The organism is Aeromonas sp., from assembly GCF_050252055.1.
GTDB lineage: Bacteria > Pseudomonadota > Gammaproteobacteria > Enterobacterales > Aeromonadaceae > Aeromonas > Aeromonas caviae.
In genome coordinates this window covers 212,124-269,794 of record NZ_JBFWLQ010000001.1, presented here as the reverse complement: position 1 = coordinate 269,794, position 57,671 = coordinate 212,124, and the positions used below count along the sequence as shown (strand labels likewise).

51 protein-coding genes and 1 tRNA gene (2 of these 52 cut by a window edge) are annotated in these 57,671 nt (G+C 59.3%); 23 read left to right on the top strand and 29 right to left on the bottom strand.

Features of this window, described 5'->3' with window-relative positions:
* The 6 genes from AB7E19_RS01185 to AB7E19_RS01160 all read left to right on the top strand — a co-directional run.
* Positions 1-317: the 3' portion of a methyltransferase gene (locus AB7E19_RS01185; RefSeq protein WP_139737544.1), read on the top strand. 817 nt of this gene lie to the left of the window's left edge; 317 of the gene's 1,134 nt are visible here — the last part of the coding sequence; its start codon lies off the left edge, out of view; the stop codon is at positions 315-317.
* A gap of 24 nt (positions 318-341) precedes the next feature.
* Entirely contained in the window at positions 342-914 is a 573-nt protein-coding gene (locus AB7E19_RS01180; RefSeq protein ID WP_322131673.1) for a YajG family lipoprotein, read from the top strand.
* Positions 915-928: 14 nt separating this feature from the next.
* On the top strand, positions 929-1,480 hold the full coding sequence (locus tag AB7E19_RS01175; RefSeq protein ID WP_010673361.1) for a peptidylprolyl isomerase: 552 nt from the start codon (positions 929-931) through the stop codon (positions 1,478-1,480).
* Positions 1,481-1,594: 114 nt separating this feature from the next.
* On the top strand, positions 1,595-1,924 hold the full coding sequence (locus tag AB7E19_RS01170) for a hypothetical protein (RefSeq protein ID WP_322131674.1): 330 nt from the start codon (positions 1,595-1,597) through the stop codon (positions 1,922-1,924).
* Positions 1,925-2,009: 85 nt separating this feature from the next.
* Entirely contained in the window at positions 2,010-3,413 is a 1,404-nt protein-coding gene (locus AB7E19_RS01165; protein WP_010673359.1) for an AmpG family muropeptide MFS transporter, read from the top strand.
* Between the two features lie 156 nt (positions 3,414-3,569).
* Complete coding sequence (locus tag AB7E19_RS01160; RefSeq protein ID WP_010673358.1) at positions 3,570-4,376, top strand: outer membrane protein OmpK; 807 nt, start codon at positions 3,570-3,572, stop codon at positions 4,374-4,376.
* A gap of 103 nt (positions 4,377-4,479) precedes the next feature.
* On the opposite strand, the gene AB7E19_RS01155 is transcribed toward AB7E19_RS01160, so the two are convergent.
* Positions 4,480-4,962, bottom strand: coding sequence for a YajQ family cyclic di-GMP-binding protein (locus AB7E19_RS01155; RefSeq protein WP_010673357.1), 483 nt, complete (start codon positions 4,960-4,962; stop codon positions 4,480-4,482).
* Positions 4,963-5,320: 358 nt separating this feature from the next.
* On the opposite strand from AB7E19_RS01155, the gene AB7E19_RS01150 reads away from it, so the two are divergent.
* Together AB7E19_RS01150 and AB7E19_RS01145 are read left to right on the top strand one after the other, a co-directional pair.
* Entirely contained in the window at positions 5,321-6,268 is a 948-nt protein-coding gene (locus AB7E19_RS01150; RefSeq protein WP_113977706.1) for a ketopantoate reductase family protein, read from the top strand.
* A 19-nt stretch (positions 6,269-6,287) separates the two neighbouring features.
* A complete protein-coding gene (locus tag AB7E19_RS01145; protein WP_069785018.1) occupies positions 6,288-6,863 on the top strand; it encodes a DJ-1 family glyoxalase III in 576 nt (191 codons plus the stop codon).
* A 117-nt stretch (positions 6,864-6,980) separates the two neighbouring features.
* Here the strand turns inward: AB7E19_RS01145 and AB7E19_RS01140 are convergent, their stop codons facing one another.
* The 9 genes from AB7E19_RS01140 to AB7E19_RS01100 form a co-directional block, all read right to left on the bottom strand.
* Entirely contained in the window at positions 6,981-7,712 is a 732-nt protein-coding gene (locus tag AB7E19_RS01140) for a hypothetical protein (RefSeq protein ID WP_319883946.1), read from the bottom strand.
* Entirely contained in the window at positions 7,712-7,909 is a 198-nt protein-coding gene (locus AB7E19_RS01135; RefSeq protein ID WP_319883945.1) for a hypothetical protein, read from the bottom strand. Before AB7E19_RS01135 ends, AB7E19_RS01140 begins: the two co-directional genes overlap by 1 nt.
* A gap of 300 nt (positions 7,910-8,209) precedes the next feature.
* Complete coding sequence (locus AB7E19_RS01130) at positions 8,210-8,953, bottom strand: hypothetical protein (protein WP_322131675.1); 744 nt, start codon at positions 8,951-8,953, stop codon at positions 8,210-8,212.
* A gap of 119 nt (positions 8,954-9,072) precedes the next feature.
* Positions 9,073-9,870, bottom strand: a complete 798-nt coding sequence (locus AB7E19_RS01125; RefSeq protein ID WP_319883943.1) for a hypothetical protein — start codon at positions 9,868-9,870, stop codon at positions 9,073-9,075.
* Positions 9,870-10,136, bottom strand: a complete 267-nt coding sequence (locus AB7E19_RS01120) for a hypothetical protein (RefSeq protein ID WP_319883942.1) — start codon at positions 10,134-10,136, stop codon at positions 9,870-9,872. Before AB7E19_RS01120 ends, AB7E19_RS01125 begins: the two co-directional genes overlap by 1 nt.
* Positions 10,137-10,196: 60 nt before the next feature.
* Positions 10,197-10,928 carry a hypothetical protein gene (locus tag AB7E19_RS01115; RefSeq protein ID WP_322131676.1) on the bottom strand — a complete coding sequence of 244 codons (732 nt, stop codon included), beginning with the start codon at positions 10,926-10,928 and terminating at the stop codon, positions 10,197-10,199.
* Positions 10,928-14,110, bottom strand: a complete 3,183-nt coding sequence (locus AB7E19_RS01110) for a T6SS effector BTH_I2691 family protein (RefSeq protein ID WP_427934516.1) — start codon at positions 14,108-14,110, stop codon at positions 10,928-10,930. The genes AB7E19_RS01115 and AB7E19_RS01110 overlap by 1 nt, the downstream gene beginning before the upstream one ends.
* Positions 14,107-14,976 carry a DUF4123 domain-containing protein gene (locus tag AB7E19_RS01105; protein ID WP_322131678.1) on the bottom strand — a complete coding sequence of 290 codons (870 nt, stop codon included), beginning with the start codon at positions 14,974-14,976 and terminating at the stop codon, positions 14,107-14,109. Before AB7E19_RS01105 ends, AB7E19_RS01110 begins: the two co-directional genes overlap by 4 nt.
* On the bottom strand, positions 14,976-17,021 hold the full coding sequence (locus tag AB7E19_RS01100; RefSeq protein WP_427934514.1) for a type VI secretion system tip protein VgrG: 2,046 nt from the start codon (positions 17,019-17,021) through the stop codon (positions 14,976-14,978). Before AB7E19_RS01100 ends, AB7E19_RS01105 begins: the two co-directional genes overlap by 1 nt.
* Positions 17,022-17,066: 45 nt before the next feature.
* On the opposite strand from AB7E19_RS01100, the gene AB7E19_RS01095 reads away from it, so the two are divergent.
* Positions 17,067-17,312 carry a hypothetical protein gene (locus AB7E19_RS01095; RefSeq protein ID WP_128274078.1) on the top strand — a complete coding sequence of 82 codons (246 nt, stop codon included), beginning with the start codon at positions 17,067-17,069 and terminating at the stop codon, positions 17,310-17,312.
* 62 nt (positions 17,313-17,374) lie between these two features.
* On the opposite strand, the gene hcp1 is transcribed toward AB7E19_RS01095, so the two are convergent.
* Together hcp1 and AB7E19_RS01085 are read right to left on the bottom strand one after the other, a co-directional pair.
* The gene (gene hcp1, locus AB7E19_RS01090; RefSeq protein WP_005332563.1) at positions 17,375-17,893 is read right to left on the bottom strand and encodes a type VI secretion system effector Hcp1; all 519 of its coding nucleotides are present in this window, start codon (positions 17,891-17,893) and stop codon (positions 17,375-17,377) included.
* 231 nt (positions 17,894-18,124) lie between these two features.
* Entirely contained in the window at positions 18,125-18,889 is a 765-nt protein-coding gene (locus AB7E19_RS01085; RefSeq protein ID WP_041214665.1) for a LuxR family transcriptional regulator, read from the bottom strand.
* Between the two features lie 575 nt (positions 18,890-19,464).
* On the opposite strand from AB7E19_RS01085, the gene AB7E19_RS01080 reads away from it, so the two are divergent.
* Positions 19,465-20,955, top strand: a complete 1,491-nt coding sequence (locus AB7E19_RS01080; protein WP_322131987.1) for a SulP family inorganic anion transporter — start codon at positions 19,465-19,467, stop codon at positions 20,953-20,955.
* Between the two features lie 144 nt (positions 20,956-21,099).
* On the opposite strand, the gene AB7E19_RS01075 is transcribed toward AB7E19_RS01080, so the two are convergent.
* Complete coding sequence (locus AB7E19_RS01075) at positions 21,100-22,179, bottom strand: ATP-binding protein (RefSeq protein ID WP_124244625.1); 1,080 nt, start codon at positions 22,177-22,179, stop codon at positions 21,100-21,102.
* Positions 22,176-22,904: a response regulator gene (locus AB7E19_RS01070; protein ID WP_069651754.1), complete on the bottom strand. Its 729-nt coding sequence runs from the start codon at positions 22,902-22,904 to the stop codon at positions 22,176-22,178. The genes AB7E19_RS01075 and AB7E19_RS01070 overlap by 4 nt, the downstream gene beginning before the upstream one ends.
* A gap of 155 nt (positions 22,905-23,059) precedes the next feature.
* On the opposite strand from AB7E19_RS01070, the gene AB7E19_RS01065 reads away from it, so the two are divergent.
* The 6 genes from AB7E19_RS01065 (at position 23,060) to AB7E19_RS01040 (ending at position 32,996) form a co-directional block, all read left to right on the top strand.
* Positions 23,060-24,217: an efflux RND transporter periplasmic adaptor subunit gene (locus AB7E19_RS01065; protein ID WP_069651755.1), complete on the top strand. Its 1,158-nt coding sequence runs from the start codon at positions 23,060-23,062 to the stop codon at positions 24,215-24,217.
* A gap of 14 nt (positions 24,218-24,231) precedes the next feature.
* Positions 24,232-27,366 carry a multidrug efflux RND transporter permease subunit gene (locus AB7E19_RS01060; RefSeq protein ID WP_368211229.1) on the top strand — a complete coding sequence of 1,045 codons (3,135 nt, stop codon included), beginning with the start codon at positions 24,232-24,234 and terminating at the stop codon, positions 27,364-27,366.
* A gap of 811 nt (positions 27,367-28,177) precedes the next feature.
* Positions 28,178-29,539, top strand: a complete 1,362-nt coding sequence (locus AB7E19_RS01055; RefSeq protein ID WP_158656075.1) for a putative glycoside hydrolase — start codon at positions 28,178-28,180, stop codon at positions 29,537-29,539.
* A 61-nt stretch (positions 29,540-29,600) separates the two neighbouring features.
* Complete coding sequence (locus AB7E19_RS01050) at positions 29,601-30,890, top strand: carbohydrate porin (protein ID WP_039041336.1); 1,290 nt, start codon at positions 29,601-29,603, stop codon at positions 30,888-30,890.
* Between the two features lie 74 nt (positions 30,891-30,964).
* Complete coding sequence (locus tag AB7E19_RS01045; protein WP_216944549.1) at positions 30,965-31,834, top strand: MalM family protein; 870 nt, start codon at positions 30,965-30,967, stop codon at positions 31,832-31,834.
* Positions 31,835-31,973: 139 nt separating this feature from the next.
* Positions 31,974-32,996, top strand: a complete 1,023-nt coding sequence (locus tag AB7E19_RS01040) for a LacI family DNA-binding transcriptional regulator (protein ID WP_041201452.1) — start codon at positions 31,974-31,976, stop codon at positions 32,994-32,996.
* Between the two features lie 304 nt (positions 32,997-33,300).
* On the opposite strand, the gene AB7E19_RS01035 is transcribed toward AB7E19_RS01040, so the two are convergent.
* The 3 genes from AB7E19_RS01035 to AB7E19_RS01025 all read right to left on the bottom strand — a co-directional run bounded on the left by AB7E19_RS01035 (position 33,301) and on the right by AB7E19_RS01025 (position 39,388).
* Positions 33,301-34,632 (bottom strand): ABC transporter substrate-binding protein, encoded by a 1,332-nt coding sequence (locus tag AB7E19_RS01035; RefSeq protein WP_103244411.1) that lies wholly within the window; start codon positions 34,630-34,632, stop codon positions 33,301-33,303.
* A gap of 10 nt (positions 34,633-34,642) precedes the next feature.
* Positions 34,643-36,616: a methyl-accepting chemotaxis protein gene (locus tag AB7E19_RS01030; protein ID WP_322131501.1), complete on the bottom strand. Its 1,974-nt coding sequence runs from the start codon at positions 36,614-36,616 to the stop codon at positions 34,643-34,645.
* A 93-nt stretch (positions 36,617-36,709) separates the two neighbouring features.
* Entirely contained in the window at positions 36,710-39,388 is a 2,679-nt protein-coding gene (locus tag AB7E19_RS01025) for a glycoside hydrolase family 3 N-terminal domain-containing protein (RefSeq protein WP_427934507.1), read from the bottom strand.
* A gap of 718 nt (positions 39,389-40,106) precedes the next feature.
* Here AB7E19_RS01025 and AB7E19_RS01020 point away from each other — a divergent pair.
* The 6 genes from AB7E19_RS01020 to AB7E19_RS00995 all read left to right on the top strand — a co-directional run bounded on the left by AB7E19_RS01020 (position 40,107) and on the right by AB7E19_RS00995 (position 47,706).
* The gene (locus tag AB7E19_RS01020; RefSeq protein WP_324038436.1) at positions 40,107-42,458 is read left to right on the top strand and encodes a glycoside hydrolase family 9 protein; all 2,352 of its coding nucleotides are present in this window, start codon (positions 40,107-40,109) and stop codon (positions 42,456-42,458) included.
* 867 nt (positions 42,459-43,325) lie between these two features.
* On the top strand, positions 43,326-43,631 hold the full coding sequence (locus tag AB7E19_RS01015; protein ID WP_427934505.1) for a PTS sugar transporter subunit IIB: 306 nt from the start codon (positions 43,326-43,328) through the stop codon (positions 43,629-43,631).
* 27 nt (positions 43,632-43,658) lie between these two features.
* Positions 43,659-45,011: a PTS sugar transporter subunit IIC gene (locus tag AB7E19_RS01010; RefSeq protein ID WP_427934503.1), complete on the top strand. Its 1,353-nt coding sequence runs from the start codon at positions 43,659-43,661 to the stop codon at positions 45,009-45,011.
* Between the two features lie 57 nt (positions 45,012-45,068).
* Entirely contained in the window at positions 45,069-46,448 is a 1,380-nt protein-coding gene (locus AB7E19_RS01005) for a glycoside hydrolase family 1 protein (protein WP_102948832.1), read from the top strand.
* Positions 46,449-46,458: 10 nt separating this feature from the next.
* Positions 46,459-46,770 (top strand): PTS lactose/cellobiose transporter subunit IIA, encoded by a 312-nt coding sequence (locus tag AB7E19_RS01000; protein ID WP_010673336.1) that lies wholly within the window; start codon positions 46,459-46,461, stop codon positions 46,768-46,770.
* 240 nt (positions 46,771-47,010) lie between these two features.
* Positions 47,011-47,706 (top strand): family 16 glycosylhydrolase, encoded by a 696-nt coding sequence (locus AB7E19_RS00995; RefSeq protein ID WP_080560416.1) that lies wholly within the window; start codon positions 47,011-47,013, stop codon positions 47,704-47,706.
* A 94-nt stretch (positions 47,707-47,800) separates the two neighbouring features.
* Here AB7E19_RS00995 and AB7E19_RS00990 read toward each other — a convergent pair.
* Positions 47,801-47,888 (bottom strand) — tRNA-Ser (locus AB7E19_RS00990).
* 198 nt (positions 47,889-48,086) lie between these two features.
* On the opposite strand from AB7E19_RS00990, the gene AB7E19_RS00985 reads away from it, so the two are divergent.
* Positions 48,087-48,836 carry a DsbA family protein gene (locus AB7E19_RS00985; RefSeq protein WP_039041345.1) on the top strand — a complete coding sequence of 250 codons (750 nt, stop codon included), beginning with the start codon at positions 48,087-48,089 and terminating at the stop codon, positions 48,834-48,836.
* Between the two features lie 174 nt (positions 48,837-49,010).
* Here the strand turns inward: AB7E19_RS00985 and galE are convergent, their stop codons facing one another.
* The 11 genes from galE to AB7E19_RS00930 all read right to left on the bottom strand — a co-directional run.
* On the bottom strand, positions 49,011-50,036 hold the full coding sequence (gene galE, locus AB7E19_RS00980; protein WP_319891303.1) for a UDP-glucose 4-epimerase GalE: 1,026 nt from the start codon (positions 50,034-50,036) through the stop codon (positions 49,011-49,013).
* Positions 50,037-50,121: 85 nt separating this feature from the next.
* Positions 50,122-51,141, bottom strand: a complete 1,020-nt coding sequence (locus AB7E19_RS00975) for a hybrid-cluster NAD(P)-dependent oxidoreductase (protein WP_322131498.1) — start codon at positions 51,139-51,141, stop codon at positions 50,122-50,124.
* A gap of 100 nt (positions 51,142-51,241) precedes the next feature.
* Complete coding sequence (hcp, locus tag AB7E19_RS00970) at positions 51,242-52,891, bottom strand: hydroxylamine reductase (RefSeq protein WP_139736627.1); 1,650 nt, start codon at positions 52,889-52,891, stop codon at positions 51,242-51,244.
* A 236-nt stretch (positions 52,892-53,127) separates the two neighbouring features.
* A complete protein-coding gene (locus tag AB7E19_RS00965; protein WP_010673329.1) occupies positions 53,128-53,595 on the bottom strand; it encodes a Dps family protein in 468 nt (155 codons plus the stop codon).
* 131 nt (positions 53,596-53,726) lie between these two features.
* Positions 53,727-54,269, bottom strand: coding sequence for a DUF3833 domain-containing protein (locus AB7E19_RS00960; RefSeq protein WP_080944204.1), 543 nt, complete (start codon positions 54,267-54,269; stop codon positions 53,727-53,729).
* 11 nt (positions 54,270-54,280) lie between these two features.
* Positions 54,281-54,823, bottom strand: a complete 543-nt coding sequence (locus AB7E19_RS00955) for a chalcone isomerase family protein (protein ID WP_029313899.1) — start codon at positions 54,821-54,823, stop codon at positions 54,281-54,283.
* Entirely contained in the window at positions 54,780-54,998 is a 219-nt protein-coding gene (locus AB7E19_RS00950; RefSeq protein WP_010673326.1) for a TIGR02450 family Trp-rich protein, read from the bottom strand. Before AB7E19_RS00950 ends, AB7E19_RS00955 begins: the two co-directional genes overlap by 44 nt.
* Positions 54,995-55,474, bottom strand: coding sequence for a DUF2878 domain-containing protein (locus AB7E19_RS00945; protein WP_045523634.1), 480 nt, complete (start codon positions 55,472-55,474; stop codon positions 54,995-54,997). Before AB7E19_RS00945 ends, AB7E19_RS00950 begins: the two co-directional genes overlap by 4 nt.
* 2 nt (positions 55,475-55,476) lie before the next feature.
* Complete coding sequence (locus AB7E19_RS00940) at positions 55,477-56,733, bottom strand: SAM-dependent methyltransferase (protein WP_202041089.1); 1,257 nt, start codon at positions 56,731-56,733, stop codon at positions 55,477-55,479.
* 106 nt (positions 56,734-56,839) lie between these two features.
* Positions 56,840-57,619, bottom strand: a complete 780-nt coding sequence (locus AB7E19_RS00935) for a DUF1365 domain-containing protein (protein ID WP_042017709.1) — start codon at positions 57,617-57,619, stop codon at positions 56,840-56,842.
* On the bottom strand, positions 57,616-57,671 hold the end of the coding sequence (locus AB7E19_RS00930; RefSeq protein ID WP_201888513.1) for an NAD(P)/FAD-dependent oxidoreductase. Its footprint extends 1,204 nt past the window's final position; only the last 56 of its 1,260 coding nucleotides appear in the window; the start codon falls outside the window, past its right edge; it ends in the stop codon at positions 57,616-57,618. The genes AB7E19_RS00935 and AB7E19_RS00930 overlap by 4 nt, the downstream gene beginning before the upstream one ends.

Genomic DNA, 57,671 nt, shown 5'->3' with positions numbered 1-57,671 from the left:
TCAACGTCGAGCACAACCTGCCCGATGCCCTGCCCCGTGCCCACTTCATGGTCAACAACTGTCTCGATGACGTTCCCGTCGGGGCAGCGGACAGGATCCTCTGCAATCCCCCCTTCCATCAGCTGCAGGCGATCACCGATCACATCGCCTGGCAGATGTTCAGCGATGCCCACCGGGTGTTGCCTCAGGGGGGCGAACTCTGGATAGTAGGCAACCGTCATCTGGACTATCACAACAAACTCAAGCGCCTGTTTGGCAACGCACAAGTCGTTGCGTCGAACAGCAAATTCGTTATTTTGAAAGCCATCAAACGCTAAAGATAAAGCTAAAGGAAACCCATGATGAAAAAGTCACTCTTGCTGCTGGCCGCTCTGGTATTGGGCGGTTGTGCTACTCACTGGCCCGAGAGCGCCCTGCTCAACCCGCAAGTCATCCCCTCCAACCAGCAGTACTACTCCGGCAACCGCATCACCATGGAAGGGGTGGACAAGCGTGAAGCCGCCTATGTCTTCTCCATCAAGAAGAAAGAGAAGGCCCCTGTGCTGGTGAACAGCAGTCAGCCTCTCAACAGCCTGCTGGCTGAAAAACTGGCGGAAGGGCTGCGCAGCCAGGGCCTGGAAGTGGGCAACAGCGGCACCACCAACCTGACGCTGGCCATCTCCACTGCCGCCGTCACCGTGGAAGAGAAGACCTTCACCTATGTCACCAAGTCCCGCGTCAGCCTGCAGGTGATTGCCGACTTCCAGGGCAGCAAGCTGACCAAGCAGTTCAACATGTCCTCCAGCAAAGAGAGCCCGGGCGAGCCGAGCATGGCCGATCTGGAATCCATCCTGAACCAGCAACTGGGCAGCGTGCTGCAGCAGATCATGGCCGACGAGGCGCTGCGCGGTTATCTCAAGGGCCAGCCGAGCTGAGCGAGGACATATAAATGAAGAAACTCTGGTTACTGGTCACCCTGATCGCCCCCCTGGCTTTTGCCGGTCAAAAAGTCCAGATGGAGACCAACCATGGCACCATCGTCGTGGAGCTGGCCCCCAAACAGGCACCCCAGACCGTGAAGAACTTCCTGCGCTACGTGGCAGACGGCAGCTATGACGGCAGCCTGTTCCACCGGGTGATCCAGAACTTCGTGGTGCAGGGTGGGGGCTACAACCAGCAGTTCCAGCCCCTGCCGACCTTCGATCCCGTGGTCAACGAGTCCAGAGGCGGCCTGCCCAACAAGCGCGGCACCATCGCCATGGCCCGCACCCAGGCGGTCGACAGCGCCACTCGCCAGTTCTATTTCAATCTGGTGGACAACGACAACCTCAACGCCAATGCCGGCGCCGGTTACACCGTGTTCGGCCAGGTCGTGAAGGGGATGGAGGTGCTGGACAAACTGGCCCAGGTCCAGACCGGCTACAGCTCCATCCTGCGTGCCAACGACGTCCCCACCAGCCCCATCATCCTGAAGAAAGTGGTGCTGCTCGCGGACAAATAACGCGGCCCGGATCACATTCCACCGCGTCCCTGAACGGGTCACCAATCTCTTTTTCTATACTCTGCTCCCCGATGTGTGCCACGCATCGGGGAGCAGAACCAGAAGGAGGAGCCGGTGACCTGTCATGATTACATAACCCAACACGCCGGCCCGCTGGCCCAGGCGGTTCGCCATTTTCTGGCACGCAAGATTCCCTACCAGCAGCTGGAAGACTTGAGCTGGCAGCTCCTCTCCCATTGGCAGGCGCTCTGCGTGATCCCCATGGACAAAACCCCCGCCAACGCACAGGAAGGTGTGTTCTGGCATCTGCTTCACAGCCTGCACCTGTGGGATGAGCAGCGCCTCCTCTGTGATGACGCGCTGCGCCTGCAACTCATGGCCTGCGCCAATTTTCTCGCCGACGAGGGCCCCTGCCCGCACCACTACATCGGCTCGCGCCCCTGAAACCTGCCGCCCGCCACTCGGCTTGCCTTGGCTACGCCTGCCGAACCTGACAAAATGACCCCCTTTTCCCAGAGGAGTCAGGCTGTTGAACAATCTCCGCCCGCCCAGCCACACACCGGGCCGCGCCACCCGCTGGCGAGATGCCCTCGCCGTCTATCTGGAAGCGCGGGTACTCATCCTGTTCGCCATGGGATTCTCCTCCGGCCTGCCCTTGCTGCTGGTCTTTGGCACCCTCTCGTTCTGGCTGCGCGAGGCGGATGTCAGCCTGACCGACATCGGTTACATGAGCTGGGTAGCGCTGGCCTACGGTTTCAAGTGGCTGTGGTCGCCCCTGGTGGATCGGCTGCCCCTGCCCCTGCTGTCACGGCTGCTTGGGCGACGACGCAGCTGGATGCTGTTCTCCCAGGTGCTGATCGCCCTCTCCCTGGTGGGGATGGCCTATTGCGATCCCAAGACCCAGCTCGCCCAGCTGGCCCTCTTCGCTCTGCTGGTGGCCTTCTCCTCTGCTACCCAGGACATCGTCATCGATGCCTATCGCATCGAATCCGCTCCCGAGCGGCTGCAGGCGGCCATGGCCGCTTCCTATATGACGGGGTATCGACTCGCCATGATCATGGCGGGAGCGGGGGCGCTGGCGCTGGCGGCCTGGCTAGGCAGCAACAACGGCTATGACTATCGCGGCTGGCAGCTCACCTATCTGCTGATGGGAGGGCTGATGTCTCTTGGCATCCTCACCACCCTGATGAGTCACGAGCCGCAGATCGATCTCAAGAGTCAGGACGAGCAGCAGATGGCGCGCAAGGCCACCCTGCTGGCACGGGGTTGGTCACCCACGCTGGCCGGGCTGGGGGCCTGGACCTACGAGGCCATCTGGTGTCCCTTCGCCGACTTCTTCCGCCGCTACGGCTCCTCGGCCCTGCTGATCCTCGGGCTTATCGCCTGCTATCGCATCTCGGACGTGGTGATGGGGGTGATGTCCAACAGCTTCTATGTGGATCTGCAGTTCAGCAAGACGGAAGTGGCCACCATCACCAAGGTCTATGGCGTCATCATGACGCTGGTGGGAGCCGCGCTGGGGGGCGTGCTGGTGATGCGCTTTGGCACCCTGCGCATCCTGTTCCTCGGCGCCGTGCTGACTGCCAGCACCAACCTGCTGTTCGCTCTCCTCAACGAAGTGGGCCACAACCTGGAGCTGCTGACTCTGATCATCTCGCTGGACAACCTCAGCGCCGGCATAGCGACGGCTGCGTTTGTAACCTATCTATCGAGCCTCACCAACGTCGCCTTCTCCGCCACCCAGTACGCCCTGTTCAGCTCCATCATGCTGTTGCTGCCCAAGTTGCTGGCGGGGTTTTCTGGTCGGGTAGTGGAGCAGATCGGCTACAGCCACTTCTTCATCGGCACCAGTCTGCTCGGCATTCCGGTGATGATCCTGATCATCATGGTTGCCAAACGAGGCAGCACCTTGTCACCACAAACGCACAAATAGCAAGCGTTTGCGCATTTTAGGGGGTGATTAGATTCACAAATCCTGACAAAGTTCCCTGGTGCTTGTTTATCCGCTGAATTTATTTGGCTAGAATCCCTTCCGCTCCTTGTGGGCAGGCTACGGAAAACCTCAACTAACGCACAAGAGACCAATAAAATGGCCAAATTTACCAAGACTCTGATCGCTGCCGGTCTGCTGGCTGCCTCCGCCACTCCGGCACTGGCTGCCGATTACAGCGGCGACATCCACAAGAACGACTACAAGTGGTTCCAGTTCAACGTGATGCACACCATCGATCAGCTGCCCTACGCTGAGTCCGAAGGTGGTTACAACGATACCTACTTCGAAATGGAGTTTGGTGGCCGTTCCGGTATCTTCGATCTGTACGGTTACGTCGACGTATTCGACATCTTCCAGAACCGTCACGACGACAAGCACAACCAGGACAACCTGTTCATCAAATTTGCACCGCGCATCTCCATCGATGCCATGACCGGCAAAGATCTCTCCTTCGGCCCGGTGCAGGAAGTCTACATCGCCAACCTGATCAACGTCGGTGGTCCGGATGGTCTGTTTGAAGCCATGACCGGTCTGGGTGCAGACGTCATGGTGCCCTGGTTCGGCAAAATGGGCATGAACCTGTATGCCCGTCACGTCAATGAAGGCGGTGGCGAGCAGGGCTGGAACGGCTATCAGTTCTCCATGAACTGGTTCAAGCCTTTCTACACCTTCTCCAACGGCAGCTTCGTAGCCTATCAGGGTTACCTGGATCACCTGTTTGATGCCAAGGACACTTCCACCGACGGTACCGCCATGTTCAACGGCCTGTACTGGCACTCCGACCGCTACGCCGTCGGTTACGGTCTGAAGTACTTCAACGACATCTATGGCATCCAGAACGGTTCCTACGGTCTGAAGACCACTGGTTTCGGCCACTACTTCTCCGTGACCTACAAGTTCTAATCGAACTCGTCACACGGACACAAAAAAACCGGAGCAGCTGCTCCGGTTTTTTTGTGCCCTCATGCTGGCAGTGGGGAGAGAGCCGCGCCCTCCCCGTTCGCCATCAATCGCGGAAGTTCTGGAACTGCATCGGCTGGCCCAGTTCGGCGCCACGCACCAGAGCCATGGTCTCTTGCAGATCGTCGCGCTTCTTGCCGGTGACCCGCACCTCGTCGCCCTGGATGGCGGCCTGCACCTTGATCTTGGAATCCTTGATGAGCTTCACCAGCTTCTTGGCCACTTCCTTGTCGATCCCCTGCTTGAACTTCACGGTCAGGTGGAAACGCTTGCCGGAGTGGACGCTGTCACCCACGTCCATGGAACTGTTCTCGATCTGGCGCTTGAGCAGGGCGCCGCGCAGGATCTCGACCATCTGCTTGAGCTGGAAATCGGCGTCGGCTTCCAGCTTTACTTCTTCCTTGTTCAATTCGAAGCTGGCTTCCACACCACGAAAATCGAAACGGGTCGCCAGTTCACGGTTGGCGTTATCAACGGCGTTCAACACCTCGTTCATTTTGACTTCAGAGACAATATCGAATGACGGCATAGCCGGGCTCCTCATGCTGTACTTCAGGTTGTGCTGACAGGTGGGCAAATCTACCAGAAAACGGGCAAATTTGCTGATTTCGATGGGATTGCTCTGCTAGAATCCCCTGCGCACAGGAATGGTGAGACCCGTTAGAACCCGTCCAGAAGCGGTCGCGAGAGGTCCGACACTCGGTGAAGTGCAGCCCAGGAACCCGTATGGCCATGCATACATGAGGCTCCCTGGCTGCGCATGAACCTTGAGCACGACCCGGCAACCAGCTCATGCACCGGTTCCTGGTATTCACCAAGCGACATCTTCCCTTATCCCGGGTTGGCGGTTGACAGGATGGCAGCCCTTCCCATGATCGAGCCTCTTCATGCCAAGCGGATTACGCGACAACAACCTGAAAACACGCCGTCACCCTGTCTCTCCCGAGTGGACCTTGCTGGGCTGCGGCGCCCTGGGCGGCGTCTTCGCCTCCCTGTTGACCCAAAGCGGCCAAGCAACCCGCCTCCTGCTGCGCGAGCGCCATCGTGCCACCTTGCACCCCGGCGTCGACTTTACCTCCCTTGAGGGGCATACCCAGCTCCTGGCCATCGAACGCGCCTTCATCGACAAGCCGGGCAGCATCAAACGCCTGCTGGTCATGACCAAGGCGGGGCAGGTGATATCGGCCCTCACTCCTCTGGTCGGGCAACTGGCGGCAGGGGTGCCCATCGTGCTGCTGCACAACGGCATGGGGATCGCCGATCAGGTGGTCGCACTCTTCCCCGACAATCCGGTGATCGCCGGCGTCACCAGCCATGGCGCCATGCAGTGCGGCCACTTCGTGTTCCGCCACACCGGCAAGGGGGAGACCTGGCTGGGCCCTGTCAACGAAGCGGCCCGTGCCCATGCCCACCTCGCCGACGAGCTGGCCAGCGCCCTGGGTCAGGCCGGTTGGGATGAGCAGATCCTGACACGCCAGTGGCAGAAACTCGCCGTCAACTGCGCCATCAATCCCCTCACCGCGCTCTACAAGCTCAAGAACGGTGAATTGGCCGGTCCGCGTTTTGCCGATGCCCTGCAGCAAATCTGCGTGGAAGTGGCTGACGTCATGCGGGCCGAAGGTCAGCCTACCGGCAGCGAAGAGCTGCTACGCCGTGTCATGATGGTGGTGGAGCTCACCGCCGACAATTACTCTTCCATGTATCAAGACATGGAACAGGGCCGCGAGACCGAGATCGAAGCCATCACCGGCTTCCTGCTGGGCAAGGCCGCCCTTCACGGTATCGCGGTGCCGGTCAATCAGGGCCTCTATCAGGCCGTCAAAGAGAAGCGCTGAGCAAAGCAAGGAGTGCAGGATGAGCGTACTGGTACTGGTGGCCCCCGGGTCGGAAGAGATAGAGACGGTTGCCATCGTCGATACCCTGGTTCGGGGTGGCATCGATGTGGTGCTGGCCTCCTGCTGCCCCACTGGAGCGCGCCAGATCCGAGCCTCTCGCGGGGTGCAACTGGTGGCGGATTGCCATCTCGACGAGCTGACCACTCGTGACTTCGATGCCATGGTCGTGCCGGGCGGTCTGCCCGGCAGCGAAGTGATCCGCGACACCCCCCTCGCCATCGACCTGCTACGGGAGCAGGCAGGCCTCGGCCGCTGGCGCGCCGCCATCTGCGCCGCACCCGCCGTGGTACTGCACCATCACGGCTTGCTGGGGGATGCGAGCACCACCTGCCACCCGGGCTTTCAGGCCCGTCTGCCCGCGACACAATTGAGCACGGCGCGGGTCGTGACCGATGAAGCCCATCGCCTGATCACCAGCCAGGGCCCGGGTACCGCCATCGAGTTCGCTCTCGAGATAGTACGGGTACTGCGAGGTGACGAGGCCGCCCGTACGGTGGCCGGTCCCATGGTGTTGCCCCCCTCGCTATCGCCATAACCACATCGGGCACTCCGATGAAAGCGACAGAGCCCCCTTGCCAGTGGCAAGGGGGCTCTGCTTTGGAGGCTCAGACGGCATGGAGATGGTCCTCACCTGACAGGTAGAATATAAAAGTCAGGTCATTGGATGACCTTTAATATACTTTATTTCGGCACATCGAATCTGCTTTTTGAGCAGTTCAATAAAATTCTCAAAATCTTCAGATTTACAATATAAAGTATCACTGTATGATATTTTAAAAGGGGTTGATTCAAACCTTACAGCCTTCTTCTTATTGGATATAAAAAGTGTATAGACCCAATCTTTTTTAAACATGGTCTCATGCTCTGACACTTCACGTTTAAAGTCAGTGAAAAATATCGCAAAAAGAGCCATCCCGCCAGCACCGACCAAGGCTAGTGGCCCCAATATGGCAACCGCTACGACACATACCACCACACCAAGCCAAGCCAAACCACGCACTATGGTGTAGGCCACCTCGGGAATAGCATCTTGATAAGTGACGACTACACCCTCCGTAGTTAACCGATAATGGTAATCTTTATCCGCCATCACTAAATATCGAAGATAGGGGAGCATAATTGCCCCCACTATAATAAATACCCAACCATTGGATGACTCATTCCATATCATGGCACTACCAATCAAGGTAGGTATTCCGATTAAAAAGAGTATCCCCAGCCAGGCAAATGCAGCTGGAACTCGGATGTCCCATTCATGAAGAGTTGGTGCCTCTCGCACCTTTTTCTGATTGGCATCGAGAATACACTGTTGCTCTTCCTGTGGTAATAGACGAAAAGGAATCTCCTGCTCATTCACATCAACTTCCTCATTTGACTTATCCATTATTTATTCCCTTGCTTGCCGACCACCAACGCGGGCATTGTACCCAGATCGCCGCTGCAGCTATTCAATGTCACAGGGCCGCTACTGCTACTGCTGCCCTTGAAAATAAACTCCCGCTGAATCATGCCCCCGAGATAGCCCAGTTCCAGCTTGATGGCCGAATTGGTATCCACACCCAGCGGCAGGGAATAGACCATGTCCTCCCAGCTCCCGCGATATGTCTCCAGCGTTCTGGGTTGCATGGCGGTCTGATAGCTGGCCAAGTCCTCTTTAGTGTGTACCGGCACCATTTGACCGACCAGAGCCAGAGGTTGGCCGATAACGCTTAGCCCAATGGTCAACCCCCGTAAGAGGTTAGCCACCAAGTGTTTAACTTTTATCAACCAGAAAGATGGCTTGCCCCTGATGGATTACAACGGTAGAAATTTCATTACGTAAAAATTGACGACCTGCTCTATTTAACATAGCTGATCGAATAAAAAACTTAATTTGTTTGGTTAAATCCCAGGGTGACCTTTGATATATTTCACACTCTCAACAAGGATATGAGACTTTATTAAATTGAGAATAACGTCTATATCCTCGACTCTACAATAAAGTGTACGACTGAACGCAGACTTAAACGGTACAGATTCAAACCGCAAAGCTCTATATCTCTTCGAGATGGTAAAGACGTGTGGCCATTTTTTGTTAAATAGAGTGAATTCCTCACAGACTTCACTCTTAAAGTCAGTGAAAAATACAGCAAAGAGAGCCATGCCACCTGCGCCAACCAGTGCTAATGGCCCCAATACAGCCACCGCCATCACGCAAACCACCACCCCCAGCCAAGCCAACCCACGGACTATGGTATAGGCCATTTCGGGAATGGTATCTTGATAAGTGGTGATTAAACCTTCTGTCGTTAACCGATAATGGTAGTGTTTATCCGCCATCACCAAGTAACGTAAATAGAGCATCATCACTATCGACATACCGACCATCATATAAACAAAAGTCCAGTCATTATCTCCAGAAAACCATACCGCCGTACCTCCAAATAGCATCATCGAGCCAATAACTATTAATATCATTGGCCATGCAAATGCTGTAGATACCCGGATATCCCATTCATGAAGAGTTTGTGCCTCACGAACCCTTTTCTGATTGGCATTGATTATACGTTGCTGCTCTTCCTGTGGTAGCTGCTGGAAAAGAGTCTCCTGCTCATTGCCCTCAATAACTTCGTTTTTCTTTTCCATTATTTATTCCCTTGCTTTCCGATTACCAGCGTCAAAAACACCATGGCGGCGAACCAATGTAACAGGACCGATGCTAAGGTTGAGCCAAGAGCAATAAACATGAAAGTCTCTCAGAATGATTATTTTAGCTCATCCAGTGTTCTTGGTACGCCTACATCCAGAGAACTGTGAGGAGCTCTATTTAATGACAATATAGTTTTAAATTCCCTATACTCCCGGCAATTTAATATTGGCAACAAGGATGCCAATATTTTTTTCAATTCGTTTTTATAGCAGTAAAAATTTGCAAAGCCTGAATAACCAAACGGGATGGTTTCGAATTGAACTAAGGCTGCGTTATTGACAACCTTAATCACATTGGTTTTATTTTTATTGAGCAATGTATATTCTATATGCTCTTCCTTTTTGAAATCAGTGAAGAAAATTGCAAAAATAGCCATGCCACCAGCACCGACCAAGGATAGCGGCCCTAATATGGCTACTGCCATAATACATACAAGTACACCCAACCAAGCCAAACCCCTGACTGTTTTATAAGCTATATTGGGAATGGAATCTTGATAAATAGCAATAAGACCTTCGCTAGTAAGGCGGTAATGATAATCTTTATCAGCCATTACCAAATAACGAAAATAGAGGGCTAGCCCCACCCCCATAATAATAAACCCCCAGCCTATAGAGGCCATGTTATCTCCGAACGCTAACCAAGCGCCAATCAAGATCAAAATCCCTATTGGTATTGATATGATCAGCCAAGTGTGGGGATTTCTAACTCTAATATTCCACTCATGTAGCGTAGGAGCCTCACGTACCCTTTTTTGATTAGCATCAATAATACGTTGTTGCTTCTCATGCGCTAGAAGATGGAAAGGGGTTTCCTGTTCACCCACCTCGATTGCCTCGTTCACCTTGTCCATTATTTATTTTCCCTATTGCCAACAACCAACGCAGACATTGTGTCTAGTTCGCCGTTGTAGCCATTTAATGTAACAGGACCGCTACTGCTACAGCAGCCCTTGAAAATAAACTCCCGCTGAATCATGCCCCCGAGATAGCCCAGTTCCAGCTTGATGGCCGAATTGGTATCAATCCCCAGCGGCAGGGTATAGACCATGCCACCCAAACTTCCGTATTGAGGTTCAAGAAGATCGCCGGATAGTAAGCCAGCTTGTCCACCGAACAAACTGGCCTCCTAGTGAATAGCAATAACAGTTATTTCTCAATGGCAGTCGAGACATTAGAGTCAAATAATTGGATGACCTTTTATATTTTTTATATCGACACACCTGATTTGATTCTTAATCATTTCAATAACACGTTCAAAATCCTCAGACTTACAATATAAATTGTCGCTATATGCGACTTTAAAGGGGGTGGATTCAAATCTCAGTGCCTTCTTTCTATTAGAAATAGAAAGCGTGTAGGGCCAGTCTTTTCTAAACATGGTTTCATGCTCTGAAACTTCACTCTTAAAGTCAGTGAAAAACACCGCAAAGAGCGCCATGCCACCTGCACCAACCAGGGCTAATGGCCCCAATACAGTCACAGCCATCACACAAACCACCACACCAAGCCAAGCCAAGCCACGCACTATGGTGTAGGCTGCCTCTGGAATAGCATCCTGATAGGTGACGATAACACCTTCCGTTGTGAGCCGGTAATGATAGTTTTTATCTGCCAACCATAAGTAACGAGTAAAGGCCGCAACTATTGCCCCCATGATAATAGGAGCCCAACCAGCATCATTATCGCTATACACTAGCCATATACCAATAAACATCATAATACCAACGGGGATTGAAATGACTAGCCAAACAAAAGGTGTTTCTACCCTAATATTCCACTCATGTAGCGTAGGGGCTTCACGCACTTTCTTCTGATTAGCATCGAGAATGCGCTGTTGTTCTTCCTGCGATAATAGATGAAAAGGGGTCTCCTGCTCGCACGCTTCAACTACCTCGTTTACCTTATCCATTATTTATTCCCTTGCTTGCCGACCACCAACGCGGGCATGGTACCCAGATCGCCGCTGCTGCTATTCAATGTGACTGGGCCACCACTGCTACTGCTGCCCTTGAAGACAAATTGCCGCTGAATCATACCCCCGAGATACCCTAACTCCAGTTTGATAGCCGAATTGGTATCAATCCCCAGCGGCAGGGTATAGACCATCTCATCCCAACGTCCGCGCTGTGTCTCCAGACTCCTGGGCTTCATAGCCGCCTGATAACGCACCAGATCCTCCTTGGAGCGTATCGGCACCATTTGACCGGCCCGGGCCAGAGGTTGTCCCATGACACTTAACCCTATGGTTTGCCCTTTGAGGTGAGCAGGAAGAGATAGTTGTAATTGCCACTGGGCACGGCCGGTGTCCATCCAACCTTGGGGCGCGGAGCGCACCACAGTCAGGCTGGCGCCTGGTTTATTGACCAGCAATTCAAAGCGAGCCAGTTCGTCTTCCGAGGACCAACTGGCGGGCTGTTTGCCCCAGGTAGATTGCAGCAACCATTTCTCCAGATCCGAGCGTTTGAAGATATTAAGCAACACTGTCAGTACCAGATAGGCGATACCCAGCACAAAGAGCCCGACAACCATCCAGGGGGCAAAAACGGTACCAATTGCGAATCCCCCAACACCACGACTCACCAGCGTAAGCAATACTTGGACCCCAAAAATGCCCGTTTGTCCCCAAAGAACATATTCCTTCGAAGCCAACAAAGTTCTTTCCATCTCGCTAATTAAAGGGTCTTTGCTAGCCAATGAGGCATCCCAAGCTTCCAGTCCTGCTGCCACAGCACCTAACCCAGCAAACGCCAGCATCCGTAGAGAGAAGGCTTTAACCCAGACCGCATGCTCACCTTCTTTTATTGCTGCTTTTATCGAGATTGCTGTCAGGGCTCGTTTACCCCCACCAGTAGTGAGCGGCTTTAGCTTCTCCCAAGTCGCCCCCTGATAGAGCGCGGCGATGGCATTACCCGTCCAGGCGAAGGCCGAGCCCAACTGCATATTTGCCCGTTCCCGGCCGATGGACTGGGCGTTTTGCGCCGTCCCTGCGATGACCACTGTCAGATTCCAGAGGTTGAGCAGGGCAACCAGCCCGCCAAAGGTCGCCAGATTGGGAATTCTCTCGTTCATGGCCGTGATGCGTTGATTCACGCCGCTACGCACGCTCGCCAGATAGTCACCAACATATTGTCTGGCTTGTTGCTGGTAGAGATCGCCTTTCAGTTTCACCAGCAGGGGCATTTCGCTGGCAATCAGGGTATCAAGCTGTTGCTGCAAGGTTTTTAGCTGACCGTTGATGGCCTTCACCGTGGTGCTGCGCCCGGGAGGGGGGGAGCTGATGGCCGACATCTCCTTCACAATGATCCAGACCTTCTGCTGGAAGCGGTTGTGGAGCATCCGATAGTCTCGGTTGACCTGCAGCGGCTGGTCGCCGAGCAGGGATTCCAGCAGTACCAGTCTGAGGTTGCCCGCCAGGCTGTTCTTCCAGGCATGGGGCAAGATGGCCGCCATGATCTGGGCGTGAGCCCCCTTGGCCATGGATTTCCCAGCCACTTTCATGGCTTCAATGACGGCTTCGATCGTCTGGAACCAGGACTTTTGCTTGAATCTCTCATCCCCCAGTAGCGTCTCCAGATCAGCCGTTCTGCCAAAGAGGGCTGTCATATCGCCAGAGGAGGTGCTGAGCCAGGCATTGTCTACCGTCAGCTCGCTCAATCCCTTGTGCAACGCGGCATCAAAGCCATAAGGGGCCAGCGCCAGCAAGTTGTCGCGGCTCTTTTCACCCAGCAGCTTCTCCAGCGCTTTCTTCCTCTCCTGCGTGCGGCAGCTAAGAGAGAGAACCGGCCCGGCCTCGGCAAACAGGGTCTGCAGATAGGCTTGTCCCTTGGGTGTTCTGTTGTCCAGACCAAAGGGCAGCGGATCGGCCTTGAGACGGGCCACACCGTTGAACAGATCTTCATGAGCCCGCGTCAGGGCCAGATCCAGCTCATTGAGTGGCACCTGATACTGCTTGATAAAGGCATTGAGCCCGCTCCAGTTGACCTCATCCTGGAAGGCTGCGCGCTCTTTCCATTGGGAAACCTGTTTTTGGGATGGATTGAAACCATATTGTTCCCGCAAGATTTTCAGCTTCTCATCAGCCCGTTTCTCCATGGGGGAGTTGAACCGCACCATCTCGGGCTCTGCCGTCATGCTCTCCATGTCGGCGAGGTAGCGATCCCCAAGATAATCATCCAGCGCCTCTTCAAAGGCCTGGGTCCTGGCGACATTGCCCCTGACGGAGGCGGGCAACTCCTTCTCGTCGAGCCTCACCCTGGCCAGGTTGCGCGTGACCTCCGCCATCATCAGCTTGTGGCTGTTGACCTTGATAGTGGCATCATCTTTCCCCAGCAGTGCTTCGCGCTTGGCGAGCAGTTGATTGACCTTCATGGAAAGGTCGGCAAGGTCGGCCAGCGGGTCCTCCAGAGCAACCACCATGGCGCTCTTGGGATCCGGTATGCCCGCCTTGTAGGCAGTCGGTGAACTCGCAGGTTTGTGAGCCAGCAACTTGACCCCCTGCTTGTCCTCTTCGGCAGGCTTGGCAAGGGGGGTTGAAGAGAGCACAAATCCCTTGTTGGACATCCCCAGGTCCGCAACCTTGTCAAGCACATCTGGCAGACCGCAATGAGGGGCCTTCATGGTGCTGGCAAAACTGCCCAGTTTCACCTGCCGCATCCAGGTGGTGCGCAAACCGCCGCTCTTTTCCATCTCATGCTTGATGCGCCCCGTCCAGCGCTGGGGAGAATAAGCGAGGGAGAGGGTATGGTTCGCCGGGTAGAGCAGATGCCCCTTGCTTCCCTTGCTCTGGCTGATGAAGGTCGCTCCCTTTATCTCGTACTCATCAAATGTCTTGGTCTTTTCGTCATAGACATAGAGCCAGCCATCACGCAGCTGGCGCAAGGCATAACCGCTCTCTTTCAACTTGAGAGGCACCACAAAGCCTGCTCCGGCGGGGACTGGGTGAGGCTGCTTTTGTGGCGGGGAGAACGGCTCATCCAGGGCATAACGCACCGGGATGATGGCAATCTTCTTGTTCTTGAGCGGACAGACTCCTGCCGGGCTCTTGCTGTCGGTCGTGTTTGCACACTGGGCGGCTTGATTGGGCGTACTCATGCGTCTTGATCCTTGTTGCTCAATGCGGCAGCAAGCTCGGCGGCCTGCTCGATACGTTGCGAAGGGGTCTGGGGCGAACGCTGGGTAATCAACGCCTTGATCCGGGGATGCTCATCTTCATCAAACCAGCCACTGCCGAGATACCCCATCACATTGAAAAACAGCAGCAGATCCCGCTCGCTCTCGAATCCCTGGGCATAGGCGTAATCAGCCCAATGGGCAATCCAGGCCATGGGTTCTGGCAGCGTCAGCATGCGAGCCCCAAACCAGGTGTGCATGTGTGCTCTTATCCCATCGAGGGTGTTCAACCAGCTCACCTCTCCCAGACGGCGCCACTGCGCATCGGAAAGTCGCAGGCGCTCCCCCATGGGGGACCCCATTCCAGGCGCGGCAACCTTGTGCTGCCACACCTGCCCCTCCCCTTGCCGGGTCGGGATCCAGACTTGAGCCACCCCCTGCCAAAGCCAGGGTTCATCATCCATAAACAGCCGCCACATGGTCTCCGGCATGGCCAGCTTGAGCAAAATCCTGCTGCCATAGGGACTCTCCACCTCGATAAGCCCACGCAATCGCTCGGCCAACGGCAACAGAGAAAGAGGGGACGACAACAGGTAACCCCATGATGCATCGCGGTTTTGCATAAACCAATCCAGCAAATTGGGCGTTGCACAGACCAGACAGGGGCTCACTTCTCGCAAGCTGTCCCAGGGGGCGTGAAGGTAAACAGGCTGATAGGAAGGCGATGGGTCCTGCTCGAACAACGCGCGCTCCAGCGCGGGAATGCGCGCCCCATCGAGCAACAGATAGAGTTGCTCACCGCTGTTCAGCTCGATGTCGGGACGCTCTGCGACGAAAGCCATGGCCATCAGCCACCACCCTCCTGTCTGGCCAGTTGCTCACAGATCTCGCACACAGGTTCGGCAGACTTGAGCGTCGCAATCTGACGTGCGGGGTCCATGGGAGGTGGTGGCGCCACCACTTCAACCGCTCCGGGCTGGATCGGCATCTGGCCACCCCAGCCAGAGCCAGAACCCGGGCTGCCGCCTGAGTTCATCTTGATGGAGCCGCCCGAGAGGGTGACACCGCTCGGGTCGATTTTGACAAAACTCCCCCCCACCTTGAGGGTCAGCTCGGCACCCGCCTCCATCACGATCTTCATGCCCGCCTTGTGGTGTACCTCGGACCCCGCTTCCACCAGCAGGGATTGGCCGAGCTTCTGGTGCAGGCTGGCATCCACGGTCAGGGAATAGTCGGCCTTGATGTGATCGCGTTTCTCTCCATTGACGGTGAGATGGTCATTGGCCTTGATGCGGGTCACCCGCTCATTGTCGATATCCCGATGCTCGTCATGCTTGATATGCCACGCCGCATCGTTCTCGATAAGCACGTTCAGGTCTTTCTGACCGTGGATGTAAATCTCTTCCTGCCCCGCCTGGTCTTCAAAGCGCAGCTCGTTAAAGCCCTCACCCTGGTGAGTTTCGGTGCGCAGCACGGTGCGGGTCTTGTTGGCCGGCAACTCGTAGGGCGGCCGATTGGTGGCGTGATAGGTGCGACCAGTCACGATGGGCTGGTCCGGGTCCCCCTCCAGGAACGAGACAATGACCTCGTGGCCGATGCGCGGGATGGCCATCATGCCGTACTGACCGCCAGCCCAGCCTTGGGAGACTCGCACCCAGCAGGAGCTCTGGTCGTTGCTCGAACCATAGCGGTCCCACGGGAATTGCAGCTTCACCCGGCCGTGCTCGTCGCAGTAAATCTCCTCCCCTTCGGGGCCCACCACCATGGCGATTTGCGGGCCATCCACCATCGGCTTGTGGGGGGCCTCCGGGCTGCCGATACGCGCCCGCCAGGTGGTGCTCGCTTTCACTACCCCGAATTCGTTGTGATAGACGGTGGGGCCGCTGCCCCCCTCCTCTTCCAGCGCCTGCGGCTGCAAGCCGGTATGCTGGATGCGCACGATTTGCCAGTCGGTGTTGAGGTTGCCGTTGGGATGTTCAGTGAGCGAGAAGCTCTGCCCCGGCTGCAAGGCGGCGCAGTTGGACTTAGCCTGGCCCGCCACGGCATCACTGCGCAGCGCATCGAGCCGGTGCTGGGCAAAGGCCTTGCCGCTCTGGTCCGTTTTGTAGCGACCCGGATAGTCGAAGTGCTGGTAGGTATCGCGCTGGTGGGTCAGCTCCGCTCCCACCTTTTTGTGGGAGAGGCCATAGGCCGGGGTCTTGAAGCTGTAGTCCTTGAGCTCCACATCCGAGGGGCGCACTGCCTCCCGATAGTGGAACTGCCGCACATAAGGGCCCTGCTCCAGCGAACGGTTGCCGAGGTTGAAGAAGAGCTCGGGGCCTTGAGTCAATGCGGCTGCGTCGTCGGCAAAGACGATGCGGTGCTTGCCCGCTTCAAACTCGTGGAAGTAGAACATCCCCTCTTCGGCGGCGAGGCGGTTCACAAAGTCGAGGTCGGTTTCCCGGTACTGAACGCAGTATTCCCGCTTGGCATGCTCGTTTTTGAGCGCAAAGGCGTAATCGGTGATGCCGTGCTCTTGCAACAGGATGGAGAGGATTTCATCGGGCTTTTGCGCCTGGAAGATGCGGGAGTTGTGGCGAAGTGACAGCCGCCACAGGGCCGGCTGCACCAGCAGCTGATAGCGGGTGCGGCGAAAACCGCTGTCACCCTGCGCGAAGTCACTGACCACCCCGCACACCCGGCGCTGCAGCTCGCCGTTGTACCAGACCAGCAGCTCGCAGGGCTGGTCCAGCACGGCGCCAACGTCGATGTCGGGCTGGGCACTGGCCAGCTCAAGGCGCAGGTTGAACGGCCGGTTCAGCCCTTCATCCAGCGCAAATTCGGCCACCACAAAGGTGCTCTCGGGCAGGGCCCCCACCTTGACGGTAAATTGTAATCCTGTGCTGTCTGCCATGAGGGCTCCTTAACCTGCCAGTTCGCAGCCCCGGGAGCTGCACGGATGACGTCTGAGATCAGGCGCGTCGCAAGATGGGTCACCATCGCCATCAGCATCGCGAGGGAAGGCACGGTGCAAACTGAGAAGCGCCGCTTTCATCTGACAAGGCAATCGTGGGAGATGGTGCGACCGGCCTTCGTTGTGCTTTGCCATCCAGCCGCCATGCAGCCGGATGGCAAAACACAAAAGCTCCGACCACATCCGGTTGAATGGGTCGGAGAAAGCTTGCACGGGTCTGGTGACGGCTGACACGGCAGTCATCAGGCCCTGGGGTGCACTACAAGGAACAACGGCAATCAATAAATCGGTGATCAGGCCTCGATCGGCGCGCGCCAGTCATCCGCACCAGAGGTGCCGGCAACGGTGTGCTCCCAGTCGATCTTGCGATAGGCCATGGAGACCTGGATCAGCTGGGTGAAGTCGGACTTCGCCGGATCCTGGCAGTGGGGCATCTGGCAGTCGATGTCAACGATAGTGGCATCGGTCAGCACAGTGCTGAAGAAGTGCTCCTGCTTGCCCTCGACGGAGGTGCGGTACCACTTCAGGGTCACTTTCGGCAGCATCTCGCCGGAGGCCAGGGAGTTGTACATCAGCGGCACGGCCTTGTTCAGGGCAACGGTGAACTTGAACGGCTTGTGGACACGCTGACCCGCCGGCTGGCCGGATTGCGGATCGGTCGGCACGGTGACAACGTGCTGGAACTCTTGTACCAGCATCTCGTCTTCGTGGCCCTGCACGAAAATGTTGCCGACGGAATCGGAGGTGAAGGCACCGGCGGTGATGTTGCCCTGGGTTTTACCTTCGATGCTGATATAACATGGGGTTGGCATGGAATTGCTCCTGATGGTTGAACGGTTATGACACTCGCCCGAATCCGTTAGCAGCGTCCATGCCACTCTTTTTACCCATTACATTTCAATCAGTTATAAAAAAATCCCCCACAAGGCAGTACGCTCGGCGCAATAAGTTGTACTTTTCAACACGTTTGACCATCAGTCATTGCACTGGCAGTTCAATCTTCTGGTATGTGCGCAATTTTTTGCGCCAATCCGACGGGAACACTACTGCTCATCCACATTGGCGACGGCGGCCAGCTCTACGTTCAACCTCACCACCCCCTGTTTCAACGCCCAGGAGATCGCCTGGCACTTGCTGCTAGCCCCCAGCTTGGTAACCACATTGTTCAGATGAAAGGTCACCGTGCGCGGGGTGATCCCCAGGATCTGCGCAATATCGCTCGTCTGCTTCCCTTCCGCCGCCCAACGGCATACCTCCAGCTCGCGCAGGCTCAGGGCATCATGAGAGGACTCCCCTACCAGGCAGACTCTCACCACCGCCTCGAAGATATGCATGGATAGCCAGCTGAGAAAAGGCACCGCAGAGAGCCACTGCGCTCTGGTGCGAGGTGTGCTGGTGATCAGGGAGAGCAGGCCCACATGACCGTTGGCCCCGTGCCAGGGAAACGTAATGCCGTCGCGCAATCCCGCCTGCTGCGCGAGCGTCATCACCGCAAGGCGCTCATCGTCACAGACCCCCTGCACCATGAGATCCGCCCACAGGATGGGTGTGCTCTGCTCCATGCCGCGCTGGACGACGGGATCGATGGCAAAGAAGTTGGCCTGGGTATAGGCGTCAACCCACTCCTGAGGACAACCATTGAAGATGGTGACATCCGGTCGCTGTATGGTGCTGGGAGACATCAGGGCCAATCTGAAGTAGTCAAATCCCGCCTGTGTCGTCAACTGGCGCAGCAACGCCACTATGGTGTGCTCATCGTCGGCCTGTTCGAACCGGGAGATGAGATCTAACGCGTAGCTTGTATCCATGTTGTCGAATTGTTTTCAAATGGTGTCAGCATTGTTTTTCATGAAACCCAATGGGAGCTGAATCACGTGCCAACAAATAGAAACGGAACCCGTGAAACCCTGATCTCAGGGCCCGCCACGAGCCTCGGGGGCTCGCTCTCGGCGGGATGGAGGGCATGGCGCAGAGCGAAATACCAATAACCAGAACTTAACTGCATTAAAATAACGAGTTTTTGCAAAAAACATCGCAATCATATAACAGCACTCGGCGGGGAAGGGATAATAAACTTTCCAGATGAGACCTTGATCACTGACAGGCCAATCGTTTTGTGTCCCGTCCCCCGTTTCTGGCCCTTTACGGGCTTCCCCGGCCTGGCACCGGCTGTTAACATGCGCCCCTTATGCCTGTTATGTGCTCTGGGGTGGCCGTCACGCCGCCCTGACCCTGCCCTGTGCGGCCTCTGCCACCTGACTCCGGTTATGCCGACCGGCCGGTTTACCCGGCCATCAACAGCCAATCCAACCCTGTGATCCCCGCCATTCCCCCTGATTTGCGGGCCTGTGGCCATGGATCCTCATCGAGCGAGAAAATCCCCATGCTGGAACGTGCAAGACAAGAGTGGTTCTCCAACATACGGGGCGATCTGCTGTCGGGCATCGTCGTCGCCCTGGCGCTGATCCCGGAGGCCATCGCCTTCTCCATCATTGCGGGCGTCGACCCCAAGGTCGGCCTCTATGCCTCCTTCTGCATCGCCGTGGTCATCGCCTTCGTCGGCGGTCGTCCCGGCATGATTTCCGCCGCCACCGGCGCCATGGCACTCCTGATGGTGACCCTGGTCAAGGAACATGGCCTGCAGTATCTGCTGGCAGCCACCCTGCTCACCGGCCTCTTCCAGATAGCGGCGGGCTACCTCAGGCTCGGCAGCCTGATGCGATTCGTCTCCCGCTCCGTGGTGACCGGCTTCGTCAACGCCCTGGCCGTCCTTATCTTCATGGCCCAGTTGCCCGAGCTCACCAACGTCACCTGGCAGGTCTACGCCATGACTGCGGCCGGGCTTGGCATCATCTATCTGTTCCCGCTCGTTCCCGTGGTGGGCAAACTGCTCCCCTCCCCCCTGCTGTGCATCGTCATCCTGACGGCGGTGGCCATCACCCTGGGCATCGACATCCGTACCGTGGGCGACATGGGCGAGCTGCCCGATACCCTGCCGGTCTTCCTCTGGCCCGACGTCCCCCTCAATCTGGAGACCCTGGCCATCATCTTCCCCTATTCAGCGGGGCTGGCGGTGGTGGGACTGCTCGAGTCCATGATGACGGCAGCCATCGTCGACGAGATGACCGACACCCCAAGCGATCGCAACCGCGAGTGCAAGGGTCAGGGGATCGCCAACATCGGCGCCGGTCTGCTGGGAGGCATGGCGGGGTGCGCCATGATTGGCCAGTCCGTCATCAACATCAAATCCGGTGGCCGCGGCCGCCTCTCCACCTTCGTGGCGGGAACCCTGCTCATCCTGATGGTGGTCTTCATGGATGAGTGGATCCGTCAGATCCCCATGGCCGCCCTGGTGGCCGTGATGATCATGGTCTCCATCGGCACGTTTTCCTGGGAGTCGGTACGCAACCTGAAGAGCCACCCCCTCTCCACCAACCTGGTGATGGTGACCACCGTCGCCGTGGTGGTCGTGACCCACAACCTGGCACTCGGGGTCTTCGTGGGGGTGCTGCTCGCCTCCCTCTTCTTCGCCCACAAGGTTGCCCGCGTCATGGTGGTCAAGAGCGACAGCGAGCGCAGCGGCGCCGTGCGTACCTATCTGGTGCGGGGCCAGATCTTCTTTGCCAGCGCCGAGCAGTTCCTGGCCGGTTTCGATTTCAGGGAGGAAGTGGAGAAGGTGGTCATCGACCTGACGCACGCCCACTTCTGGGACATCACCGCCATCACGGCCCTCGACAAGGTGGTCATCAAGTTCCGCCGTGAGGGGAAAGAGGTGGCGGTCATCGGCCTGAACGACGCCAGTGCCACCCTGGTCGATCGCTTTGCCATCCACGACAAACGCCAGGAGGGAGAGCCCCTGCTGGCCGAGCATTGATCCCGGCGCCCCCATGAGGGCGCTGCCTGCAAGCCATAAAAAAGCCCGTCTCTCACCATGAGATGGGCTTTTTTTGGGCTGTTGGATCACAGTCAACACACGCGCCTCGGCGCGCCCATCCCGAGCCGATGCGGCAATGCGGGGTCATGACCTGCCGTCAGGGTGCAAGAGGGGCCAGGAAAGCAGGAACAGGGTGCCGCCCCGCCCGCCGGATTGGCAGACCGCACTGCCGCCGTGGGCCTCGGCAATGGCCTTGACCACGGCCAGCCCGAGCCCGCTGCCGCCACTCTTGCGTGAGCGTGACGGATCCCCCCGGCGAAACGCCTCGAAGATATGGGCGGCGACCTCCTCGCTGATGCCAGGCCCTTCGTCTTCCACACTCAGGATGCACTGGGTGCCCGAACGATGCAGGCGCACGGTCAGCATGCCCGGCACCGCGTGCTTCTGGGCATTTTCCAGCAGCGCCATCAGGGCCTGACGGATGCGAAGAGCATCGCAACAGACACAGAGCTCGGCATCGAGCTCCCGTTTGAGGGTGAAACCGCTCGCGGCCAGGGGGGCGACAAACGCCTCGAGCACCACGGCAAGCTCGTCGGCCAGCCTGATCTCCTCTCGTTGCAACTCCAGGTGGCCGCTGTCGTTGAGACTGAGTACCCGCAAGTCTTCGATCAGGTGGGTCAATCCCTCCACCTGGCGCAGCAAGCCTTCAAAGAGCGCACGCTCTGGCGGAAATACCCCTTCGGCCAGCCCCTGCAAGCGGCCACGCAAGATGGTCACCGGGGTGCGCAATTCGTGGGCGATGGCGGCATTCCAGAACTCCCGCTCACGGGTCATGCTCTGCAGCCGTTCGGCCATGGTGTTGAAGTCCCGCACCAGTTGCGCCGTCTCCCCGATCGCCTGTTCATCCAGCGGCACGCGCGCATCGAGTTTGCCCTCTGCCACCTCGCGCAGGCTGTTCGCCACCGAATTGAGCGGGGTCAGGATACGCCGAGAGAGGCGCACCGCCACGTACAGCGCCATCCCCAATGCAATGAGAATGGTCGAGCCAATCCAGATCATCTCGACCCTGGAGGGCATCCAGCTCTCGGAGATGCTGCCAGGCACATAGGTCACGGCAATGGCGTAGAACACATAGGTGCCGATCACCGCGAGGCAGATGATGCCGAGCGCCATCAGCCCCAGGGAGCGGATGATTTGCCTGCGCAGGCCGGGTGCCGATGTCACGCATCACCCCCGAAGCGATAGCCGACGCCCCAGACACTGGCGGGCACCCCCTGGATGCCCTGTGCCTCCAGCTTCTTGCGCAGCTTGCTGATGTGGCTGTCCACCGTGCGCTCCTGGGTATCCCCCTCCGGCAGGCAGTGGGTCAGCAGTTCGGCGCGGCTGAACACCCGCTTGGGTGCCCGCATCAGGGAGGCGAGCAACTTGAACTCGGTCAGGGTCAGATCCAGCACCTGCTGCCCCTCATCGCGGCAAATGCTGGCCTCGTGGCTCTCCAGATCGATCTGGAAGGGGCCGACCCGCAGCACCCGGGCCGTGGCCTGTTTTGCTGCCTGGCTGCGTCTGAGCACCGCCTGTACCCGGGCCACCACTTCGGCCGGATTGAAGGGTTTGACCACATAGTCATCCGCCCCCATGCGAAGCCCCATCAGCTTGTCGAGGTCCTGATCCAGGGCAGTCAACATGATCACCGGCGTGTCGCCACGGGCCCGGATTTCGCTGAGCACCTGCCAGCCATCGAGCTGCGGCATCTGCACATCCAGCAACAGGAGATCGGGTTTGCATGTCTGGTGCATGGCCAGGGCTTCGCGGCCATCGGCGGCATGCAGGGTGCGCAATCCGTGGCGTTGCAGGTAAGCGGCAAGGATGTCGGCAATCTCGGCTTCATCCTCTGCAATCAGTACCAGTGACTGGGCCGCCAGGTTGGCGGAAGCAGGAAGATACGACATGGTCGGACTCGAAAATGGTGGGCTTGAACTTTATCACCGCCTCCATGGATTCTCCACAAAGCCTCGAATCATTCGCAATAGCCCCTCTCCATAATGCCCGTTCGATGTGCTCTCGCGGCAGCACCATGCCCGGGAGACGGTTGAACGAGGTGAGTATGATGTTTGTCAAACAGCGGTATGCGGGCACCCTGCTCGCCGTCATTGCCGTATTCGGATTGGCAGGTTGCGATGGGGCGTCGCAAGCGCAAGATGCGCCGACCCGTCCTCAGGTGTCGGTGATGACGCTGGCAGGTCAGGACCTGGTCATCAGCGAGGATCTGCCCGCCCGGGTAGCCGCGCTGCGCAGCGCCGAAATTCGGGCCCAGATCAGCGGCATCGTGCAGCGCCGCCTGTTCGAGCAGGGCGCCGAAATCGGCGCAGGTACCGTGCTGTTCCAGATAAATCCGGCCCCCTTCAAGGCGGATGTCGACAGCGCCGCCGCCGCATTGCAGCGCGCGGAGGCCGTGCTGGCCCGCGCCCGTATCCAGATTGACCGTCTGGTGCCGCTGCTGCGCACCGAGGCCATCAGCCGCCAGACCTATGACGATGCCGTCTCCCAGCGGGATCAGGCGGCCGCCGACGTGGCTCAGGCCAGGGCGACCCTGGCCCGGCACCAGCTGAGCCTGCAATTTGCCAGCGTGGAAGCCCCCATCGCCGGGCGCATCGATCAGGCGCTGGTGAGTGAAGGGGCCCTGGTGTCCCCCACCGATGCCACCCCCATGGCCAGGATCCAGCAGATCGATCAGGTCTACGTCGATGTGCGTCAACCAGCCTCTGTGCTGGACACCCTGCGCCAGCAGGCTGGCTCGACGGCACCGGAACTGGCGGTGGACATCCTCGGCAGCGACGGCAAGCCGCTCGGCATGCAGGGGCACATCCTCTTCTCCGGCATCGAGGTGGATGCCGGTACCGGTGACGTACTGCTGCGGGTACTGGTGGACAACCCGGAGCGGCGGCTCTTGCCCGGCCTCTACGTACAGGCGCGCATTCCCCGTGCCCGCTATGCCAACGCCCTGAGCGTGCCTCAGCAGGCGGTGGTGCGCACATCGGGCCAGACCAGCGTGTGGGTGGTGGATGGCCAGGGGCAGGCACAACTGGTTCCGGTCAACACCGCTGAACTGGTGAATAGCCAGTACCGAATCGCGTCCGGACTCAGCGCCGGACAGCGGGTGGTGATCGAGGGGATCGGCCGCCTGACCCCGGGGACGCAAGTCATTGCCCATCCCTGGCAATCCCCCGCAGTCAGCCAGCAGGCTGACGCCGGTAACCGTTGAATCGGAGACATTTCATGCCGCAGTTTTTCATTCATCGCCCGGTGTTTGCCTGGGTGATCGCCCTCTTCATCGTGCTGGCGGGGGTCATCGCCATCCCCAAGCTGCCCATCTCCCGCTATCCCTCGGCGGCGCCGGTGTCGGTGACCCTCTATGCCACCTATCCGGGCGCCACGCCGCAGACCCTGAACGATGCGGTGGTGAGCCTGATCGAGCGCGAGCTGTCTGGGGTGAAGAACCTGCTCTACTTCGAGTCGTCGGTAGATGCCTCCGGCAGCGCGCAGATCACCGCCACCTTCAAGCCGGGCACCGATCCGGAGCTGGCCCAGATGGACGTGCAAAACCGCATCAAGGCGGTCGAGCCTCGCTTGCCACAGGCGGTGCGGCAAACCGGCCTGCAGGTGGAGTCCGCCTCGTCCGGCTTTCTGATGATGGTCGGCATGACTTCACCGGATGGCCGCTTCGATGAGGTCGCGCTGAACGACTACATGGCGCGCAATATCGTGCAGGAGCTGCGCCGCATCGACGGGGTGGGGCGAGTGCAGCTGTTCGGCGCCGAGCAGGCCATGCGCATCTGGGTAGATCCGGGCAAGCTCGCCGCCTACGGGTTGACCATCAGCGAGGTGGCGCAGGCCATCGAGCAGCAGAACGTGCAGATTGCACCGGGGCGCCTCGGCGACGAACCCGCCCTGCCTGGCCAGCGACTGACGGTTCCCCTCACGGTACAGGGGCAGCTGACCACTCCCGAGGCGTTCGCCGCCATCGTGCTGCGGGCCGGTAGTGATGGCGCCAAGCTGGTGCTGGGTGACGTCGCCCGGGTCGAGCTGGGGGCGCAATCCTACGCCTTTTCCAACCGGGAGAACGGCGTGGCCGCCACCAGCGCTGCCATTCAGCTCTCCCCCGGCGCCAACGCCGTGCGCACCGCCGATGCGGTGCGCACCCGTCTCGCTCAGCTCGCCCCCACTCTGCCGGCGGGCATGGCCTATTCGATCCCGTTCGACTCGGCCCCCTTCGTCAAGGTCTCCATCGACAAGGTGATCCACACCCTGCTGGAAGCCATGGTGCTGGTGTTCCTGGTGATGTTTCTCTTCCTGCAGAACCTGCGCTACACCCTGATCCCGGCCATCGTCGCCCCCATCGCCCTGCTTGGCACCTTCGCGGTGATGCTGCTGGCCGGTTTTTCGATCAACTCCCTCACCATGTTCGGCATGGTGCTGGCCATCGGCATCATCGTCGACGACGCCATCGTGGTGGTGGAGAACGTCGAGCGCCTGATGGCCACCCAGGGGCTATCGCCCAGGGAGGCGACATCGCGGGCCATGAAGGAGATCACCGGGGCGGTGATCGGCATCACCCTGGTGCTCACGGCGGTGTTCATCCCCATGGCGTTCGGCAGCGGCTCCGTGGGGGTCATCTACCAGCAGTTCACCCTGTCGATGGCGGTGTCGATCCTGATTTCCGCCTTCCTCGCCCTGACCCTGACGCCAGCGCTCTGCGCCACCCTGCTGCGTCCGGTCAGCCCGGATCACCATGAGAAGCGCGGTTTCTTCGGCGCCTTCAACCGGGGCGTCAAGCGGCTCACGGTGGGCTACGGCGTTCGGGTCACCCGGCTGGTCGGGCGCAGCGGACGCATGATGGTCACCTTCGCCGCCCTCTGCGCCGTGCTGGCCATCGCCGCCACCCAGCTGCCCTCCTCCTTTCTGCCGGACGAGGATCAGGGCTACTTCATGACTTCCATCCAGCTGCCGACCGGCGCCACCAGCGAGCGCACCCTGGCCGTCATCAAGGAGTTCGAGGCCCATGTGGCCTCTCGCGAGGCGCTCGACACCAATCTGGTGGTGCAGGGCTTCAGCTTCTCCGGCGCCGGCCCCAATGCGGCCATGGCCTTCACCATGCTCAAAGAGTGGGATCAGCGCCATGGTGCCACGGCTGCCGAAGAGGCGGAGCTGGCACAGGCCGCCATGGCCAACAGCAAGGAAGGCACTGTGATGAGCCTGTTGCCGCCCGCCATCGACGAACTGGGCACCTCTTCGGGTTTCACGCTCTTCCTGCAAGACAGGGCCAACCAGGGGGAGGCCGCGCTGCTGGCCGCCCAGGCGCAACTGCTGGCACTGGCGGCCCAAAGCGAAGTGGTGAGCGATGTCTATCCCGACAGCCTGCCCCCCGGCGAGAGCATTCACCTCGAGATCAACCGGCAGAAGGCCGAGGCCATGGGACTCTCGTTCACCAGCGTGAGCAGCACCCTGTCGGCGGCGATGGGGTCGCTCTACATCAACGACTTTCCCAACGGCGGGCACATGCAGCAGGTCATCCTGCAGGCCGACGCGTCGGCGCGCATGCAGCTCGATGACGTACTCGGCCTGCGGGTGCGCAATGCCAGCGGCGGCATGGTGCCCCTGCGGGAGGTGGTGACGCCGACCTGGCGCCAGTCGCCGCAACAGATGATGCGCTTCGAGGGCTTCCCCGCCGTGCGTCTCTCCGGGAGTGCCGCCCCCGGGGTTTCCAGTGGCGCCGCGATGGCGGAAATGGATCGCCTGGTGGCGCAATTGCCGCCAGGCTTCGCCCTGGCCTGGACGGGACAGTCGCTGCAGGAGCGCCAGTCCGCGGCCGAGGCCCCCCTGCTGATGCTGCTGTCGGCGCTGGTGGTCTTCCTGGTGCTGGCCGCGCTCTACGAGAGCTGGTCCATTCCGCTCTCCGTGATGCTGGTGGTCCCCCTGGGCCTGCTCGGCGCCGTGGCGGCGGTGATGCTGCGCGGCATGCCCAACGACGTCTTCTTCAAGGTGGGCATGATCACCATCATCGGCCTGTCGGCCAAGAACGCCATCCTCATCGTGGAGTTTGCCCGCCAGTTGTACGGCGAAGGGCGCTCGCTGCTTGACGCTGCGGTGACCGCCGCCCGCCTGCGCCTGCGCCCCATCCTGATGACGTCGCTCGCCTTCACCCTCGGCGTGGTGCCGCTGATGCTTGCCAGTGGTGCCAGCGCCGAGACCCAGCATGCCATCGGCACCGGCGTGTTCGGCGGCATGATCAGTGGCACCCTGCTAGCCATCTTCTTCGTGCCGGTCTTTTTTGTCTTCGTCATCGGCACCCAGGCGCGCATTCAGGCCTGGCGGGCACAGCGAGCACAGCGAGCACAGCACCGATCATGTTGACCGCTGCGCGGGTTTGCTGGCCCTGAGGAGGCGATGATCATGCAGTGCATGCCTGGCACCATTTTGCGTTCCTTCGAAGAGGATGAGCGCGCCATGGTGCCGGGCCTGTGGTTCATGGCCGATGCTGCTGGGGTGGCCTTATCGCGGGTTACCTCTCCAGGGTTTGTGACCAGCGCTCCGTCGCCGGTGCATCCTTGGTCTTCTCCAAGATGGCGATCTGCTATCTGGCACAGGGGGCTTGCACCATCCCGGGTCGGTGCCGACCCAGCAGGAACCCGGCCTCAGCATCGCTCTGACGGCCGACTCCCTTGGCCTCATCGACTGCATGCTGTCTGCCATCACCAGTCAAGGCTGGACACTCCTGGTGCTTGAACCGCTGGAGAGGCCCCCGCAATGTTGATGACAGCCTGAGTCTCATTCAACACACTATGAAATCGAAGTCAATTTAAGTGTTACTCAGAAATCGACACATCGCAATCACCTCAGATACATTGCAGATCTACTCCGATACTTTCCCTCTGATCGTCAGCCTCAAGAGAAAAAGAAAATAATCCATTAAAAACAACACCATGAACTCTTTTCATTTAAAGATAACTCTTTCTTGCACATCCCATCAGCTGGTCATCAGGACACGCTTTCTGTGATTTGAAACACAAACTTTGATCATCACAGGGGATAAGCATTGCATTGGAAATCGATTTCAAGAAAATGAAGCCAGCATGATTTGTCTTGGCATCGATTGCATAGCGTCTGTTTGAGTCTTGACGGTTCATCGCGGTGGATATTTTTCCCATTGATTGGAGTGGTCAGTATGAATGCATCAAAAAAAGGACTTTTGGCGTCGTTGATCGCCGCTGCCCTGCTTGGCGGGTGTGGTGGGGCCGATAATATCGACTCGAATAGTGGCAACACCGGTGGTAATAACGGTGGCGACAACGGTGGTACCACGCCCCCTGGCGACAGCACCCTGATCCTGTTCGGGGTCGGTGCCAATGGGGGTACAACCCCCAGCATCCAGTCAGAGAAGGACAACTGGAGCTTGCAACCGGTCACCGCTTCTCCCGTCGCCATGACCAGCATCAGCGCCGTGCTCATCAACAATGCCGGTACCGATGACACCGCCGATGTGCAGGTAGCCGGTGACGGAGATGGCACCTTCATGCTCAAATCCGCCACCCCTCTGAACCTGAGCAAATACGCCTCCGGTTTCATCGAGTTCCAGTTGCGGACCAAGAGCAAGGTGCCGGAAGTGCTCAATGCCTCCATCGACAACGAATATCCCAACCGCAGCAGCCTGCCCATTGCCAGCGCCCTGACCGGTTCCGGCGACTGGGAAACGCTCACGCTGCCCATCAACTGCATGAAGCCCTTCCCCGGTGCCACGGCCATCAACCTCGCCACGGTGGGCACACCGTTCCACCTGGCCACCAAAGAAGCCTTCAACTACGAAATCACCAACATCAAGTACCTGCTCACCACCTCGGCCAAGCCCGTTGTCGACCCGGTCACCTGTGAAGCGCCTGGCGGCGCTACCGACCCGGGCACAGACCCAGGCACCGACCCGGGAACCGATCCCGGTACCGATCCTGGCACCGATCCAGGTACCAATCCGGACACAGGCTCCGGCGTCAACAATGCCCCCGCGCTGGTGGCCACCGATGCCGCACTCTACTACTCCGGTGACAAGAGCCAGGCCCAGGACCGCAGCGCCGATTACCCGGCAGCCAGCTTCGGCGGCACCCTGACCGATGAAAACCAGGTCATCACCATGGACCTGCCAGGCAATGGCGCCGCCTTCCTCGGGACCGACAGCGCCAATGGGGATCTCTCCGCCTATCAGGACGGCGCCATGCTGCTCGACCTGAAAGTCTCCAGCTATGGTGACTCCCCCAACATCCAGATCCGCATGGACGGTACCGCAGGCCCGGACTTTGGCACCTTCTTCACCATGGACAGCAACATCGTGCCCGATGACGACACCTGGTACCGCTGCATCCTGCCGGTCGCCTCTCTCATTCCGGCGGCCAACACAGGCTCGGTGCAAAAGGCGCTCTACCTGAGCGGGGCCTGGGACTCCATGGCCGGTCTGCGCTTCGCCTTCACCAACGTGGCCCTGAAAACAGCCATCCCGGCAGACTTTGACAGCAATCAGCCCTGCCAGCAGATCAAGTAACAAGGCATTGAATCTTCGAGAAATCGATTGAAAATAATTTTCTACGGATTGGAGCAATAAGATGAAATTGAAGTCACTCGCCTTGTTTGTCGGGGCATGTTGCGGGCTGGCAGTGCCCGCAGTATCGAATGCCGCCGAGAGTTTTGGCTTCCACGGTTATATTCGTGCCGGCTCGATGTTTGACGCCAAGGACAACTTCGCCAAGGCGGGGTACGAATATGAGATGGACAAGACCATGGGGCGCCTGGGCTCCGAGCTGGACAACAGCTGGGAAGCGGGCCTGAACAAGTTGTGGGATCTGGGCAGCAACAAGTCGGTCAACATCCACTTCAAGGTGGAGTCCGATGCCGACGGCCTGCAAACCCGAGCCGCGCCTCGCGAAAGCGGTGTGTCAGAAACCTATGTGGAGCTGGGTGGCATCACCCCGACCGGGACCATGTGGGGCGGCCTGCGCTATTACGACCGCGAGAACTACATCTGGACCACCGACTATTTCTACACGGACTACTCGGGAACCGGCGTCGGCATCAAAGCCATGGAGATGGCGGGTGGCAAGTGGGACTTTGCCTATATCAACAGCAACGACACCAGCCACTCCGACCGCGCCAATGGCACTGAAGCCACCATGCACACCCTCCACACCAGCGCCCTCTACGGTGCCTGGGACATGGAGATTGCACTCAAGCAGATGCCCAGCAACGAGTTCACCGGCGATAACAAGCAATATGCGACCAAGGGGGCAGAAGGAACCGTCATCTATTCCCGCGACGACTTCTTCTTCATGCCGGGGGGCTTCTCCAAGTTCATCGCCCAGGCAGGACGTGGGCTGGGTTCAGGGGACTTGCTGGGTGCCAACCTGACCAATACCGCCATGTATCGCAAGGGCTCCCTGTATCAGAAGACACTGCAGGACAAGGCGGATGGCTATAAACCCTACCAGTCCAAGGTGATGGAAGGCGATCAATCCTACCGCCTCTTCCTCTGGGGCGGCTGGTATGGCGCCAATATTCATCTGCTGCCGACCCTCTCCTACCAGTACAACGACTACGAGCTGGGTGGCCATGACTCCTGGTATGCCGCATCTCTGCGCCCGGTATTCCCGATCAATGAGTTCTTCTCCATCCAGACAGAAGTCGGATATGTGAAAAACAACCTGATCATCGACAACGTCGAACGGGGTGGCACCTCTCACAAGGTCAGCATAGTGCCGACCTTCACCGTCAATACCGGCATGGGGCCCTCACCGGAGATCCGCATTCTGACGACCTATGTCGATCACAACAACGAGACCCCCTGGCAGGAAGACCGGGAAGATTTCCTGGTCGGTGTACAGGCGGACATGTGGTGGTAGGTTAGGTCGCGATACTTATCTGCACTATAATCTCGGGTCCCTTGGGGGGCCCGCATTGCATACGAGGAAACACGATGAAGGGAACGAAGCAGTGTCTGCCTTTCCTGGTCAGTCTGCTGATGGCCGGATGCGCCGGCATGGGCCCGGAGCATTCGCCAGGTTCGGCAGTCTCCGCCCTGCAGCAACAGGTTGAGCAAGGTCGGGAACAATTGTCGAACAAGGTGGCGGTCGAGTCATTCAAGGAACTTCGCTTCCAGTCCCTCGGGCAGGAGAGCCGCTGGGTCGATGTGAGCACCGACAGCCAGGTCTATGCATTTGATTCAGGCAAAAGCTATGTAATGGCCTTCTCGCTGCCCGAAGTCAGCCAGGCAACTCGCGTCAAAATAACCATTCCGGTCGACTATACCGTCTTCCTGCCCAGCATCCTGTTGCTGGACGAGCAATACAACGCCGTTCAAACCATTCCCGGTTCCACATTCAGTTATGACGGTCGTTCGTTAATTTCAGGGCAGAACATTCAGGGGGAATTCACCATTCCGGCCCCCATCGGCAGCGCTCGGGCCGCCTATATGGTGATCTATTCCACGGCGAAGGACATGCAGGGCAGTACCCGGCTCAACCCGGACGATCTCCAGCGCGCCATGCAATATGATCGCACCACGGATGTCGCCCGCCTCATCAATGTGGAAGTGCCTCACTCTGCTACCGGACGCCTATATTTGACGCTGGACGCAGAGCCCGCTGAAAATGCGACGCAGATCGCAAAAACCATATCGCCCGTGATGGTCTCACCAGATAAATCGTTGGGTGAACTGGATTATTATCAGCATATTCGCACTGCCGTTCAGAGCAAAAACTATGAGCAGGCGCTCGCCTGGGTCAAAGCCGCCGAGCAAGCCGGTTTTACCAAGGCAAAAGAGGTCTTTTTTGCCGCCCAGCAGTAGCATTCCCTCCCCTGGCAAGGCGCATCATCGCTTGTCACCACCAGGGGAAACGGGTATCCTAACTTGCTGATTTATTAAGAAGATATTCATATAACACTGGCCATGACCAGGGGTTTTCACAGTCGAGTACGGAGGGGGGATGTCGAAGTCAGCTCAGGAGAAAAAAGCCACTGTCTATGATATCGCCCGCCGAGCCGGTGTCTCGGCAAGCACTGTATCCCGGATATTGAACGGCTCGGCCAAAGTGGCCGCAGATAAACGTCAGGCGGTGGAAGATGCCATTCAGGAATTGAATTTTCGTCCCAACCTGATGGCGCAATATTTGAAAACGGGTCAGTCCATGACCCTGGGTGTTTTGACCCAACATGTGGAGAGTCCATTTTCCAACGAAATGTTGCGGGGTGTTGAACACACTCTTCAGGGCATGGAGTATGTGCCGCTGATTGTCAGCGGTCACTGGAATGCGGAAGAAGAAGTTGAGCGGTTGCGCCTGCTGGTGGCCCGACGGGTTGATGGCCTTATTATTTTGACCGGCCACGTCAATCAGCAAACACTGCTCGAGTTTTCCCAGCAAATACCGATTGTGGCCACAGGTCACAATATCATGACCGAGCGGGTACACTCCTTTAGCATCAATAACCGGCTGGGTGGCTACATGGCGACTCGCTATTTATTGGATCTGGGTCATCGTGACATCGCCCATATCGTCGGTTTACCGGATCATAACGATGCCATCGAGCGTCATCATGGCTATCGCCAGGCCCTGGTGAGCGCAGGTATCGAATATGACCCCTCCCTGGTCATCCAGGGGGATTTCGCCGAGGTCGGCGGGCTCAATGCCGTCAAGAAGCTGGTGGAGAGCGGCCGGAAATTCTCCGCCATCTTCTGCGCCAACGATCAGACCTGTTACGGGGCCATTCTGGGGCTCAAGCAGTGCGGCTTGCGGGTGCCTGAGGATGTCTCGCTCATCGGTTTTGACGACCTGCCCTTCTCTACTTATTCCAACCCGCCATTGACCACGGTACGCCAGCCCATCTACGAGATGGGGGTCAAGATGGTCAAGACTCTGTTGGGTTTGATCGAGAACACGGAGCTGAACTCGGACGAACTGCCCGAGTTGAGCATTGTGGTGCGTGATACCACACTGCCGTACAAGGGGTGAACACAGACCGGGGCGGTTCCAGATCCCTGCACAGCATCAGCGCAAAGCGGCCTTCGGGCCGCTTTTCTTTTGTCAGCCACCTGTCCAGCGAATGACTTGCCCCTGCCGCGACTTCCACCTTGACTCTCTGACATAGCACAGAGACCACACACAACCTGGCGTCCCTCTTCTGCCGGCCCCTCAATCCGGCCTGGCCCGATGACACCAGCCAAAGCCTGGCAATCACAACCCGATGGCCCCGGTCGACCTGAATGAAACAAGGCGCCTGAAGGCGCCTTGGGGAGTGTGCAGATCCCGCCCACCGTCAAGGCGCTGCGAAGGGGGATTCCGTCCCGGTGGCCGCGCTGGTTGCCAGCGTGGGGAGAGGCTCGTCCGCTTCACACAGACTGGCTCTTCTCGTGGCCGCCTTCTGGGGGGGATACCAGCTTGCCAACCCCTGCTGGATGCGCGCGGCGGCGGCTTCCGGCGTCATGGTGCCGAGCACCACGGATTGCGATACCTCCGCAAGCTCTGTGGTAAGCGATGGCTCACCCCGGGTGAGGAACTGCGCCCCCAGACGCAAGGTGGAATCGCAGGTATCCCGCCAGCCCATCATGGTGCTCGCCACCGGATCCTTGAGCTCGAAGAAGTGGTTGGAGAGGGAGAAAAAACCGGGCACCGAATTGGAGAAACGCTCGGCAAAGTCGGCGCTTGCCATCCACTCCACCAGTTTCAGGGCGGCCTCCTTGTTCGGGCTGGCGGCATTGATGCCGATCCCCATGTCGGTGTGATCGGTGAAATAGCAGGTGTCCCCCTCCCGCGCGACGGGGGGCGGGAAGGCACCAAAATTGACCTTGCCGGTGAACTGGGCCAGCGACCAGGAGCCCGCCACTATCATGGCGGCCTTGCCCGCAGCAAAGGCATCCACCGCCTGTGCTTCGGTGGCATCGGCAGGATGGTCCCCTATGTAGGGCCGCCAGCTCGCCAGCTCACGAAACGCCGCCACATAAGGGGCATCGGTCACTCGCGCCTGACCGTTGATCAGCGCCAGGCGGCCATCTTCCCCATGCCAGTAATTGGGACCGATGTTCTGATAACCAAGCTCGGAGACCACCCAGCTGTCGTGAGCCGCCAGTGCCAGCGGCAGATAGCGGCCATCCTGCTTCACCTTCTCCAGCACGGCGAAGAAGTCGGCACGGGTTCGCGGCGGTGTCAGCCCAAGGGCGTTGAAGATATCGACATTGAAGTAGAAACCCTGGATCACGGAGGCAATGGGCAGGCAGAAGGTCTGGGCCCCGGAGTCGGTCTGCCAGGCGGCCTTGGCAAAGCTCGGGAAGTTCTCCATCCCGGGCAGGTCCGTCAGATCCAGCAGATGCCCCTGCTGGAACAGCCGCAGGGACTGATCATAAGGACGGCAAGTGATGAGATCCCCTGCCTTCCCCGCCGCCAGCCGCTCGGCAAGCTCCCGATCGTAATCCGCCGAGCGCTGCGAATGCAGCTTAAGGGTGATCTCGGGATGGATCGCCTGAAAACGGGGCAGAAACTGCTCCTTCCAGAGCGCCTCGTCATCCACGCGCCAGGTTTCCAGTACCAGCTCCTGGGATACCGCCGCCGTACTCAGCCCCCAGACCAGCAGGGCACTCACAGATTTCCACATCGCCTCTCTCCTACACCTTGAAACGGGCCACCAGACTCTGCTGCTGGCTGGCCAGCCCCGACAACACCTCACCACTGCTCGCCGATACCCGGGACGCCTGCTCGGTCTCGTGAGCCACATCTGCGATGGCCGCCACGTGCTGGGCCACTCCCTGACTCACCGAAATCTGCTCCGCTGCGGCATAAGCCATGTGATCCGCAATCTCCTTGATGGCCTCCATGCGCGAGGCGATCCCCCCCAGGGCACTTTCGACATCCCGGGTCTGCTGCACACTCTGCTGGGTCTGCTCATGGCTCTGGGCCATCACGCTCGCCACATCGCGGGCGCATCCCTGCAGGTTGTCGATCATCACCTGGATCTCCTGGGTCGCCCCTTGTGAACGGGTAGCCAGCGCCCGCACCTCCTCGGCCACCACGGCAAAGCCCCGCCCGGCCTCCCCGGCACGGGCCGCTTCGATGGCCGCATTGAGGGCCAGCAGGTTGGTCTGTTCAGCCATGCCACGGATCACCTCGAGAATGTTGCCAATGTTGCTGCTGTAGCCTTCGAGCTTGCGGGTGATCGCCATGGCCCCGGCGATGTCGGTCGCCAGTTGCTCGATGCCATCCCGATTGGCCTGCATCAGATGACGTCCGAGCCGGCTCTCGTCATTGGCCTCCCCCACCTCCCGACGAACATGATCGCTCGAGCGCGCCACTTCGGTCGCACTGGTCTCCAGCTCGAAGATGGCGGCCGCCACCTGATCGGTCTGGGCCTTCTGCGCCTGCACCTGCGACATCACCTGCTCGCCGATCTCTGCGGTCTTGCGCGTCTCGCTCACCAGGTACTCAGAGCCGGTCTGGACCTCCATCAGAAGCGTCTTGGTGTGGTGGGCCAGCTGGTCGATGGAGTTCGCGACCTCACCAAGCTCGTTCCTGGCGGGGTAGCGAACCCGCAGCGTCATGTCCCCTTGTGCCATCAGACCGAGAACCCGATTGATCCGCACCAGCGGCACCTGGATGCTGCGGGCCGTACTCCAGGCAACAATGAGGGCGATGAGCACGGAACACAGGGCCACCATCACGATCCAGGTGCGGGCGCTGTCAACCGCGACGTCGGCACTCAGCCTGTCCTCCTGCATGCTCTGGTTGCTGATGGCGATAAGCCTGTCCAGGACCTCCCCCAGTTGCTGGCTCTGCGCCTCCTGCTGCTCACGCAAGTCATGGAGTTGCTGGCTGATTTGCTGACGGCGCACCAGGGTGGCAATCAGCCCCTTGTCGCCAAATACCAGTTGGGGAATGCGCGCCACATGGCGGGTGAACCTGGCCTTGACGTCATCGGGGACAACAATCCGCTCCAGACGCTGGTTCGCAATGTCGATGTCTTTGGCCAGCCCCCCCTGTAGCGCCACCAGATCCGTGTTGCCGTCGGCACGCATGATCAGCTTGAGATCCCGTGCAATACCGCTGGTGATGAGCTCCGCCTTGTTCTGCAAAGAGCGCCGCCCCGCCGTGTAACGCACCAGCAGGTCTGCCGCCGAACGGTAGTTGTCGTCCAGGTGCAGCAGCTCGCTCCGCATCCGTGCGAGCACCCGTTCCAGCTCGACCGACTCTTCGTGCAGGCTCATCAACTGCTCAGAGAGGGTAAACAGCCGGGGGGCCTGGTCGGTGACCCGGGCGAGTTGCCGCTCACTCTCGGTATCGAGTGCCAGGGCCGCGAATGCCTTGATGTGCTGCTCATAGCGGACCTTGTCATGGGCAACACGCTGACGGGACTCGGGGAACGCCGACGTCTCCCGGATGGCGAGATGCGCCAGGCTGTCCCTGTCAGCCATCAGCAACGCGGCGCGCAGCCGGCTGGCGGTCAGGGCCTGAGGCGTCGCCTCCTCGGTCACCTGCTGGAAACGACCGTGAATGGAGGTCGTCTTCAGGTAACTGATGGCCCCGAGCAATAGCAACAGGACCAGCAGCAGCGTAAAGCCCAATCTGATCCGCTGTACGATCGACATCCTTCTCTCCCACCTCTCCCTCCGCATCGGGGCGGAGCCGGTTATCAAGGCACCAGGAGCCCGACAGGCATCCTGGTGCATCTGGCTGACGGCTTATCGACTCAATCTGCCCTGGCAATCGAGCCTGACCACTTCCCCTGAGGCCCCCAGCAGAGAAGCCGGTACCCAGCGTACGGTCGCCATGTCGATGCGTGCCTGTCCACTGGTGCCCAGGATGAAGGGGGTATTGACCTTCGCGAAGTCCATGCCCTCTTCGAGGCAGTGCAGGGGCAGACTCAGGGTCACCCACTTCTGCGGAGGCAACTGGCGCAAGGCCGGAGCAATCTCGATGGACTTGCCGCAGGGCCAGCCACACTGCAGCCCCAGCGTCATGTCACCCGCTGGCGCCTGCTGCACCCGCAGCGTCACCTGCAGCTCGCTCTCTCCCTTCAGGTAGGTGCGACGATCCGCCCCCTTGACCTGGGTGGTCTGCAACTGGATCGTGGCCCCGGAGTCGATACCCGGCTTGTTCGTCCCGAGGAAGGTGACCGCTCGCGCATCCTGCTGGCGCAGATAGTCGATGGGCTGAACCTTGATGAAGGTCATCTCGGTCACGCTGTTGCCGGAGACTTCAGTCCCCGTCCAGTTGCTGGCATCCCCCATGCGCAGACGGTGTTCTTCACCCGCTTTTGGCCCGAACAGCTCGAGCACCTTGTCAGCGGCGCTCAGTTTGGCGGGGTCGCTCTCGTTGCAGCCGAAGGTACGTTTATCCAGGGTCAGGGTATTGAGGTTGCTGACCCGGGCCGCCACAGGGGAAGGCTTGCCGTAGCTGAGCCCGTAGCCATAGGGGAAGAGCGGTGCGTACTCACCCGCAGGATCCTGCTCGAAGGCTGGACGCTGCCAGCCCGGGATGTGGGTGGGCGTGCGATTGATGGTGGTGGCACACTTGCTGAAGGGCCACGAGAAGGAGAGGCGTCCCTGGAAGTCATGGGCTACCTTGCCCTTGGCATCCCTGAACAGCAGATCGGTGATCCCCTCCCCCTCGGTGCCCGGCAGCCAGGCGGCGACAAAGGCGGAAGAGAGATTGAGCTCCTCATTGACGTAGAGCGGACGTCCGGAGAAAAGCACGGTCACCACGGGGATGCCGGCCGCCTTCAGCCGCTTGAGGGTCAACAGGTCCTCGTGATAGCTGCTCTTGAGATCCCCATAGGCAAGGGTTTTGTTGTCAGGAATGTCGCCGAACCACTCGGCATAGGGATCCTCCCCCATGACCAGGATGGCGACATCGGGCTTGGCTCCCGCAAACTCACCGGATCCCGTGCTCACCTGCACATGATCCGCACCGACGGTGGCGGTCACCGCATCCAGCACGCTCTGGGCACCGGGGAAATCACCTCGCCCGTTTTCGCTGCCTTGCCAGGTCAGGCTCCAGCCCCCCACCTGCTTGCCCAGATCGTTGGCGGCGCTCCCAGCCACCAGCACCCGGCTCTGCCGACTCAGGGGCAGGATCCTGCCCTCGTTCTTGAGCAGCACCAGCGACTTGCGTACCGCCTCCCGGGCCAGCGCCTTGTGCGTCACGGCACCAAGTTCACCCTGCTTGCCCGCCAGCTCACGGGCCGACGGCATGGGTTTCTCCCACAGCCCGGCCCGCATCTTGACCCGCAGGATACGCGTCACGGCATCGTCGATCCGGCTTATCGGGATCTGCCGGCTCGCCACGCCATCGAGCAGGCTCTGGCGAAACTCCATCCAGTCCTTGCGCGCCGTGACCATGAAGATGTCGACCCCGGCCAGCACCGCAGACAGGCAGCTCCCCATGGTGCAACCGGCGATCTCGCTGTGACCGTTCCAATCAGAGACGACAAGGCCATCAAAGCCCATCTTGCCCTTGAGCACGTCGGTCAGCAGATAGCGGCTGCCGTGCAGCTTGCCGTTGTACTCAACCCCGTCTTCTGGCAGCACGTCGCGGTTGAGCTCGTTGTGCCAGCTGTTGAACGAAGCCATGACCACCTGGGCACCGGCATCCAGCCCCGAGAAGTAGCCCACCGCGTGCAGGTTGCGCAGGTCCTCTTCCGAATAGAAGTTCTGACCCCGGTCGACCCCGTTCAGGGTACCGCCGTCCCCCACGAAGTGTTTCACGTTCGAGATGACATGGCGCTGGCCGCGCAGATCCGTCGCGGAACCTTGCAGGCCACGCACCATCTCGCCGGCATAGTGATAGACGATGGCGGGATCTTCGGAATAGCCCTCATAGGTCCGGCCCCAGCGATCATCCCTGGGCACCGCCACTGTCGGGGCGAAGGTCCAATCCAGCCCCGTGGCGGCCACTTCCCGCGCCGTCACCTGGCCGATACGGTAGATGAGATCCGGATCCCGCGCCGCCCCCAGGCCGATATTGTGCGGGAAGAGGGTCGCCGCGAAGACGTTGTTGTGGCCGTGCACCGCATCGGTCGCCCACATGAAGGGGATGCGATACCCCCTGCCCTCAAAGCCCGCTTCCGCCGCCTGCCAATAGGTGTCGGCCTGGTGTGCCCAGTCCTGGGCCGACGCGTGTTTGTTGTTGCCGGGCCAGCCCCCTCCCCCGTTGAGGACGGAGCCAATCTTGTAGCGCGTCACCTCCTCAGGTGTCACTTCACGAAAGTCGGGCTGGATCATTTGGCCAACCTTCTCCTCCAGGGTCATCCGGGAGAGCAGAGCCTGGATCTGGCGCTCCATCCCCTCGTCCCTGGCAATGGCGCTGTGGATCTGCGGCCAGGTGGAAAAATAGGGCATGGTCGACAACTCATCCGCCATCCCGGCACTCCAGATGCCGCACCCCACGAATAGGCAGGTCATAGACCTGGTGAGACCTGTAGTTTTACGCATTTTCCTTATGACTCTCCGGATGTTCTCGTTCATCGCCTGGACTCATCGTTCATGGCGAGTCGTCTTGAAAAACAGTCAAATTTGAAATCGATTGCAAGGATATTAAATGGTAAACAGAAATCTCTTCGTCATTCCAGCAGTATCTTTGTCATGCCATGACAAAGATCCCGCTGAAAGAGAAAATAGTGATGCAACTCACAAACTCGGGGGCGTGCATCATCAGCAGAATACCCAGGAAGGAACAGAGAGAACGGGTAGACTCATGTCAGGAAGATCAACAAAATAAAATCAAAACAATAATTTAAATGCAATCCACCACATTGATTTGCCGCATGAGCTGCCTGGAACGACACCGATATGGCCAAACGGCTGGGGAGTCAGAGGAATGTTGAAAGGATTCAATGGAATTCAATTCAAGTGCATGAATATATCAATAAACGAAAATTTGCCGTCTCCATCACATTTCATAAAAGCAAACTTGATCTGCCAAAAAATTTACTGTTACCTGAATCGTGAAATCGATTTCCACTAAGGGATTGTGTGTGAATCTTGACAGTGAAATGCGGACCGCAGGATGACTCGGTCATTTTCTGCGTGAGTGCGAAAATCGACGCCATTATTTCCGTCTGTGATCAAAGGGGTAACAATGAAAACATCTCGGCTTAGTGCCCTGACGCTTGCCATGTCTTGCGTCATTGGCTTGCATGGCTGCTCCCTGCCCAGCGCAGGGGCATCTGGTTCAGGTACCTCCTCGGCATCTGCCGGGCCTGTGGGTGAATTGCTGACCAATGGGGGCTTCCAGGGAACCGATGGATGGTGGACGGCCGGGGGGACCCTGAACGCCGAGAACCAGATGGGCTGTATCACCTTCACCGAGTCGGGCTCCAATCCCTGGGATGTCATCCTGGGTCAGTCCAATCTCGGCCTGGTGCAGGGGCAAACCTACAAACTCCATTTCACTGCCATGGCCAAGAGCGACATCAACGTCAAGGCCCTGATCCAGCATGATGGCGCCCCCTACACCAACTACATGGTGCAGGACCTCGCCCTCGGCAGCACGCCCAAACCGTTCGATATCCAGTTCACACCTTCTGCCACTGACGAGAAGACCCAGTTCCAACTTCAGATGGGCACCCAGACACCGACCACTGTCTGTATCGGTGAAGCCACGCTATCGGGCCCCTCCTTGATCAAGAAATCGGAGCTGGGCAGCGTGCGCGTCAACCAGGTCGGCTATCTGAGCAAGGCTCTGAAACGGGCGACCATCGCCACCGACAGCAAGGACTCGCTCCCCTGGACCCTGCGCAATGCCCAGGGTGAGACCATCGCGGAAGGCAAGACCACGCCCTTTGGCCTGAATGCCGCATCCGGCGAGAACGTACAGATTGCCGACTTCAGTCAGGTCACCACCCCGGGCACCGGCCTGGTACTGGAGGTCGCCGGCCAGAAGAGTCATCCGTTCAGCATCGGCGATGACATCTATCACACCATGAAATTCGATGCCCTCTCCTTCTTCTATCAACAGCGTAGCGGCATCGACATCGAAGCCAAATATGTCCAGCGCCCCGACCTTGCTCGCCCGGCAGGACACAAGCCCGAGAACGTAACCTGCTTCAACAAGCAGGACGCCAAGGGCAACCAGTGGCCTGGCTGTGACTTCACGCTGGATGTGACCGGCGGCTGGTACGACGCCGGCGATCAGGGCAAGTACGTGGTCAACGGGGGGATCTCGGTATGGACCTTGATGAACCTTTATGAACGGGAGCAGCTGGCGAAAGAGGGTGACAAGAGCGCCTTTGCCGACGGCAAGGTCAAGATCCCGGAACAGCACAACGGCTACAACGATCTGCTGGACGAGTCCCGCTGGATGATGGAGTTCTTCCTCGCCATGCAGGTGCCCGAAGGCAAGAAGGCCTGGGTGCCGGTAGGCGATCAGTCCAAGCAGCTCGACAGCCTGAAACTGACCGAGATCGATGCCTCCGGCATGGTCTTCCACAAGGTCGCCGACGAAGCCTGGACCGGGATGCCGCTCCCGCCCCACAAGGATCCACAACCCCGTTTCCTGAGCCACCCCAGCACGGCTGCGACTCTGAACCTGGCGGCCACCGCCGCCCAGTCCGCTCGCGTATGGAAGGATCTGGATCCGGCCTTCGCACAGCGCAGCCTGCAGGCAGCGGAACGAGCCTGGAAGGCGGCCAACCGCCATCCGGACGTCTATGCCTATGACAACTTTGTGGGATCCGGTCCCTATGATGACACCAACCTGAAGGACGAATTCTACTGGGCTGCCGCCGAGCTGTTTGCCACCACCGGCAAAGCCGAGTACAAGCAGGCCGTCCAGCAGTCCCCTCTCTATCTGGCTGCCCCCAAGGGGGATCGCAGCGCAAGTGGTGATCTCTACTGGCAGGATCTCAGCAGCGCAGGGACCATCACGCTGGCCATGGTGCCTAACAAACTGGGCAAACAGGAAGTGGAGAAGGCGCGCGCCGCTATCATCGCCGCAGCTGACGGCTACCAGAAGAGCGTGGCGACGGAGGGCTACCTTATCCCCTATCAGGCGACCGAATACCCCTGGGGCTCCAACTCCAACCTGATGAACCGCAGCATCTTCCTCGGGTTGGCCCATGACTTCACGGGAGAGCGCAAATACCTGCAGGCCATGTCCGATGCCATGGACTATGTGCTCGGCCGCAACCCCCTCGATCAGTCCTATGTGTCGGGCTACGGCAGCCGTCCGCTGAAGAATCCGCACCACAGGTTCTGGGCTCACCCCATCGACCCCGCGTCTCCTCTGGTACCACCAGGCGTACTCTCGGGCGGACCGAACTCCATCAACTTCAGCGATCCCGTTGCCTCCACCCTCAAGGGCAAGTGTACCGGCCAGACCTGCTGGAAAGATGAGATTGGTGCCTGGACGCTGAACGAGGTCACCGTCAACTGGAATGCCCCCTTCTTCTGGACGGTCAGCGTACTGGATGAAGGTGGATTGACCCGCTGATCACCCTTCCAATGCTCCGTCCCCGTGACGGAGCATTGTTTTACTCCCCTGCCATTCTTGCCCAGGACAGCTCCCGCACCGGTCGCCACCCTCCGCTTTACGTTTCCCTTTTCCCTTTTCCCTTTTCCCTTTTCCCTTTTCCCTTTTCCCTTTTCCGTCATCATTCAGAGGCTGACGGCAGCAGAACCCTCTCTTATCGATCATTTCATTGCATCTGACCGCACCTTCGCAACCCTGCCTTTTACATGTCCGTCTCTTGGCCACCTTATTTGCGCATCCACTTGATCCCTCATTTGCCATCAGATCTGCTGACGCCATCTGGGCATCACCCGCTCCCCGCCTCTTCTACAGTGCCTCGTGCGCGAAGAAGGCGGGACAGCAAGATACCCGGCTCCTGAATCGGGTTTCGTGACCCTCAGCGAGAACCACAAGGAAACCCCAGGCTGAGCCCGCCATCTGAGCAAGACACTGTACAGAGCCCCTTAGCCGCCACCATGACGCCCTGCCACCAGGGGGTGAAGGAGCACGGCGATGGGCTCGGTTACCCGGGGTTGCTGGCATGGTCGCCGGATCGACACCATGCCGAAAGCGCCCTCTGCATCATGCAGGGGTCCAGGAGCAGCATGAAAACCACGATAGACTTGAAATCGATATTTCAAAATACCAAATCGAATAAACATGGCGTAAACCACATCATAAAAACAATTATAACTAACTGATAAATAACGATATTTTATTTTATATGCCTTATATCAGATATCCATCAAGTGATCGCGATCACAATTACAAAACCCCATTCGTGAAATCGATTTCCCACATTGTTGCATCGATCTATAGTGAGCCCAGCTTAATAACTGAGGAATGATCATGAAAAAAATCATGTTGTGCTGCTCTGCCGGGATGTCCACCAGCCTGCTGGTGAAAAAAATGCTGGTAGAAGCCGAAAAACGGGGCCTGGTTGCCGAGATCAAGGCTTTTGGCGCATCGGAGTTCGATGACCAGATGCCCCATTACCAGGTGGTCTTGCTGGGACCGCAGATCAAGTACATGCAACCGGAGTTGCAAGCCAAGGCGGCGGCTCACGGCATCAAGGTACAACCTATCGACATGATGGATTACGGCATGCAGCGCGGCGACAAGGTGCTGGACTACGCCCTGTCCCTGATTGGTTAAGCGTGCTCACAAGGAAGGACACACACTATGAGTTCACTCTATGGGATGCTGGTCAAGTTGATCGAACAACGGATCGGCCCATTGGCAGGAAAACTGGGCCAGCAACGCTATGTTCTGGCCATCCGTGACGGTTTTATTGCCGCGCTGCCGTTCATGATCGTCGGCAGCTTCATGCTGGTCTTCATTTTCCCACCCATCTCCAGCGAAACCACCTGGGGCTTTGCCAGAGCCTGGCTGGACTTCTCCAACACCTATCGTGCCGAACTCATGTTGCCCTTCAACATGAGCATGGGGCTGATGACGGTCTTCATCTCGGTGGGCGTCGCATCCAGCCTGGCCAAGCAGTACTCCCTGGACCCCATCATCACGGGCCTGCTGTCGCTGATGTCGTTCATGCTGGTGGCGGCGCAATATAAAGACGGCACCATTTCCACCCAGTATTTCTCCGGTCAGGGTATCTTTACCGCTCTTATTTGCGCCATCTATTCGACCGAGGTCTATGCCTGGCTCAAGCGCAACAACATCACCATCCGTCTGCCCGAGCAGGTGCCGATGGGGGTGGCGCGCTCCTTCGAGGTGCTGATCCCGGTCCTGGCGATTATCCTGACCCTGCACCCCTTCAACATGCTGCTGCAGGAAACCACAGGCATGATCCTGCCCGAGGCGATCATGTCCATGCTCAAACCGCTGGTAGCGGCTTCCGACAGCCTGCCTGCCGTCTTGCTGGCGGTGCTGTTGTGCCAGATCCTCTGGTTTGCTGGCATCCATGGCTCCATGATCGTCACCGGTATCATGAACCCCTTCTGGATGGCAAACCTGGCCAGCAACCAGGCAGCCATGGCCGCCGGCCAAGCCATTCCCCACACCTTCCTGCCCGGTTTCTGGGAGCATTTCCTCTTTATCGGCGGCGTGGGCTCCACCTTGCCACTGGCATTCCTGCTGATGCGCAGCCGCGCCGTGCACCTGCGCACCATAGGGCGAATGGGTGTTGTCCCCGGGTTCTTCAACATCAACGAGCCGATCCTGTTTGGTGCTCCCATCATCATGAACCCGGTCTTCTTCCTGCCATTCATCTTTGTACCTGTGATCAACGCCATCCTGGCCTGGTTCGCGGTGGATCTGGGTCTGGTTGAGAGGGTCGTGATGCTGACCGCATGGACCACGCCGGCCCCCATCGGCGCCTCCTGGGCGACCAACTGGGCCTTCAGTCCGGTCATCATGTGCTTCATCTGCATGGGGATCTCCGCCCTGATGTATTACCCCTTCGTGCGGGCTTACGAACGCACCCTGCTCAAGCAGGAAGCCGAGATGGCTGAAGCGGAAGAAGCGGCCAGATCAGAAAAAGCAGACACAATCACACCGATTCAGAGTCAGGCGTAAGCGCCAGGCGTGCGGGCGCCACGCCGCCTGCACGCCGGTCATCAAGAGGAAACTGCAATGCAATATACATTCCCCGAAGGCTTCTGGTGGGGTAGCGCCTCGTCGGCCGCACAATCGGAAGGGGCTGCCAATGTGGGCGGCAAGGCACCAACCATCTGGGATCACTGGTTCGAGACGGAGCCACACCGTTTCCATGGTCAGGTTGGCCCGGCCAACACCTCCACCTTCTACGATCGTTATCGTGAAGACATCGCATTGATGGAACAGATTGGCCACAACAGCTTCCGCACATCCATCTCCTGGGCCCGGTTGCTGCCGGATGGCCACACCGTCAACCAAGAGGCCGTCGACTTCTACAACAAGGTTATCGATGAGCTGCTGGCCAAGGGGATCAAACCTTTCATCGGCCTGTTCCACTTCGACATGCCGATGTACTGGCAGGAGCAGGGAGGCTGGGAGAGCCGCGAAACCGTGGCGGCTTATGCCGAGTACGCAGCGCTCTGCTTCAAACTGTTCGGTGATCGCGTCGCCTGCTGGATGACCTTCAATGAACCCGTTGTGGTAGTGGAAGGAGGGTATCTGTATGACTTCCATTACCCGAACCAGATGGACTTCAAACGGGCAGCCCAGGTGGCCTATCACATGATGCTGGCCCACAGTCTGGCGGTGAAGCGTTATCGCACACTCTCCCTGCCCGGTCAGATCGGCATCGTCCTGAACCTGACCCCCTCCTATCCGCGCTCTTCAAACCCGGCAGACTTGAAGGCCTCGTTCATTGCCGACCTGTTCTTCAACCGCGCCTTCCTCGATCCTGCGGTGAAGGGGGTTTATCCCCAGGAGCTGATCGATATCCTGCGCGAGCACGATCAGATGCCCGTGGTGCAAAGCGGCGACTGCGAACTGCTGGCCGCCGGCAAGATCGATCTGCTCGGCATCAACTACTACCAGCCGCGGCGAGTGAAGGCACGCATGACGGCCATCAACCCGGACTCCCCTTTCCTGCCTGACTGGTTCTTCGAGAATTACGAGATGCCAGGCCGCAAAATGAACCCTTATCGCGGCTGGGAAATATATGAGCGCGGTATTTATGACATATTGATCAACCTGCGCGACAACTATGGAAATATCCCAAGCTATATCTCCGAAAATGGTATGGGTGTCGAAGGGGAGCACAGATTCATTGGTGAAGATGGTCAGGTAAAAGACGATTATCGTATCGACTTCATTCGCGGCCACCTCCAGTGGATTCATACCGCCATTGCTGAAGGAAGTCATTGCCGTGGTTATCACCTGTGGACCTTTATTGACAACTGGTCCTGGATGAATGCCTACAAGAACCGTTATGGATTCATCAGCCTTGATTTGGAAAGCCAGCAGCGCACCGTCAAGAAAAGTGGTGAATGGTTCGCCAACGTCTCTCGTAATAATGGATTTTAAGGAGTCATAAATGATGGATCTTGAAGAAGCAGTCATGGGCATCATCGTCAATGCCGGCCAATCTCGCAGTCTCTGTTTCGAAGCCCTGCGTCAGGCTCGTGCTGGCCAGTTCAGCGAAGCGGATGCCTTGCTGCTCCAGGCCACCGACGCGGGGAAGGCTGCCCATGCCGTACAAACCAAACTGATTGAAGCCGATGAGGGCGAAGGCAAGACCAAGATGACACTGGTCATGGTACATGCCCAGGATCACCTGATGACCTCTATTCTGTGCCGCGAACTGGCCACCGAACTGGTCGAGATCTATCGCCGCCAAGCCAGCTGATTTTAACTCATCGGATCGGGAGTCCGTGCTTTTGCCACCGTTATATACGGTGGCTTTTTTTATTCTGGTTATACCAGCCAGCCGTCATGTCTTTCATACCTTTTTCAGGCAATTTCAAAAGTATGAAACTGTCATGACGCGATACCAGTATAAGTTTCAATATCTGTTTATGGCTATTCTGATGCTGCTTGTAGTCATCAATAAAACACTCATTAATAAACACACAGGAATGTGGATAATATGCGTAAACTTGGACTGATGTCAGTATTGCTGATGGCGGGAGGATTATATTCCACTCAGGCATCGGCATGGTGGTGGAGCAATCAGGATTGGCAGGTCTCTGATGGTTGGCGCAATGGCGGGTCAGAATTCGACTGCACCTGGCGCGCCGCCAACGTCTGGATGGAGTCCGGCACGGCCATCCTCCATGCGAAATCCGACAAAGGAAACAAGAGCTGCGCTGAGCTGCGAACCTACAACTACACCCGCAAGGGTCGTTATGAGGTGCAAATGCAGGCAGGATCGGTGCCCGGCACCATCAGCTCCTTCTTTACCTATACCGGAGATGCAGGCACCAGCTCTCACTATGAAGTCGACATCGAGCTGATGGGGGGCACCAACCTGCTCCATACCAACGTCTGGATCCAGGGGCGTCAGTATCCCCAGGACATCGACCTGGGCAAGTACGGTATCTCCATCTGGAACATGGAGCGCTACGCCTTCAACATCGACGAGGCGGGAGTCACCTGGCAGGTCTTCAGCCGTACCCAGAACAAATGGGTGAGCGTGCGCCGCGAGAGCCGCCCCGTCACCAGCTGGATGCAGACGTTTGTGAATAACTGGATCAGCGCCAACCCGAGCTTCCCGCCCAGCTCCTACAACGGCCAGCCCGTCTACGCCAAATACAAGTACGCCAATGTGACGCCCTGGGAGTGATCGCGATGGTCAACTAAATCCGGGCACACGGTGGCATACCCAAAACCGAAGACACAAAAAAGCCCAACTGAATAAATCAGTTGGGCTATATAGATGGCGGAGGAGGTGGGATTTGAACCCACGGATGGTCGCCCATCGCCGGTTTTCAAGACCGGTGCATTCAGCCGCTCTGCCACCCCTCCGCAGCAGTGCGACGCATATTACCCATGCCCCCAGCCCTTGTAAATCCCTACTCCGTTTGTTTGCCCATTTATTGGGCTATCTGGCGCACAAAACCGGCAAAACCGCTGCAAACCGTGCTTTTTCAAGCGGATGGCTTGACTTGAAAACAGACTCACCCACTATAGGGGCCACTACCACATCCCCAGCAAGATGGACTTATGAGAATCAAACATGCCCTGTTCGCCGCCCTGACCGGCGCGACCCTGCTTGCGGCGCCCGTGCAGGCGAGCGAGCTGACCAAGAGCGATGTCGAGCAGATCGTGCGCGACTATCTGGTCAAGAATCCGGAGATCCTGGTCGAGATGTCCAACGCCCTGCGTGCCAAGCAGGAGAGCCAGCAGGCCGAGAACGACAAGACGCTGATAGAAGCCCATGCCAAGCAGCTCTTCGCCAACCAGGATCCCGAGAGCGGCAATCCCAAGGGCAGCCTGACGGTGGTGGAGTTCTTCGACTACAACTGCGGCTACTGCAAGCGCGCTCATCCCCTCATTCAGCAACTGCTCTCTGAGGACAAGGAGATCCGCTACATCTACAAGCAGTTCCCCATCCTGAGCGAAACCTCCTACTACGCCGCCCGCGCGGCGCTGGCGGTGAAGCTCGGCCAGCCCGACAAATACCAGGCCTTCCACGACAAGCTGTACGCCCATCAGGGACCCCTCTCCGACGAAGCCCAGGTGAAAGACGTCGCCAGGGCCGCCGGCGTGGACTGGAGCAAGGTCGAGGCGAAGATCAAGGACGGCAGCATCGATCAGAATCTGGGTACCAACCGGGCGCTGGCCGAAGCCATGGCCATTTCCGGTACCCCGGCCTTTATCATCGGCGATCAGATCCTGCGCGGCGCACCGCGGGATCTGGCCAGCCTCAAGGCCATCATCAAGGATGTCCGCGCCGGCAAGAGCATTCAGTAACCCGCGCGTTGTGCATGAAAAAACGCCCCGGCATGCCGGGGCGTTTTGCTGTTCAGGCTGCAAACCATCAGGCCTGATGGGCCGTCGCGAGAAGCTGTCAGCAAGGCGAAGAGCAGCGCTGGGACCCGAGTTTATATGAAAAAATGAGGTTCCCGAGCAGCGCATGACCCTTGATCACGGCTTCGCAGCAGGGCCATAACCGTTCGGGTTCTGGCTTTGCCAGCGCCAGGTATCGATCATCATCTGCTCCAGACCCCGCTCGGCCTGCCAGCCCAGCTCGTCACGGGCCAGGGCCGGTTCAGCCCAGCACTCGGCAATATCGCCGGGGCGACGGGGCTTGATCTGGTAGGGAATTGCACGGCCACTGGCTGCCTCGAACGCCTTGACCATCTCCAGCACGGAATAGCCCTGACCGGTGCCGAGGTTATAGGTGAAGACGCCGGTATCACTCTTGATGCGGGCCAACGCTTTGAGGTGACCGATGGCGAGATCCACCACGTGGATATAGTCGCGCACCCCGGTACCGTCCGGCGTCGGGTAGTCGTTGCCAAAGACCCCCAGCTCCTTGAGCTTGCCCACGCCGACCTGACTGATGTAAGGCAGCAGGTTGTTGGGGATGCCGTTGGGATCTTCACCGATGAGGCCGCTCTCGTGAGCCCCCACCGGGTTGAAGTAGCGCAGCAGCACGATGGCCCAGCGAGGATCGGATTTGGAGAGGTCACGCAGGATCTCTTCGACCATCAGCTTGGAGCGGCCATAGGGGTTGGTGGCGCTGGTGGGGAAATCTTCCCGCAGGGGTACCGAGGCCGGATCGCCGTAAACGGTGGCCGAGGAGCTGAATACCAACCGGAACACGCCGGCCTTGGCCATCTCTTCGCACAGCACCAGGGTGCCGGTCACGTTGTTCTGGTAGTAGGTGAGCGGGATCTGGCTCGACTCGCCGACTGCCTTGAGGCCGGCGAAATGGATCACCGACTCGATCTGGTGGACGGCAAACAGCCGTTGCAGGCAGGCCCGGTCCAGCACATCCCCTTCGACAAAGATGACCGGCTTGCCGGTGATCCGCTCGACCCGTTTGAGCGATTCGGGGGAAGCGTTGGAGAGGTTGTCCAGCACCACGACCTGCTGCCCGACGTTCAAGAGTTCAACCAGGGTATGGGAGCCGATATAGCCGGCGCCCCCTGTAACCAGAATTGTCATTTTTTATCCCGTCTTCGACTGAAACTGGGGCTGAGTCTACCTGCCTGGCCCACTCGGGAAAAGCGCGAGATGCCAGGAACGCGCTTCAATAGTCGACGCTGACATCCCCGCTGGCGGTACAGGAACAGGCCAGCGCCACCCCGCTCTCGAGGTCCTGCGCGCTCAGGGTCATTACGCTCTGGCGCTCGATTTTTCCCTCCGTGGTACAGCGACAGGCCCCACACACCCCGGCACGGCAGGCCGCCATCATGGTCTCCCCCGCCCCTTCCAGTGCCGCCAGCAGGGTCTGACCCGGCAGGATCTTCACCTTCTTGCCGCTCTTTTTGAGGGTCAGCCAGAAGTGGTCGCTGCCGGCCGCAACTGGCGCCGCACTCGATGTTCCAGCAGGCAGGCCGAACGACTCCTGGTGCAACTGCGCTGCCGGCAGTCCCAGCTCCGCCAGCATGGTGCAGACGGCGGTCATGTAGGGGGCTGGGCCACACAGATAGACGTGGCGCGCCAGCAGGTCTGGCGCCAGTTCCCTCAGCATCTCCGGTGTGAGCCGGCCAACCCAGGGATAAGCCGTCGGCGCCTCTTCCCCTACTTTCTCCAGCACTAAAGCGTGGCGCACGCCGGAATGGGCAGCGGCCAGCGCAGCCAGGTCATCTGCGAAGATCACATCCTCCGGCGAGCGGGCGCTGTGAATGAAGCGGATGTCTGCATCCGGCCGTTTGGCCAGCTCGTCCCGCAGCATGGCCCACATGGGGGTGATGCCGGAACCGGCGCTCAAGAGCAGCGGCTGCTCGCAGGGCAAGGCTGCCAGGTTGAAGTCGCCGAAGGGGCCGTCTACCCGGATCTCGTCCCCCACTTGCAGGCTCTGGTGCAGATGGTGAGAGACCAGCCCCACATCCTTGATGGTGACCTGCCAGAAAGGATCCTGCGGGCTGGAGGAGAGGGTGTAGGCGCGGCAGTGGGGCTGGCCGTCAATCATCGTGTGCAGGGTGACGCACTGGCCAGCCAGCACGGAGGGCAGGTCGCCAGCCAGGGGTTCAAATTGCCAGCTCGCCACGTCGTGGGTCTCTGCCCGGCGGGCTATACAGCGCAGGCTCAAAGAGGTGGAGGTCATCGCAAGGCTCCTCTTGCTCGGAAATAGCGTTGAAAAAAGGCGAGCCATCAGGCTCGCCAAAGGCTTACAACATGCTGAGCGTGTAAGGCTGTATCTTTGCTCAGGCCGCCAGGATCTCGGCGAGATCCGCGTCTGCCGTGGTGGTTCCTTTCAGGCCGAACTGCTCCTCCAGCACCTTGAGCAGGGCCGGGGTGAGGAAGGCCGGGGCGGTCGGGCCGGTGCGGATGTCCTTCACGCCGAGTGCAAGCAGGGTGAGCAAAATGACGATGGCTTTTTGCTCGAACCAGGAGAGCACCAGGGTCAGGGGCAGATCGTTGACGCCGCACTCGAACGCGTCGGCGAGCGCCAGGGCCAGCTGGATGGCAGAGTAGGCATCGTTGCACTGACCCACGTCCAGCAGACGGGGAATGCCACCGATGTCGCCGAAATCGAGCTTGTTGAACTTGTACTTGCCGCAGCCCAGGGTCAGCAGCAGGCTGTCCTGCGGGATCGCCTTGGCAAACTCGGTGTAGTAGGCGCGCTCGGCACGGTCTCCGTCACATCCCCCCACCAGGAAGAAGTGGCTGATTTCGCCAGCCTTGACCTTGTCGATCACCGCAGGAGCGGCCTGCATCAGGGCGTTGCGGGCAAAACCGATGGTGATGAAGTGCTCGAGCTCAACGTGCTTGAAGCCTTCCAGCGCTTGCGCCTTGGCGATAACGGCGGAGAAATCTTCCCCTTCCAGGTGGGTCACACCGGGCCAGCCGACGATGGAGCGGGTGAAGATGCGATCCGAGTAGTTGCCCACGTTCGGGTCGATGATGCAGTTGGAGGTCATCACCACGGCGCCCGGGAAGTTGGCAAACTCCTTCTGCTGGTTCTGCCAGGCGGAGCCGTAGTTGCCCACCAGGTGCGGGTACTGCTTGAAGAAGGGGTAGGCCAGCGCCGGCAGCATCTCGCCATGGGTGTAGACGTTGATGCCAGTGCCCCTGGTCTGCTCCAGGATGAGCTTGAGATCCACCATGTCGTGACCGGAGACCAGAATGCACTTGCCCGGTACCGGAGTGACGCGTACCTGGGTCGGCTCGGGGTGGCCGAAGGCGGTGGTTTCACCGAGATCCAGCATCTCCATGATCTTGAAGTTCAGCAGGCCAATATCCATGGCGCACTTGAACAGGGGATCCAGATCGCAGGGATCCGTGCCGAGCCAGCTCATGATGCGATGGAATTCGGCGGCGACCCCGGCATCCTGCTGATCCAGCACCCGGGCGTGTTCCATGTAGGCGGCGGCACCCTTGAGGCCATAGAGGCAGAGCAGGCGCAGCCCCATGATGTCTTCGTTGACCTCGTTCTTGCCCCGGTTGACCGCGGTCTGCGGCGCCTGGGCAAGCTGGGCCAGCAGATCGGCACCCGGCTCGAAGCTGGCCGCGGCGGGCAGTGTGTCGGCCTGCACCGCCAGCGGTGCCAGCTTGGCGGCCAGTTGCTGGCGATAGGCCAGCGCCTGGTTGACGTAGGCGACGATGCGAGCGGAGTCGAAGTTGACGTTGGTGAGGGTGGCAAAGAACGCCTTGGGCACGAAAGCGTCTATTTCGCTGTCGACGATGCCGTGCTCGCGGGCCGCCAGGGCCCAGGCGCTGAGCCCTTGCAGGGTATAGATCAGCACATCTTGCAGGTCGGAAGTTTCCGCCGTCTTGCCGCACATGCCTTGTGCATAGGCGCAGCCGTTGCCTGCCGGGGTACGAATAGTCTGTTCACATTGCACACAAAACATCATGTCTCTCCTAATTGGACATTTCAGTTATCTGTTTTGTGGCGATTCTATTCCCCTCCTGGAAAACTTAATAGGCATTCAATTTACCAATTAACATTTCATTGATGCAGATCAAATAGAAAAAAGCCGCCCAAATCGGGCGGCAAGCGGGTGGGAAATCAAGGAGAGACAACTCGGGTTTGCAACAACAGGGGCAATGATACGGGCCGGGGCATGGGCAGCCGGCCCCAGGTTCATCAGGCCAGATAGGCGCGCAGCATCCAGACCAGTTTCTCCTGCTGCTGCACATAGTCGGAGAGGATGGACGCAGTCCCTTCATCACCGGCATCGGCGGCCTGACCCAGGATGCGGCGCTGGGCAACCAGCAGTTCGCGGAAGCTCGCCAGCAGGGATTCCACGCAGGCACGACCGTCATGCAACCCCTTCTGCTCGGGGATGGCGGACACCTGGATGTAGTCGCTGAAGCTGTGCAGGGGCACCCCATCCAGGGTCAGAATGCGTTCGGCCAGGGCATCGACTTTCAGCAGCAGGTCGTTGTAGATCTCTTCGAATTTCAGGTGCAGCTCGAAGAACTGGTTGCCGCGGATGTTCCAGTGGAAGCCACGGACGTTCATGTAGAGGATCTGGTAGCTGGCCAGCAGCTTGTTGAGCTCGGCGGCCAGGGCTTGTGATTGAACGGTATCAAGACCAATGGGGCTCTTCATGATTCACCTCCAGGTGGTAAGCATTATCGGGAACGGAGTCAGCTTATCCAGAAGCAGACTCAAAAGACAATCGCCCGTGCCTTGCCGATCAATAGCCAATGGCTATCGTCGGCAAAAAAATGCACCGGCTTTCATTGCTCAAGCCGTTCGATATAGAGGATCACCTCGCCGAGATGAATGCCGAACTTGCTGATCTTCGCGCGGTTGATCAGGCGGTCGTCGTCCAGCAGATACATCCAGTCATCAAAGCTCACCCTCACCACGCTCTCATCCGGCAGAGCCAGATCGAGTTGATAACGCCAGTTGAGGGCAAAGCCCTCTGTCTTGCCTACCGCCTCCCCCACCACGTCTGAAGCCGTGCCGCGCCAGTGGCCATCCGCCCCCTTGCTCAAAAACCAGGTGCGGGTCTGCCGACGGCCATCATCGAAGTAGAACTGCTCGAACAGCTCTCCCTTGCCCTCTCGCCAGTTCCCCTGCATCTCGACCCGAAAGCGACTGGTCACTTCGCCGCTGCGGTCCGTCACCAGGCCGTGGGCCACCAGCTTGCCATTGAAGAAACGGGCGAGATCCCAACCCGGCCGGGAGCCGCGATAATCGTCAAGACCCGCGCCGCAACCAGAGAGCCACAGCAGGGGCAGCAACCAGGCAAGACGCCACCAGGAAGAGAATTTCATGGAATACTCCATCAGGATTGGCCGCGCAGGCGGCGGGTCAGAGCGGGATCCCGGCTGTCGTCAGTCAGCCAGATAGCAAGAAACGCGGGGGCGAAGGCGGGATCATCGAGAGAGCCAAGGAGGCGATCTCGCAACCAGAAGTGGCCCGTGCCTTGCTCGTCCACATAAAAAACCAGCTTGTCGCCGGGGGCGACATCCGGCCAGAGCGTGGCCAGTCGAGCCAGCCAGCGTTGGCGCTCACTCTCGCTGCCAAGGCCGAGCCGCTGCCACTCGGCGGCGGTCGCCTCCAGCAAATCCTGGCGCTCGATGGCCCTCGCGTAGGTAATGCTGAGGGCCTGCGGGTAGCGCCCCGGCTGATAGCGGCCGCTCTCGCTGTAGAGGGTGGCGTCATAGAGCTTGAACCAGAGCCAGCGCATCTCCCCCTGTCCCACGGTGCGCAGCCCCTGCCAGGGGGCGGCAACGCTCTGGGCGGTCGCAAACAGTGGCAGGCTCAAGGCCGCCAGCAGCAGGCTAGTTCCACCCCATGTGCCAACGGGCGGGATCCTCCAGTTCATGCCAGTCCATCTCCTGTTCCTGCAGGGTGTTGATATCCTGCATCACCACGCTCGCCAGATGCCCCTGGGCATCGCGCTGGCAGGCCACCACCAGGTAGAAACGCTCGGCCAGCTCGCACTGGCCATCCCTGGTCCACTTGGAAAACAACAAGGTGTCGGTCGAAAAGGTGTTCATCTCGTCTCACCCTCCAGCTTGACCGTTACCCACAAGAGTACGGGTAACCACCACATCCAGATCACCGCCAGCAGCACTGCGCTTGTCCAGATGCCCCAGGGTAAGTTTACTGCCCCCATGGCGGCCCCCGCCATATAGGAGGAGGCGCCCCCCACCATGCCGAACAACCCCTGTTGCCAGCGCGGCAAGGGGCGAAGCCAGCGAAGACCGTGGGAGAGGGTCAGGGCGAAACCGCACCAGAGCAGCAACAGCCAGAGCGGAAAACCGGACGGAAAGTGAAACAGGCCGAGGCGCCAGAGCAGGATGTCGAGCAGGCAGCCAGCCAGGGCGACCGGGATGAGGCGCCAGTCCTGCCCACGGCGGGGGGAGAAGATGAAATGGAGCAGCAGCATCCCGAGCAGCGGGCCCGGTTGCTGCCATGTCACCGCCAGCAACCAGTAGAGGTTGAATCCCAGCAGGTGGGCCCACTGCCACATGATCAGCGACCGCTTGCCGGCAAGTCCCCGGACCAGCCATGGGGCCCCGGCTTGGCGGCCTCCAGTTGCACCAAGCTGATGGCCCGCTCCCAGAATCCCCCTTCACAGTAGGCGAAATAGAAGTGCCAGAGCCGGATGAAATCCTGGCTGTAACCGAGCTTGGGCAGCTCTGGGGCCAGCGCCAGGAAGCGTTCGCACCAGTGGGCCAGGGTACGGGCATAGTGGTGGCCGTGATCGTGCAGCCGTACCAGCTGCATGTCGGTCTCCCGCGCCAGCAGACCCGCCATCTGGGAGACGCAAGGCAAGCAGCCTCCCGGGAAGATGTAGCGCTGGATGAAGTCCACCCCGCGCAGATACTGGGCGTGGCGCTGATCGGCGATGGTGATGGCCTGGATCAGCAGGCGTCCGCCGGGCTTGAGCAGGCGCGACAACTGGCGGAAATAGTCGGGCAGGAAGGCGTGCCCCACCGCCTCGATCATCTCGATGGAGACCAGCTTGTCATAGCGTCCCTCCAGCTTGCGGTAATCCTCCAGCAGCAAGGTGATGCGATCTCCCAGCCCCTCCCGCTCGATCCACGCCTTGGCATAGTCGTGCTGGGCCTGGGAGATGGTAGTGGTGGTGACCCGGCAGCCGTAGTGACGGGCCGCATAGACGGCGAGACCGCCCCAGCCGGTGCCTATCTCCAGCAGATGGTCGTCCGGCCCAAGCTCAAGCCGCTCGCAGATGGTGCGCAGCTTGGCCTGCTGCCCCTCCTCCAGGGTGGCATCCGGGTGGGGATAGATGGCGCTCGAATACTGCATGTGATCGTCGAGAAAGCCCTGATAGAGGGTGTTGCCAAGGTCATAGTGGGCGGCGATGTTCGCGCGCGAACCGGTCAGGGTATTGCGATTGAACCAGTGGCGCACCTTGTTGAACGGGAAGCTGAGCCAGCCGAGGCGCCGTTCCAGGGCGTCGAGCAGCGGCAGGTTGCGGGCCAGCAAGCGCACCAGTGCCACCGGCTCCGGGCTGGTCCAGAGACCCTCCACCCAGGTCTCTCCTGCGGCGATGCTGCCCCCCAGCAGCAGGCGGCGATAAAACGCCGGATCCTGCACCACCAGCTCGGCATGCAGGTCGCTGCCCGCCTTGCCGAAACGGTGGCACTCGCTGCCGTCGTGGAGCACCAGCTGGCCCTGCTCAAGGCGCGCCAGCAATTTGAGCAGCAGTTGCTTGGCCCCCTTGTCGATGAAAGAGGCAGAGAGGGTTGATTGAGCAAGTTCCATTAGCGGCTCTCCGAATGGGTCAAGAGTGGGGTCGTTCGGTTGGGATGAACCCGCACCATGGGCTGCTGACAACACCAGGAAGCGGAGTTAAACGGGTGTGTCAGCGTCACGGGCGGCTCTCCGGATGGGTGAAGACGGGGGTGCGTTTGATAAAAAGGCGCAGGGCCTGCCAGTAGATCCCGAGCAGCACCTTCAGGGTCATCCAGGGCCAGCGAGCCAGCAGCGCCGCCAGCCCCTTGCGCGACAGCGGCGCGCGGCGCAGGGCCAGGGTGGCGTCAAACAGCTTGCTCTCACCGGATACGGGGTGGCTCTCGATATGGATCAGCGCCTCCTCTTTCGGCGCCCGGATGCGCCAGTGGTAGCGCATCCCCAGTCCCATGAAGGGGGAGACATGAAAATCCTTGTCATGGGGGGAGAGCGCCGCCAGATCCAGCAGGTAGTAGTGGCGCTCGTTCCAGGGGGTATTGGAGACCTCCGCCAGCAGGTAGCGGGTCTCCCCCGCCCGATCGCAGAAGTAGAAATTGACCGGGCTGAAATAAAACCCGAGGCAACGCACGTTGCCAAGGAGCAGCACCCGTCCGCCGGGCTCCGCATCCCCCCCAAGGGCCGCCACCTTGTCCCAGACCGCCTGCTTGAGGGGCCCTTCGCTGCCCCGCAGATAGTCCTCGCGGCGAAACGAGAGCAGTCCGGCCCGCTCCACGGCAAACCAGCGCCCCTGCTCAAGCCCGGGCAGTTCGTCCAGATCCAGCCCCAGCATGAAGAGGCTGTATGAAAAAGCGTGGGCCCTGGGGGCGAAGCGGCGATGGCGCACCGAGCCTTGCCAGATGGCGCTGATCCCCTCCCCCATTCCCTCGTCCCCCTGCGTCAAGGCCGCGGCGCCGCTCATAGCTCGGCCCCGAAGCGTCTGGCCACGTCCAGGGCGCTGCGCACCCCGTCCT

Coding starts and splice junctions, on each gene's coding strand:
- AB7E19_RS01180 (WP_322131673.1), top strand. CDS start 342: ATGAAAAAGTCACTCTTGCTGCTGGCCGCTCTGGTATTGGGCGGTTGT.
- AB7E19_RS01175 (WP_010673361.1), top strand. CDS start 929: ATGAAGAAACTCTGGTTACTGGTCACCCTGATCGCCCCCCTGGCTTTT.
- AB7E19_RS01160 (WP_010673358.1), top strand. CDS start 3,570: ATGGCCAAATTTACCAAGACTCTGATCGCTGCCGGTCTGCTGGCTGCC.
- AB7E19_RS01155 (WP_010673357.1), bottom strand. CDS start 4,962: ATGCCGTCATTCGATATTGTCTCTGAAGTCAAAATGAACGAGGTGTTG.
- AB7E19_RS01150 (WP_113977706.1), top strand. CDS start 5,321: ATGCCAAGCGGATTACGCGACAACAACCTGAAAACACGCCGTCACCCT.
- AB7E19_RS01145 (WP_069785018.1), top strand. CDS start 6,288: ATGAGCGTACTGGTACTGGTGGCCCCCGGGTCGGAAGAGATAGAGACG.
- AB7E19_RS01140 (WP_319883946.1), bottom strand. CDS start 7,712: ATGGATAAGTCAAATGAGGAAGTTGATGTGAATGAGCAGGAGATTCCT.
- AB7E19_RS01135 (WP_319883945.1), bottom strand. CDS start 7,909: ATGGTCTATTCCCTGCCGCTGGGTGTGGATACCAATTCGGCCATCAAG.
- AB7E19_RS01130 (WP_322131675.1), bottom strand. CDS start 8,953: ATGGAAAAGAAAAACGAAGTTATTGAGGGCAATGAGCAGGAGACTCTT.
- AB7E19_RS01125 (WP_319883943.1), bottom strand. CDS start 9,870: ATGGACAAGGTGAACGAGGCAATCGAGGTGGGTGAACAGGAAACCCCT.
- AB7E19_RS01115 (WP_322131676.1), bottom strand. CDS start 10,928: ATGGATAAGGTAAACGAGGTAGTTGAAGCGTGCGAGCAGGAGACCCCT.
- AB7E19_RS01110 (WP_427934516.1), bottom strand. CDS start 14,110: ATGAGTACGCCCAATCAAGCCGCCCAGTGTGCAAACACGACCGACAGC.
- AB7E19_RS01105 (WP_322131678.1), bottom strand. CDS start 14,976: ATGGCCATGGCTTTCGTCGCAGAGCGTCCCGACATCGAGCTGAACAGC.
- AB7E19_RS01100 (WP_427934514.1), bottom strand. CDS start 17,021: ATGGCAGACAGCACAGGATTACAATTTACCGTCAAGGTGGGGGCCCTG.
- AB7E19_RS01095 (WP_128274078.1), top strand. CDS start 17,067: ATGACGTCTGAGATCAGGCGCGTCGCAAGATGGGTCACCATCGCCATC.
- hcp1 (WP_005332563.1), bottom strand. CDS start 17,893: ATGCCAACCCCATGTTATATCAGCATCGAAGGTAAAACCCAGGGCAAC.
- AB7E19_RS01085 (WP_041214665.1), bottom strand. CDS start 18,889: ATGGATACAAGCTACGCGTTAGATCTCATCTCCCGGTTCGAACAGGCC.
- AB7E19_RS01080 (WP_322131987.1), top strand. CDS start 19,465: ATGCTGGAACGTGCAAGACAAGAGTGGTTCTCCAACATACGGGGCGAT.
- AB7E19_RS01070 (WP_069651754.1), bottom strand. CDS start 22,904: ATGTCGTATCTTCCTGCTTCCGCCAACCTGGCGGCCCAGTCACTGGTA.
- AB7E19_RS01065 (WP_069651755.1), top strand. CDS start 23,060: ATGATGTTTGTCAAACAGCGGTATGCGGGCACCCTGCTCGCCGTCATT.
- AB7E19_RS01060 (WP_368211229.1), top strand. CDS start 24,232: ATGCCGCAGTTTTTCATTCATCGCCCGGTGTTTGCCTGGGTGATCGCC.
- AB7E19_RS01055 (WP_158656075.1), top strand. CDS start 28,178: ATGAATGCATCAAAAAAAGGACTTTTGGCGTCGTTGATCGCCGCTGCC.
- AB7E19_RS01050 (WP_039041336.1), top strand. CDS start 29,601: ATGAAATTGAAGTCACTCGCCTTGTTTGTCGGGGCATGTTGCGGGCTG.
- AB7E19_RS01045 (WP_216944549.1), top strand. CDS start 30,965: ATGAAGGGAACGAAGCAGTGTCTGCCTTTCCTGGTCAGTCTGCTGATG.
- AB7E19_RS01040 (WP_041201452.1), top strand. CDS start 31,974: ATGTCGAAGTCAGCTCAGGAGAAAAAAGCCACTGTCTATGATATCGCC.
- AB7E19_RS01035 (WP_103244411.1), bottom strand. CDS start 34,632: ATGTGGAAATCTGTGAGTGCCCTGCTGGTCTGGGGGCTGAGTACGGCG.
- AB7E19_RS01030 (WP_322131501.1), bottom strand. CDS start 36,616: ATGTCGATCGTACAGCGGATCAGATTGGGCTTTACGCTGCTGCTGGTC.
- AB7E19_RS01025 (WP_427934507.1), bottom strand. CDS start 39,388: ATGGCGGATGAGTTGTCGACCATGCCCTATTTTTCCACCTGGCCGCAG.
- AB7E19_RS01020 (WP_324038436.1), top strand. CDS start 40,107: ATGAAAACATCTCGGCTTAGTGCCCTGACGCTTGCCATGTCTTGCGTC.
- AB7E19_RS01015 (WP_427934505.1), top strand. CDS start 43,326: ATGAAAAAAATCATGTTGTGCTGCTCTGCCGGGATGTCCACCAGCCTG.
- AB7E19_RS01010 (WP_427934503.1), top strand. CDS start 43,659: ATGAGTTCACTCTATGGGATGCTGGTCAAGTTGATCGAACAACGGATC.
- AB7E19_RS01005 (WP_102948832.1), top strand. CDS start 45,069: ATGCAATATACATTCCCCGAAGGCTTCTGGTGGGGTAGCGCCTCGTCG.
- AB7E19_RS01000 (WP_010673336.1), top strand. CDS start 46,459: ATGATGGATCTTGAAGAAGCAGTCATGGGCATCATCGTCAATGCCGGC.
- AB7E19_RS00995 (WP_080560416.1), top strand. CDS start 47,011: ATGCGTAAACTTGGACTGATGTCAGTATTGCTGATGGCGGGAGGATTA.
- AB7E19_RS00985 (WP_039041345.1), top strand. CDS start 48,087: ATGAGAATCAAACATGCCCTGTTCGCCGCCCTGACCGGCGCGACCCTG.
- galE (WP_319891303.1), bottom strand. CDS start 50,036: ATGACAATTCTGGTTACAGGGGGCGCCGGCTATATCGGCTCCCATACC.
- AB7E19_RS00975 (WP_322131498.1), bottom strand. CDS start 51,141: ATGACCTCCACCTCTTTGAGCCTGCGCTGTATAGCCCGCCGGGCAGAG.
- hcp (WP_139736627.1), bottom strand. CDS start 52,891: ATGTTTTGTGTGCAATGTGAACAGACTATTCGTACCCCGGCAGGCAAC.
- AB7E19_RS00965 (WP_010673329.1), bottom strand. CDS start 53,595: ATGAAGAGCCCCATTGGTCTTGATACCGTTCAATCACAAGCCCTGGCC.
- AB7E19_RS00960 (WP_080944204.1), bottom strand. CDS start 54,269: ATGAAATTCTCTTCCTGGTGGCGTCTTGCCTGGTTGCTGCCCCTGCTG.
- AB7E19_RS00955 (WP_029313899.1), bottom strand. CDS start 54,823: ATGAACTGGAGGATCCCGCCCGTTGGCACATGGGGTGGAACTAGCCTG.
- AB7E19_RS00950 (WP_010673326.1), bottom strand. CDS start 54,998: ATGAACACCTTTTCGACCGACACCTTGTTGTTTTCCAAGTGGACCAGG.
- AB7E19_RS00945 (WP_045523634.1), bottom strand. CDS start 55,474: ATGTGGCAGTGGGCCCACCTGCTGGGATTCAACCTCTACTGGTTGCTG.
- AB7E19_RS00940 (WP_202041089.1), bottom strand. CDS start 56,733: ATGGAACTTGCTCAATCAACCCTCTCTGCCTCTTTCATCGACAAGGGG.
- AB7E19_RS00935 (WP_042017709.1), bottom strand. CDS start 57,619: ATGAGCGGCGCCGCGGCCTTGACGCAGGGGGACGAGGGAATGGGGGAG.